The sequence below is a fragment of the Xanthomonas sp. WHRI 10207 genome (assembly GCF_040202975.1).
GTDB lineage: Bacteria > Pseudomonadota > Gammaproteobacteria > Xanthomonadales > Xanthomonadaceae > Xanthomonas.
In genome coordinates this window covers 1,080,343-1,138,013 of record NZ_JBEGDX010000001.1, presented here as the reverse complement: position 1 = coordinate 1,138,013, position 57,671 = coordinate 1,080,343, and the positions used below count along the sequence as shown (strand labels likewise).

At 63.9% G+C, this 57,671-nt stretch carries 48 protein-coding genes, 1 other RNA gene and 1 pseudogene (1 of these 50 running past the window's edge); 24 read left to right on the top strand and 26 right to left on the bottom strand.

Annotated features, from left to right (window positions below):
• Window positions 1-29 precede the first annotated feature (29 nt).
• Window positions 30-1,532, top strand: coding sequence for a S10 family peptidase (locus tag ABQU90_RS05055; RefSeq protein WP_323516979.1), 1,503 nt, complete (start codon window positions 30-32; stop codon window positions 1,530-1,532).
• A gap of 61 nt (window positions 1,533-1,593) precedes the next feature.
• On the opposite strand, the gene ABQU90_RS05050 is transcribed toward ABQU90_RS05055, so the two are convergent.
• The 3 genes from ABQU90_RS05050 to ABQU90_RS05040 form a co-directional block, all read right to left on the bottom strand.
• Window positions 1,594-2,355, bottom strand: a complete 762-nt coding sequence (locus tag ABQU90_RS05050; RefSeq protein ID WP_115553565.1) for a YdcF family protein — start codon at window positions 2,353-2,355, stop codon at window positions 1,594-1,596.
• Window positions 2,356-2,463: 108 nt separating this feature from the next.
• Window positions 2,464-3,591 (bottom strand): inorganic phosphate transporter, encoded by a 1,128-nt coding sequence (locus ABQU90_RS05045; RefSeq protein WP_323516983.1) that lies wholly within the window; start codon window positions 3,589-3,591, stop codon window positions 2,464-2,466.
• A 9-nt stretch (window positions 3,592-3,600) separates the two neighbouring features.
• Window positions 3,601-4,227 (bottom strand): DUF47 domain-containing protein, encoded by a 627-nt coding sequence (locus ABQU90_RS05040; protein ID WP_055844350.1) that lies wholly within the window; start codon window positions 4,225-4,227, stop codon window positions 3,601-3,603.
• A 274-nt stretch (window positions 4,228-4,501) separates the two neighbouring features.
• Between ABQU90_RS05040 and ABQU90_RS05035 the strand changes: the two genes are divergently transcribed.
• Both ABQU90_RS05035 and ABQU90_RS05030 read left to right on the top strand, forming a co-directional pair.
• On the top strand, window positions 4,502-5,842 hold the full coding sequence (locus ABQU90_RS05035; protein WP_055844353.1) for a hemolysin family protein: 1,341 nt from the start codon (window positions 4,502-4,504) through the stop codon (window positions 5,840-5,842).
• Window positions 5,826-6,497 carry an exopolysaccharide biosynthesis protein gene (locus ABQU90_RS05030; RefSeq protein ID WP_055844356.1) on the top strand — a complete coding sequence of 224 codons (672 nt, stop codon included), beginning with the start codon at window positions 5,826-5,828 and terminating at the stop codon, window positions 6,495-6,497. Before ABQU90_RS05035 ends, ABQU90_RS05030 begins: the two co-directional genes overlap by 17 nt.
• 423 nt (window positions 6,498-6,920) lie before the next feature.
• Here ABQU90_RS05030 and ABQU90_RS05025 read toward each other — a convergent pair whose 3' ends face one another.
• The 3 genes from ABQU90_RS05025 to ABQU90_RS05015 form a co-directional block, all read right to left on the bottom strand.
• A complete protein-coding gene (locus ABQU90_RS05025; protein ID WP_055844359.1) occupies window positions 6,921-7,421 on the bottom strand; it encodes a pyridoxamine 5'-phosphate oxidase family protein in 501 nt (166 codons plus the stop codon).
• Window positions 7,422-7,481: 60 nt separating this feature from the next.
• Entirely contained in the window at window positions 7,482-8,483 is a 1,002-nt protein-coding gene (locus ABQU90_RS05020; protein WP_323522161.1) for an LLM class flavin-dependent oxidoreductase, read from the bottom strand.
• 142 nt (window positions 8,484-8,625) lie between these two features.
• A non-coding RNA gene (locus ABQU90_RS05015) (sX9 sRNA) lies at window positions 8,626-8,701 on the bottom strand.
• Between the two features lie 202 nt (window positions 8,702-8,903).
• Between ABQU90_RS05015 and ABQU90_RS05010 the strand changes: the two genes are divergently transcribed.
• Window positions 8,904-10,307, top strand: coding sequence for an MFS transporter (locus ABQU90_RS05010; protein WP_407078742.1), 1,404 nt, complete (start codon window positions 8,904-8,906; stop codon window positions 10,305-10,307).
• 45 nt (window positions 10,308-10,352) lie between these two features.
• On the opposite strand, the gene ABQU90_RS05005 is transcribed toward ABQU90_RS05010, so the two are convergent.
• Window positions 10,353-12,080 carry an ATP-binding cassette domain-containing protein gene (locus ABQU90_RS05005; protein WP_323522160.1) on the bottom strand — a complete coding sequence of 576 codons (1,728 nt, stop codon included), beginning with the start codon at window positions 12,078-12,080 and terminating at the stop codon, window positions 10,353-10,355.
• 78 nt (window positions 12,081-12,158) lie between these two features.
• Window positions 12,159-13,229 carry a phosphoenolpyruvate carboxykinase (ATP) gene (locus ABQU90_RS05000; RefSeq protein WP_323522159.1) on the bottom strand — a complete coding sequence of 357 codons (1,071 nt, stop codon included), beginning with the start codon at window positions 13,227-13,229 and terminating at the stop codon, window positions 12,159-12,161.
• 156 nt (window positions 13,230-13,385) lie between these two features.
• Here ABQU90_RS05000 and ABQU90_RS04995 point away from each other — a divergent pair.
• Window positions 13,386-14,940: pseudogene (locus ABQU90_RS04995) on the top strand (B12-binding domain-containing radical SAM protein).
• 161 nt (window positions 14,941-15,101) lie between these two features.
• Window positions 15,102-16,316 (top strand): nucleotidyltransferase family protein, encoded by a 1,215-nt coding sequence (locus tag ABQU90_RS04990; protein ID WP_323522158.1) that lies wholly within the window; start codon window positions 15,102-15,104, stop codon window positions 16,314-16,316.
• 365 nt (window positions 16,317-16,681) lie between these two features.
• Here the strand turns inward: ABQU90_RS04990 and ABQU90_RS04985 are convergent, their stop codons facing one another.
• The 11 genes from ABQU90_RS04985 to ABQU90_RS04935 all read right to left on the bottom strand — a co-directional run bounded on the left by ABQU90_RS04985 (window position 16,682) and on the right by ABQU90_RS04935 (window position 28,082).
• Window positions 16,682-17,803, bottom strand: a complete 1,122-nt coding sequence (locus tag ABQU90_RS04985; protein ID WP_323522157.1) for a glycosyltransferase family 4 protein — start codon at window positions 17,801-17,803, stop codon at window positions 16,682-16,684.
• Complete coding sequence (locus tag ABQU90_RS04980; RefSeq protein ID WP_323522156.1) at window positions 17,800-18,930, bottom strand: glycosyltransferase family 4 protein; 1,131 nt, start codon at window positions 18,928-18,930, stop codon at window positions 17,800-17,802. The genes ABQU90_RS04985 and ABQU90_RS04980 overlap by 4 nt, the downstream gene beginning before the upstream one ends.
• A gap of 127 nt (window positions 18,931-19,057) precedes the next feature.
• A complete protein-coding gene (locus tag ABQU90_RS04975) occupies window positions 19,058-19,756 on the bottom strand; it encodes a class I SAM-dependent methyltransferase (RefSeq protein WP_323522155.1) in 699 nt (232 codons plus the stop codon).
• Entirely contained in the window at window positions 19,753-20,970 is a 1,218-nt protein-coding gene (locus ABQU90_RS04970; protein ID WP_323522154.1) for an amidohydrolase family protein, read from the bottom strand. Before ABQU90_RS04970 ends, ABQU90_RS04975 begins: the two co-directional genes overlap by 4 nt.
• A gap of 12 nt (window positions 20,971-20,982) precedes the next feature.
• Window positions 20,983-21,825: a class I SAM-dependent methyltransferase gene (locus ABQU90_RS04965; protein WP_323522153.1), complete on the bottom strand. Its 843-nt coding sequence runs from the start codon at window positions 21,823-21,825 to the stop codon at window positions 20,983-20,985.
• Between the two features lie 428 nt (window positions 21,826-22,253).
• Window positions 22,254-23,096 (bottom strand): Wzz/FepE/Etk N-terminal domain-containing protein, encoded by an 843-nt coding sequence (locus ABQU90_RS04960; RefSeq protein WP_323522152.1) that lies wholly within the window; start codon window positions 23,094-23,096, stop codon window positions 22,254-22,256.
• Between the two features lie 39 nt (window positions 23,097-23,135).
• The gene (locus ABQU90_RS04955; RefSeq protein WP_323522151.1) at window positions 23,136-24,257 is read right to left on the bottom strand and encodes a hypothetical protein; all 1,122 of its coding nucleotides are present in this window, start codon (window positions 24,255-24,257) and stop codon (window positions 23,136-23,138) included.
• A gap of 20 nt (window positions 24,258-24,277) precedes the next feature.
• Window positions 24,278-25,216 carry a glycosyltransferase family 2 protein gene (locus ABQU90_RS04950; RefSeq protein ID WP_323522150.1) on the bottom strand — a complete coding sequence of 313 codons (939 nt, stop codon included), beginning with the start codon at window positions 25,214-25,216 and terminating at the stop codon, window positions 24,278-24,280.
• Window positions 25,213-26,466 carry an O-antigen translocase gene (locus tag ABQU90_RS04945; protein ID WP_323522149.1) on the bottom strand — a complete coding sequence of 418 codons (1,254 nt, stop codon included), beginning with the start codon at window positions 26,464-26,466 and terminating at the stop codon, window positions 25,213-25,215. Before ABQU90_RS04945 ends, ABQU90_RS04950 begins: the two co-directional genes overlap by 4 nt.
• On the bottom strand, window positions 26,463-27,575 hold the full coding sequence (locus ABQU90_RS04940) for a DegT/DnrJ/EryC1/StrS family aminotransferase (protein ID WP_323522148.1): 1,113 nt from the start codon (window positions 27,573-27,575) through the stop codon (window positions 26,463-26,465). Before ABQU90_RS04940 ends, ABQU90_RS04945 begins: the two co-directional genes overlap by 4 nt.
• Window positions 27,576-27,587: 12 nt before the next feature.
• Window positions 27,588-28,082, bottom strand: coding sequence for a sugar 3,4-ketoisomerase (locus tag ABQU90_RS04935; RefSeq protein ID WP_323522147.1), 495 nt, complete (start codon window positions 28,080-28,082; stop codon window positions 27,588-27,590).
• A 300-nt stretch (window positions 28,083-28,382) separates the two neighbouring features.
• Between ABQU90_RS04935 and ABQU90_RS04930 the strand changes: the two genes are divergently transcribed.
• The 14 genes from ABQU90_RS04930 to ABQU90_RS04865 all read left to right on the top strand — a co-directional run bounded on the left by ABQU90_RS04930 (window position 28,383) and on the right by ABQU90_RS04865 (window position 39,844).
• Window positions 28,383-29,003: a cytochrome b gene (locus ABQU90_RS04930; protein ID WP_323522146.1), complete on the top strand. Its 621-nt coding sequence runs from the start codon at window positions 28,383-28,385 to the stop codon at window positions 29,001-29,003.
• 71 nt (window positions 29,004-29,074) lie between these two features.
• On the top strand, window positions 29,075-30,421 hold the full coding sequence (locus ABQU90_RS04925) for a cytochrome C (RefSeq protein ID WP_323522145.1): 1,347 nt from the start codon (window positions 29,075-29,077) through the stop codon (window positions 30,419-30,421).
• Window positions 30,422-30,444: 23 nt separating this feature from the next.
• Entirely contained in the window at window positions 30,445-30,834 is a 390-nt protein-coding gene (locus ABQU90_RS04920; protein ID WP_055844416.1) for a c-type cytochrome, read from the top strand.
• Window positions 30,835-31,360: 526 nt separating this feature from the next.
• On the top strand, window positions 31,361-32,023 hold the full coding sequence (locus ABQU90_RS04915; RefSeq protein WP_323522185.1) for a TorF family putative porin: 663 nt from the start codon (window positions 31,361-31,363) through the stop codon (window positions 32,021-32,023).
• A 51-nt stretch (window positions 32,024-32,074) separates the two neighbouring features.
• Complete coding sequence (locus ABQU90_RS04910; RefSeq protein ID WP_193552531.1) at window positions 32,075-32,668, top strand: RNA polymerase sigma factor; 594 nt, start codon at window positions 32,075-32,077, stop codon at window positions 32,666-32,668.
• The gene (locus ABQU90_RS04905) at window positions 32,665-33,315 is read left to right on the top strand and encodes a zf-HC2 domain-containing protein (RefSeq protein WP_055844422.1); all 651 of its coding nucleotides are present in this window, start codon (window positions 32,665-32,667) and stop codon (window positions 33,313-33,315) included. Before ABQU90_RS04910 ends, ABQU90_RS04905 begins: the two co-directional genes overlap by 4 nt.
• Complete coding sequence (locus ABQU90_RS04900; protein ID WP_323522144.1) at window positions 33,312-34,631, top strand: S8 family peptidase; 1,320 nt, start codon at window positions 33,312-33,314, stop codon at window positions 34,629-34,631. Before ABQU90_RS04905 ends, ABQU90_RS04900 begins: the two co-directional genes overlap by 4 nt.
• 10 nt (window positions 34,632-34,641) lie before the next feature.
• Window positions 34,642-35,400, top strand: coding sequence for a heme ABC transporter permease CcmC (ccmC, locus tag ABQU90_RS04895; RefSeq protein WP_055844428.1), 759 nt, complete (start codon window positions 34,642-34,644; stop codon window positions 35,398-35,400).
• On the top strand, window positions 35,397-35,603 hold the full coding sequence (ccmD, locus tag ABQU90_RS04890) for a heme exporter protein CcmD (RefSeq protein WP_323522143.1): 207 nt from the start codon (window positions 35,397-35,399) through the stop codon (window positions 35,601-35,603). Before ccmC ends, ccmD begins: the two co-directional genes overlap by 4 nt.
• A complete protein-coding gene (ccmE, locus tag ABQU90_RS04885) occupies window positions 35,600-36,070 on the top strand; it encodes a cytochrome c maturation protein CcmE (RefSeq protein WP_115527572.1) in 471 nt (156 codons plus the stop codon). The genes ccmD and ccmE overlap by 4 nt, the downstream gene beginning before the upstream one ends.
• Before the next feature lie 63 nt (window positions 36,071-36,133).
• A complete protein-coding gene (locus ABQU90_RS04880; RefSeq protein WP_323522142.1) occupies window positions 36,134-38,122 on the top strand; it encodes a heme lyase CcmF/NrfE family subunit in 1,989 nt (662 codons plus the stop codon).
• The gene (locus ABQU90_RS04875; protein ID WP_323522141.1) at window positions 38,119-38,661 is read left to right on the top strand and encodes a DsbE family thiol:disulfide interchange protein; all 543 of its coding nucleotides are present in this window, start codon (window positions 38,119-38,121) and stop codon (window positions 38,659-38,661) included. The genes ABQU90_RS04880 and ABQU90_RS04875 overlap by 4 nt, the downstream gene beginning before the upstream one ends.
• A complete protein-coding gene (locus ABQU90_RS04870) occupies window positions 38,661-39,143 on the top strand; it encodes a cytochrome c-type biogenesis protein (protein ID WP_323522140.1) in 483 nt (160 codons plus the stop codon). The genes ABQU90_RS04875 and ABQU90_RS04870 overlap by 1 nt, the downstream gene beginning before the upstream one ends.
• A complete protein-coding gene (locus ABQU90_RS04865) occupies window positions 39,137-39,844 on the top strand; it encodes a tetratricopeptide repeat protein (RefSeq protein WP_323522139.1) in 708 nt (235 codons plus the stop codon). The genes ABQU90_RS04870 and ABQU90_RS04865 overlap by 7 nt, the downstream gene beginning before the upstream one ends.
• 232 nt (window positions 39,845-40,076) lie before the next feature.
• Here ABQU90_RS04865 and ABQU90_RS04860 read toward each other — a convergent pair whose 3' ends face one another.
• Together ABQU90_RS04860 and ABQU90_RS04855 are read right to left on the bottom strand one after the other, a co-directional pair.
• Window positions 40,077-42,149 carry a PAS domain-containing hybrid sensor histidine kinase/response regulator family protein gene (locus tag ABQU90_RS04860; RefSeq protein WP_115561820.1) on the bottom strand — a complete coding sequence of 691 codons (2,073 nt, stop codon included), beginning with the start codon at window positions 42,147-42,149 and terminating at the stop codon, window positions 40,077-40,079.
• Window positions 42,136-43,650, bottom strand: coding sequence for an ATPase domain-containing protein (locus ABQU90_RS04855; protein WP_323522138.1), 1,515 nt, complete (start codon window positions 43,648-43,650; stop codon window positions 42,136-42,138). The genes ABQU90_RS04860 and ABQU90_RS04855 overlap by 14 nt, the downstream gene beginning before the upstream one ends.
• Window positions 43,651-43,953: 303 nt before the next feature.
• Between ABQU90_RS04855 and ABQU90_RS04850 the strand changes: the two genes are divergently transcribed.
• Window positions 43,954-44,298, top strand: coding sequence for a response regulator (locus ABQU90_RS04850; RefSeq protein ID WP_055846156.1), 345 nt, complete (start codon window positions 43,954-43,956; stop codon window positions 44,296-44,298).
• A gap of 174 nt (window positions 44,299-44,472) precedes the next feature.
• Here ABQU90_RS04850 and ABQU90_RS04845 read toward each other — a convergent pair whose 3' ends face one another.
• Window positions 44,473-47,328: a hybrid sensor histidine kinase/response regulator gene (locus tag ABQU90_RS04845; RefSeq protein WP_323522137.1), complete on the bottom strand. Its 2,856-nt coding sequence runs from the start codon at window positions 47,326-47,328 to the stop codon at window positions 44,473-44,475.
• An 885-nt stretch (window positions 47,329-48,213) separates the two neighbouring features.
• Window positions 48,214-48,987: an SDR family NAD(P)-dependent oxidoreductase gene (locus ABQU90_RS04840; protein WP_323522136.1), complete on the bottom strand. Its 774-nt coding sequence runs from the start codon at window positions 48,985-48,987 to the stop codon at window positions 48,214-48,216.
• A 199-nt stretch (window positions 48,988-49,186) separates the two neighbouring features.
• Between ABQU90_RS04840 and gcvA the strand changes: the two genes are divergently transcribed.
• From gcvA to ABQU90_RS04825, 3 genes are all read left to right on the top strand, one after another.
• Window positions 49,187-50,116, top strand: a complete 930-nt coding sequence (gene gcvA / locus ABQU90_RS04835; protein WP_323522135.1) for a transcriptional regulator GcvA — start codon at window positions 49,187-49,189, stop codon at window positions 50,114-50,116.
• A gap of 429 nt (window positions 50,117-50,545) precedes the next feature.
• Entirely contained in the window at window positions 50,546-52,657 is a 2,112-nt protein-coding gene (locus tag ABQU90_RS04830; protein WP_323522134.1) for a methyl-accepting chemotaxis protein, read from the top strand.
• Between the two features lie 17 nt (window positions 52,658-52,674).
• Window positions 52,675-52,815: a hypothetical protein gene (locus ABQU90_RS04825; protein ID WP_323522133.1), complete on the top strand. Its 141-nt coding sequence runs from the start codon at window positions 52,675-52,677 to the stop codon at window positions 52,813-52,815.
• 192 nt (window positions 52,816-53,007) lie between these two features.
• Here ABQU90_RS04825 and ABQU90_RS04820 read toward each other — a convergent pair whose 3' ends face one another.
• The 3 genes from ABQU90_RS04820 to ABQU90_RS04810 form a co-directional block, all read right to left on the bottom strand.
• Window positions 53,008-56,805: a zeta toxin family protein gene (locus tag ABQU90_RS04820; protein WP_323522132.1), complete on the bottom strand. Its 3,798-nt coding sequence runs from the start codon at window positions 56,803-56,805 to the stop codon at window positions 53,008-53,010.
• The gene (locus tag ABQU90_RS04815) at window positions 56,802-57,155 is read right to left on the bottom strand and encodes a hypothetical protein (protein WP_153066758.1); all 354 of its coding nucleotides are present in this window, start codon (window positions 57,153-57,155) and stop codon (window positions 56,802-56,804) included. Before ABQU90_RS04815 ends, ABQU90_RS04820 begins: the two co-directional genes overlap by 4 nt.
• A 511-nt stretch (window positions 57,156-57,666) precedes the next feature.
• Window positions 57,667-57,671 carry the end of a hypothetical protein gene (locus tag ABQU90_RS04810; RefSeq protein WP_323522131.1) on the bottom strand. 454 nt of this gene lie beyond the right edge of the window, so the window shows 5 of its 459 coding nt (coding positions 455-459); its start codon lies beyond the right edge, outside the window — the gene reads right to left on this strand; its stop codon occupies window positions 57,667-57,669.

Below are 57,671 nucleotides of genomic sequence, written 5' to 3'. Positions count from 1 at the left end.
GCGTTCTTCCGTTCGACTGCCGATTGCCCATGCCCTCCTTGTTCCATACCGGCCTGCTGGCCTGCCTGCTGTTCGGCGTCCCGGCATTCGCCGCCGCGCAGGACAGCAAGACCGATTCCAAGCCTGACGCCAAGGCCGATGCCGCTGCGAGCAAACCCGCACCGCTGCCGGCCGATGTCAGCGTGCGCCAAAGTACGCGCCTTGCCGGGCGAACGCTGAGTTACACCGCCACCGTCGGCACGCTGCCGGTGCGCGATGCGCAGGGCAAGACCACCGGCGAGGTGGTATTCACCGCCTACACCGTGGACGGCAAGGACCGCCCGGTGACCTTTGCCTTGAACGGCGGACCAGGCGCGGCGTCGGTGTATCTGAACATGGGCGCAATCGGGCCGAAGGTGGTCGGCTTCGGCGCCGAAGGCGACAGTGCATCTGCGCCGGCGACCTTGCGCGACAATCCTGGCACCTGGCTGGACTTTACTGATCTGGTGTTCATCGACCCGGTCGGCACCGGCTTCAGCCGCGCACTGATCGGCGATGACGAAGCCAAGAAGCAGTTCTACAACCCGCAGGCCGACGTCGAATATCTTTCGCGCGTGATCTACGACTGGCTGCTGAAGAATCGCCGCCTGCAGACGCGCAAGTATCTGGTCGGCGAAAGCTATGGCGGTTTCCGCGGCCCGCGCATCACCCAGTATCTGCAGACCCGCCTTGGCGTGGCGATGAACGGCGTGGTGCTGGTCTCGCCGTTCCTCAACCCGACCCTGGACGACAACAGTGACGTCTCGCCGCTGGCGTGGATGCTGACCCTGCCCTCGATCGCCGCTGCGCATCTGGAACGCCAGGGCCAACTCAGCGACAGCGCGATGCGCCAGGTGATCGACTACACCCGCAGCGACTACGCGGTGGCGCTGATGAAAGGCCGCACCGACCCGCAGGCTACGGAGGCGATGCTGCAACAGGTCACCCGCATGACCGGGCTGGATCCGGCCTATGTGCGCCGCTCCGGTGGACGGCTGGAAACCCAGGCGTATCTACGCGAAGTGTTTCGCGACAAGGGCGAGCTGGGCAGCCGCTACGACGCCAACGTGACCGCCTTCGACCCGTTCCCCAACGACCCCACGCAGCGCGCCAGCGACCCGCTGCTGGACAGCATCATCGCCCCGACCACCACCGCGATGGTGGACTTCGTCACCCGGATCGTCGGCTGGAAAGTCGATGCGCGCTATCAGGCGATCAATTACGAGGTCAATACGGCGTGGGAATGGGGCGATGAGCTGCGCAAGGGTGCGGTGACGCAGCTGCGTCAGTCGGTGGCAATCGACCCCAAGCTGCGGGTGCTGATCGCACATGGCTGGAACGACCTCTCCTGCCCGTTCATGGGCTCGGTGCTCACCGTGGATCAGATGCCGGCGATGGGCGACCCCAACCGCGTGCAGGTACACGAATATCCGGGCGGCCACATGTTCTACAACCGCGCCGATAGCCAGGCCGCGTTCCGTCGCGACGTCAAGGCGATGTACGAAACGCGCTGAGCGCATGCAGTGCCGGGCGTGCGACTTACGTCCGGCGATGAATCAACCGCGTCGTGACGCTTTAGACCGCGCCAGGCGCGGTCGCTTTCACGTTCCAGCCCATCCATTGGTAAAGCCGGTACCGCGCGATGCCCAGGTATTCGTGCAAGGCGACATCGGCCAGGGTGAAGTTGTAGCTCTGCGGCAGGATCGACCAGGACGCGGTGAGCCAGTCGGCGCGCACCGGAATGGCATCGATCCCGAAATGGCGGAAGTACAGCTCGGCGCGGCGCAGATGCGTGGCCGAGGACACCAGCACGACGCGATCGGGCCGGTGCGCGCGCAGCAAGGGCTGACTGAATTGCGCGTTCTGCCAGGTGTTCATGCTGGACGGCTCCATGATCAGGTCTGTCCGATCGATCCCCAGCCCGATCAACACGCGCTGATACACCACCGCCTCCGACAGGCCCAGGCCGCGTGCGTCGCCGCCGCTGATCTCGATCTTGCAATCGCCGCCGCTGTGCCGGCATTGCCGATACAGCCGCGCCGATTCGACGATGCGGCCATAGGCGAACATATTGGCCTCGGCCACCGCATCGCGGCCTTGCGGGCGCACGGTGCCGGCGCCCAGCAGCACGATGACGTTGCGCGCGCCCCATGCATTGAAATCGTTGAGGCCGGTGTGTTGCAGGTTCTGCAGCATCCACGATGGCAGCGGCCCGCAACCGACCGCGAACACCAGCGCCAGGCTGGCCCCGGCCAGCACGCGCGACAACCGCCGCGATCCGCGACGGTCGATCAACCAGGCCAAGCCGAACAACACGCACACCAGGGCAAGCATCATCGCGGAAGGTTCTCACTCAGGACGCGCAGGCACCCCCGGTCACGGCAGATCCCTTGCGCAATAACAGCGCAGCGTGACGGCGGTGCGTGACCGCTCCGCGACATCGCATCAGGTCCAGCCAAACAGCTCGAACAGCGTCAGGATCAGATACGCCACACCGCCCGCGGCTGGGATGGTGAGGATCCACGCCCAGACGATGCGCTCGATCACGCCCAGCCGCAGCGAACGCGGGTTCTTGGCAAACCCCACGCCCATGATCGCGGTCGAAATGCTGTGCGTGGTCGACACCGGCATGCCGAAATGCGCAGCCACGGTGAGCACGGTGGCCGAGCTGGTTTCGGCGGCAAAGCCGTGGATGGGATGCAGCTTGACCATCTTGTGGCCGAGCGTCTTGATGATCTTCCAGCCACCTGACGCGGTGCCGGCCGCCATCACCACCGCGCAGGTCAGCACGATCCACATCGGGATGCCGTCACCGGCGGCCAGGCCGGTACCCGGATGCAGAAATGCCAGCCAGCTCGGCAGATTGTCCAGCGCACCGGCCGACTGCGCACCTATCAGGGTCATCGCAATGATGCCCATGGTCTTCTGCGCATCGTTATGGCCGTGGGCGTAGCCCATGTACGCGGCCGAGGCGATCTGCGCCTTGCCGAAGAACGCATTGACCCAGCGCGGCCGCGCCAGCCGCCCGATCCGCCCACCGAGCCGCGACATGCCGGCGATGATGGCCCACAGCAGCATCATCACCACGATACCGAGCAGGAAGCCGGCGATCGGCGAGGTGATCATCGGCACAAACACCTTCCACAACAGGCCCTTGTTCTTGGCCCAGTTGCCGACGCTTTCCGACCAGATCAACGCGTCCCAATTGTTGTGCGCGGCGGCCAGACCGGCGCCGCACAGGCCACCGATCAGCGCATGCGAGGACGACGACGGCAGGCCCTTCCACCAGGTGATCAGGTTCCAGATGATGCCGCCCAGCAGCGCGCACAAAATCACCTGCGGGGTGACCTCGACCACGTTGGTGTTGAGCAGGCCAGACGCAATCGTCAAGGCCACCGCAGTGCCGGTCAGGGCGCCGATCAAATTCATGCCGGCGGCCAGCATCACCGCCCAACCCGGCGACAACACCTTGGTGGCGACAACAGTGGCGATGGAATTGGCAGTGTCGTGGAAGCCGTTGATGAACTCGAACACCAACGCGGCCAGGATCACCACCAGAACAAGGGTAAGCACGCGGCGACCTCAGCTGTTCTTCAATACGATCTGGTACACCACCACCCCTGCCTCGCGGCAACGGTCGATGGCTTTCTCCAGGATCTCGAAGAACTCCTTGAGCAGGAACATCTGCAGCGTGTCCAGGCGGCCGGAATAGATGTCGCGGTACAACTCGAGCATCAGGCGGTCGGCCTCGTTTTCCAGCGTGCGCAGCTTGTCGTTGAGCGCAGTCATGCGATCGATGTTCATCTGCGGCAGGTCGGTGACCATCTCCACCACCACCGCGGCGGCCTGCTCCAGCATCGCCGCGCGCGGAGCGAAGTCGATGTGTTCCAGGTGCTTGGTGGCCAGCGAATAGCGGTCGGCGAATTTTTCGACCTGCTTGGGAATCTTGTACAACGCCGAGCCCAGCGCTTCGATGTCTTCGCGCTCGATCGGGGTCATGAAGCTGTCCACCAGCGCCTGGCCGATCTTGTCGGAGGCGGCGCGTTCGCGCAGGCGGGCCAGCTTGAAGGCGTCCAGCGCGGGCTGCCGGTCGGACGTGCGCATCATGGCGTGCAACGCCTTGGTGCTGTCGTAGGCGGCCTGCGCCGCTTCGTTCAGAAGCGAATAGAACTGCTTGCCGGAACCGAAGATGGTCTGCAACGAGAACATGGGTGGAGAACTTCCTGCCGTCGAGGGAGAGACGGGCGCCAAGGACGAATTATGACCGTTCCATGACCTGTCTGGGTACATCGGCGCCGCGCACGGCCTTCACATCGGCATTTCCCGGCTCGAATCACCCTGTAATTTGCTAACATGCCTCCGCGCTTTCGGGCGCACCCTATGGAAGACGACCCTATATTTCCCCGTTGCCGCCCCGCCCCTGTGCGCGCCGGCCAACCCCGCGCTTGCCCGCCCTCCCCTTCACTGACCGGGGAAGACGCCCGTGGTTGAGTTTCTGATCGTCATCGCACTGATCGTGTTGAACGGCTTCTTCGCCATGTCGGAGATGTCGTTGATGACCTCGCGCAAGAGCCGCCTGAAGCAGATGGCTGGCTCCAGCAAGCGCGCCGCGCGGGCGCTGGCCTTGGCCGAGAGCCCCGAGAACTTCCTGTCCACGGTCCAGATCGGTATCACCTCGATCGGCATCCTGACCGGCCTGTTCGGCGGCGAAGCCATCGGCGAGGCCATCGGCGAGCGGCTGCAGCTGGCCTTCCCTGCGCTGTCGGCCACCTTCTCGCTGGTCGGCGATCCTAAACCGTATTCAGTGGTGATCGGCAGCACGCTGGCAGTGGCGCTGATCACCTTTTTGACGCTGATCTTCGGCGAGTTGGTGCCCAAGCGGCTGGCATTGCGCAATTCCGAAGATATCGCCGGCTTTGTCGCGGTGCCGATGACCTGGCTGGCCAAGATCGCCGCGCCCGGGGTGTGGGTGCTGGCGCGCTCCACGCGGTTGGTGCTGCGCATGCTGGGCATGGGCAAGGACGAATCGGCATCGATCACCGAAGAAGAAATCCGCATGCTGGTGGCCGAAAGCCACGAAGCCGGCGTGATCGACGCGCACGAGCGCGACATGATGAACCGGGTGATGCGCCTGGGCGACCGCACCGCCGACAGCCTGATGACGCCGCGCAACCGCATCGCCTGGCTGGATGCCAATGCCGAACCGGAACGCAACCTGCAGATGATGCGCGAGCACGAGTTCTCGCGTTACCCGGTGTATCGCGGCAGCGACCAGGACATTGCCGGGGTGCTGGAGGTCAAATCGCTGGTCACCCGCCTGGGCGGGCATGGCGAGCACCTGTTCCAGGCACTGCGCGATACCTTGTTCGTGTCCGAGTCCACGCATGCGATGAAGCTGCTGGAGATCTTTCGCGAAGAACAGCAGTCGATGGCGCTGGTGGTCGACGAATACGGCGAAATCCGCGGACTGGTCACCATCAGCGACTTGATGGGCGCAGTGGTGGGACGCCTGCAGGCGGTGGAAAACACCGACGAAGACGCCCTGGTGATCACCCGTGCGGATGGCTCGCTGCTGATCGACGGTTCGCTGCCGGTGGAAGAATTGCGCGAAGTGCTGGGCGCCGAACTTCCGGAAGCCGACGAGGGCGATTACCACACGCTGGCCGGGCTGTGCATTTACTACTTCGGGCGCATTCCGCAGGCCGGCGAATTCTTCGATTGGGCCGGCTGGCGCATCGAGATCGTGGATCTGGATGGTGCGCGCGTGGACAAGCTGTTGCTGAGCCGCGTCGGCGACGAGGACAGCGATGACATCGTCGGATAACGGCGCGCCGCCATCCGACGACTCCGGCGGCGAGCAGATGCGCTACCGCAATGAAGGTATCCGCAGTTTGTTGGCGGCCTTCAGCGACGGCGACCCGGAGCAGGTGCTGCGGGTGCGCGAGATTCTGGCCGACCTGCAGCAGAGCGCATTCGGGGTATTTTTATTTCTGGCGATCCTACCGTCGTTCATCCCGATTCCGGGCGTGGCCGGCGGCATCAGCGGGCCGCTGACGGTGCTGATCGGAGTGCAGATGATGTGCTGCCTGCGCAAGCCGTGGGTGCCGGCTTTTATCGGCAACCGTGGGCCGCGGCGACGCACCAGCCAGCGTTTCGTGGCGAAACTGGCGCCGACGCTGCAGCGGTTGGACCGCCTGCTCAAGCCGCGTTTGCACGGGGTGCTCGATCGGATACCGGCGCAGGTGTTCACCGGGTTGCTGCTGGTGCTGGTCGGCATTTTACTGACGCTGCCGATCCCGTTTACCAACTATCTGTTCGGCTTGATCCTGCTGCTGTTTGCGCTGGCCTTGCTGGAGCGCGACGGCGCGCTGATGCTGGTCGGCTGGGCCGCGGCGCTGGTGTCGATCGCGGTGTTCGGCATCACCTCGGATCAGTTGCTGGATCTGATTCGTGGGTGGTGGCCGGTGGCGTGGCGTTGAGTTCTACCGTCGAGTGCGCGCCGGATTGGGCTTTTTGGCGCTGACGGATCACCTCTGATGCTGGAATGGGCGACACTTTTTCGCTGGCGAAGGCTAGTTGGGATGTTCGTTCAACGTCGAGGTTGCTGGCAGACCTACCCTCACCCCAACCCCTCTCCCGCAGGAGAGGGGCTAAAGCGCTTGGCGGGCGGTTGAGCGATCTTGGGTTGCGGTGGTGTCGCGTACGCACCATGCGGATAACGTTGCGTTATGGAACCCAGACGGCCCGTGCGGCGATTGGTTTTCGCCGCCTTTAGAAGGACCGATCGCCTGGAACGCCCGATCGTCGTACTAAAGCCAAACCTTGGTCATTAGATCGGGACTTGTCGGTTACGTCAGGTCCTGGTGCTCCGATCAGGGCTTGGCGCTTACGTCAGGTCTTGCTTACTTCAGATCGACCACGCGGTTATCCGAGAGGCTGGCGGTATCGTCGGTGACGGCGGCCATGACGAAATACAGCGCCTTGCCCAGCAGGCCGCTGGGGCCGTCCCAATACTCTGCCGACTCGGCGCGCACATGGATCAAGCGCAGGTTGGGGTCGTCCTTGCCGCCGGGGAAAAACACTTTCATTGCCGGCGACCACAACGCATCGATCTTGGCGCGGTCGTGCACCACGCGCGCAGTGCCTGCGACCGACACGTAGGTGTTCTTGGATGCCGAGGCGTAGGCCACGTTGACGCGTGGGTCGGCAGCGATTTCCGCCACTTTCGGGCTGTCGGCGGCGGTGGCGAACCACAGGTCGCCGTCGAATTCGACTTCCTGCGTGCCCAGCGGGCGGCTCACCAGCTTGCCGTCCGCCGAGACGGTCGTGAACATCGCAATGTCCACGCCGCGAATCAATTCCGCCAACTGCTTGATGCTCTCGCTACGTTCCTGAAGTTGCATGCGTGTGTTCCCAATGGAGATGCATGCATCTGAGCGGATCGACGCGCAAAGCGACGTGAATCACGCAGTGGTCACGTCCAACTCGCGGACCGCTTCTGCCGCGATCTCGAACGAACGCAGGCGCGCGGCGTGATCGTAGATGTTGGCGGTGAACAACAACTCGTCCGGGCCGTGGCGATCGATAAAGGCGGCCACGCCCTGCGCAACCTGGTCGGTATCGCCGAGCACGGTGCATGCCAGGGCACGCTCCACACCGACACGCTCATGCGGCTGCCAGAAGCTGTCGATATCGTCGATGGGCGGCGGGATCTTGCTGAGCTTGCCGCGACGCAGATTGACGAAACTCTGCTGCTGGGTAGTGAACAACCGACGCGCCTGCGCTTCGGTCTCGGCAGCCACCACGTTCAGGGCGAGCATGACGTGCGGCTTGGCCAACTGCGCGGACGGACGGAATTCGCGGCGGTAGATCGCCACCGCCTCGTCCATCGCATCGGGCGCGAAGTGCGAGGCGAACGCGAACGACAACCCCATCGCGGCAGCCAGCCGCGCACTGAACAGGCTGGATCCCAGCAGCCACACCGGCACATGGATCCCGGCGCCGGGGACGGCCTGCACCAACTGCCCCGGCACCGCGGGGGCGAAGTAACGCAGCAACTCCGCCACGTCCTGCGGGAACTGGTCGGCACCGTCGAAATAGCGGCGCAAGGCGCGTGCGGTGGGTTGATCGGTTCCGGGGGCGCGGCCCAGGCCCAGATCGATGCGCTGCGGGTACAGCGACGCCAGCGTGCCGAACTGTTCGGCCACCTGCAGGGGGGCATGGTTGGGCAGCATGATGCCGCCGGAACCGACGCGGATGGTCTTGGTGCCGCCGGCGACGTGGCCGATCAATACTGCGGTGGCGGCGCTGGCAATGCCGGGCATGTTGTGGTGCTCGGCCAGCCAGTACCGGTGATAGCCCCAGCGCTCGGCGTGTTGCGCCAGATCGAGCATGTTGGCGAAGGCGTGTGTTGTGTCGCTGTCTTCGCAGACGGGCGCCAGGTCGAGCACGGAAATGGGCGTCATCGGACGGCTCCGGAACTAAGTGATGTGCAAGAGATGGGGCTGCCCGGGCGGCATTGCCAGTCGGTTGTCTGGCGCTGAGGGGATTACAGCATTCCAGCAGCCGAACACCGGATACGGGTGCGCGGCCTGCGTCATCAACAGTGGCCGACACCCCATCGTCTGCAGTCGTGAGGCAGGTGTGGCCGGCGCGCAAGAACGGGAGTGCACGAGCGGTACATGCCCCGCCGGACACCGGGCACCGGCCGCGCCCGCCTGGCGGCTACACAGTCATTGTATCGACCGCTCTATGGACAGATGACCGCGTCGCTGCAGCAGATGCAGCGACCTAAGCGCGAACCCATCGACCGCGCGACGAAGGGCCGGCGCGGCCGGATCAGGCCGCTGGCTATGATGCGGATTGCCTTGCAATGCGACACCACGATGACCATGCCCCCCCCGCCTGCCCATGACTCCGGTGCCGCTCAGATTTCCGCGCGCATCGACCGACTGCCGGCCAGCGCCACGCTGTGGCGGCTGGTCGGCCTGCTGGCGTTGGGCGGGTTCTTCGAGCTGTACGACCTGTTCCAGACCGCCTACATCAGCCCGGGGCTGATTGCCGACGGCATTTTTGCCAAGGGTGCCGATGGCGTCTTCGGGATGTCGGATCAGGCCGCATTCGCCGCAGCGACGTTTCTTGGGCTGTTCGTCGGCGCCGCGCTGTTGAGTCCGTTCGCTGACCGCTTCGGCCGCCGCCTGGTGTTCACCTTCGCGCTGGTCTGGTACACCGCCGCCACCGTGGCGATGGGCCTGCAGAGCACGGCTACCGGGGTCATCGTGCTGCGCTTTGTGGTGGGGATCGGGCTGGGCATCGAACTGGTGACCATCGATACCTATCTGTCCGAGCTGGTCCCGCGGCACATGCGCAGCGCGGCGTTCGCGTTTGCCTTCTTCGTGCAGTTTCTGGCGGTGCCCGCAGTGGCGCTGGCCGCGTGGCTGCTGGTGCCGCATGCGCCACTGGGAGTGAGCGGCTGGCGTTGGGTCGTGCTGCTGAGCGGTGTGTTTGCGTTGGCGATCTGGTGGTTGCGCAGCCGCTTGCCTGAATCGGCGCGCTGGCTGGCAGCGCAGGGCCGCCATGCCGAAGCGGACGCGGTGCTGAATCAACTGGAAGCGCGCTGCGTGCGCGACATCGGCGCGCCGTTGCCCGAGCCGCAACTGGCCACCACAGCGCCCGCCAGCCAGGCGCGGGTGTCGGCCTTGTGGCGGGCACCGTATCGCGGGCGCATCGGCATGTTGGTGGTGTTCCACATTTTTCAGGCCATCGGTTTCTTCGGCTTCGGCAACTGGTTGCCAGCCTTGATTGCAGCGCAAGGCACCGGTGTCACCAAGAGCCTGGGCTATTCGTTTGCGATTTCGCTGGCCTACCCGCTTGCGCCGCTGCTGTTGCTGCGCTTTGCGCAGCGCTGGGAAAACAAGTGGCAGATCACCGCGTCGGCGCTGGGCGCGGTGCTGTTTGGCGTGCTGTTTTTGCTGCAGCATGACGCCATCGGCATGGTGCTGTGCGGGGCGATGATCGCGTTCTGCAATGCCTGGATGAGTTTTGCCTACCACGGTTATCAGGCCGAACTGTTCCCCACCGGATTGCGTGCGCGGGCGGTCGGGTTTTGCTACTCGTTCAGCCGTCTGTCGACGGCGGTGAGCAGCGTATTGATCGGCTGGCTGCTTGCCCAGGTCGGCAGCCATGGCGTGCTGACGTTTATCGTGATCAGCATGTCGATCGTGGCGAGCGTGATCGCCGTGTTCGGGCCGCGCACGCGTAATCGTGCGCTGGAAGAGATTGCGGGCTAGCGCCTGCGCAGTGGTGTGACAGCTCGGCGATGCACGCGGCTCACGTCATGCGCCGTGGCGTTTCACCAAGGCCGCGCTCTTACCCTGCGGCTGCAAACCCGGTGTCTGTCCAAGTGCGACGGTGCGGTCGGCCACCGAGGCCAGGCTGGTGCGATGCGAAACCACCACCAGCACGGTATGCGGCAGACGCTGTCGCAGCGTGCACAGCAGCTGATGTTCGGCCTGCGCGTCGAGTGCGCTGGTCGCCTCGTCCAGCACCGCCAGGGTCGGCGCGCGCAGCAACACCTGCGCCAACAGCAGACGTTGCAACTCGCCACCGGACAGGCGGCTTTCCGGGCCATTGATCGCGGTGAGCAAGCCGTGGCCGTCGCGCTGCAACCGCGCGTGCAAACCGACCTCGGCCAGGACCTGCCACATGCGGGTCTCGGTGGTGCCCGGCAACGCCCACTCCAGGCAATCGCGCACGCTGCGCTGCCAGGGCCGCACGCCCTGGCCGATGTAGGCGCTGTGCCGGATCAGTTGCCCGTAAGCGGCGAAATCCAGCCGACGCCCGCCCATATGCGCATCGAACGCTACGGGCGGCGCCTGCCCGGAGAGCACATCCATCAAGCTGCTCTTGCCGACGCCGGAAGGGCCGACGATCAAGGTCATCTCGCCGGGCACCAGCAACAGCGGGCCGATATCCAGCGCAGGCAGCGGCGCAGCCAATTCGATGCGCTCGACATGTAACGCGGCCGGCAGCGGCTGCGCTGCATCGGCCGATGCCTGCATGCGCGGTGCACCCAGATCCACATGGCGCCGCCATAACTGCAGCGCTGGCCACGCAGAACGGAACTGCTGCACGCTCTGCCGCGTCGTTACCAGATACGGCAGCAAGCGGCCAAGCAGCAGACTGACGGTGATCAGCGCGGCGCGGTCGGCGCCTTGCCATAGATTGGCCAGCACCAGGATGCCGGCAATTGCGGCTACAGCGGTGAGTTCCAGGACCAACCGACTGCTGGCCACCAGTTCCTGTTGCTGCGCGTAGCCCTGCCCCAACCGCGTTGAAATGCGTTCGTAGTGCTGTGCTTCGACCTCTTCGCGCTGGAACGAGCGCACATGGCGCAGGCGACGCGGAAAATCTTCGCTCAACCAGAACAGCTGCGTCATGTCGGCCACATAGTCGCGACTGATGCGTGCCTGCGCATCGCTGCTGGACAGCCGCACACCCAGCCAGGCCAGCACCAACAATAACGGCGTGGCAAACAGCAACGCAGGTGCGATCAACACCGCGATGCACACGCTGACCACTGCAGTGATGCCCGCCACCAGCAACTGCAGCACGGCGCTGAAGCCTTGCGTTGCGATCTCGATGTTGTAGGTGAGCACGTTGGCGATCTCGGCCGAGCTGGCGCCAGCCAGTGCCGGCAACGGCGCATCGATCAAGGCGGCATGCACGCGCCGACGCAGGCCCACTGCATAGCGGCTGGTCAGGCGTGCGGCCAGGCGCGCCCCGCACCAACGCAGCGTGGCGAACAACAAGCTCACCACCACGAACAGGCTCGCCTGCGTCGGCAGGCCACCCGGCAATGCGAGTTGGTAGCCAGCCAACTGCACGCTGTGACCGGGTTGCACCAGCGGCACCAGACACACTGCGACGATGCTGCCCACGCACGCGGCCGCCAGAGACAGCGCGACGTACAACCCGACAGCCGGCAGGTCGGCGGGCACCAGCGTGTCGATGAAGCTGCGTAGCGCTGCTTGATTCCGGCCGCCGTGTGCGGGCTTATGCATCGGCGCCGCCGCGGGCATGCCGTGCCGCTCGGCGCGTGCCATCCAGCGCATTGCACGCGCTTTCGATCGTGCAGGCCGTCATCGCAACACCCGCAGCACTGCCTCGACCGAGGCGTGCGGATGCGCGCCGCGACGCAGGGTAAACATCCCGACGCGCTGCACCTGCGCGACAAACCGCTGCCAGCCGGGCTGACCGGCAGCGTACGGCTGATCGCGCGCCAGGGATTCGGCAATCTGCGTGACCGGTACCGGCACCAGGCCCGGTGCGGAGCCATCGGCAGACTGGCTGGACAGCATCAATACCGCGCTTAGCTGCAACGGCGTTGGCGCAAGGGTGGCATGACCGTGGCGAATATCGACCTCGTACTTTTCCACACCGCTGCGGCGACGAATGGTGGGCGCTGCGCCGATCCATGCGCGCGTGTGCGCATCGAGCAGGCCGAGCGATTCAGGCCGCAGATGCAGAAAGTTGGCAACCCCGGTGGTCAGCAGACTCTCCGGCGCCACGAACACGCCATCTTCGGCGATGAACTCCAGGCCATGCAGCAGACCGTGCAGCGCCAGCGTGGATTTGCCCGCACCGCTGGCGCCAAGCAACAGCACACAGCGACCGTGCCGGCCCACGCAGGCACCATGCAAGGGCACCAGCCCGATGCCACGCGCGGCAAGCAGGAACACCGCAAATTCGATGAGTTCATAGCGCACGTGATAGGCATGCGCCAGCATGTCTTCGGATACCACCAGCATCGCGCGGCGCTCCGGCACCGAGAGCATCAGGTAATTGCAGGCATCCATGACGCCGCACACCAGCCCACCAACCGCATGCGTGCGCACCGGCGGCGGCGTATCGACCATGGCGGCCGGCGCGCGTGGCACCAGATCCAGGGTGAGATGAAACTGCGGCGCGGCAGGCAAGCAGTGCGCCGGCAGGCCTGCGTAGGCGGCATCGACCAACGCCAGCAAGGCTTCGCTATCGCTGTGAAAGTGGAAGAGCGCGCCGAGAATCTGTCGCTGTACGCTGAAACGACGCGCACGCTGCTCGCCGAACGGGTCTGCCGCGAGAGTGTCCGGTGCAAAAGTGTTCGGCGGAACCACGCATGCGCGTTCGCTCACCGGCGTGTGTTGCGCCAACGCAGCCGACTGCGGCATGCCTGTCATCCATTGCATCGATCAGCCGGTGTGTGCTGATTCGCCAAAGAAAGGTTGCATCGTCGAATGCGATGTACCGCCGCCTTCCATCGACGCTGCGACGCATCGCAACAGCGCAACCAAAGGCGCCTGCGTGCGCACCTACTGCCGAGCCGAATGCCGGTGTCTGCGCACGCCACCGCTGCGCGTCATCTGGCGACAGAACGAGAGCCTTGTGCAGATGCTAAAGATCCAGGTCAGTCATTCGTATTTCTTGCGTTACGACCCAAAACAATGGGAGCGCGGCAAGCCGTATCCGCCGTTGGCCACCCTGCAGATTGCCGCATTGCTGCGCGAGCGTGGGCATGCGCTGAGCCTGTTCGACGCCATGCTGGCCGACGACGTGGAGGACTATGCCGGCGCGCTGCACGAGGCGCAGCCGGACCTGGTGGTGTTCTACGAAGACAACTTCAACTTTCTGACCAAGATGTGCCTGAGCCGGATGCGCGAGGCCGCCTGCCACATGATCGGGCAGGCGCGCGCCGCCGGTTGCCGGGTGCTGGTGGCGGGCTCGGATGCCTCCGACAACCCGGACGTGTTTCTGGCCGCCGGCGCACATGCGACCTTGATCGGTGAAGGCATCGCGCCGTTGATCGAACTGATCGAACGCGTCGAGGCCAATCCGCAGATCGATGACCAGGCCTGGCTGGCCGGCGTTGCACGCATTGCCACCAGCGACCCTGCAGCAGTCCGCGCACATCCCGGTGCACAGCCACCGGATGCGCGTCTGAGCGGGCTGCCTGCCTGGGACCTGGTCGACATGCCGCGCTATCGGAAGTTCTGGCAGCAACGGCATGGCTATTTCAGCTTGAACATGGCGGCCTCGCGTGGCTGCCCGTTCCGTTGCAACTGGTGCGCCAAACCGATCTGGGGCAACCATTACAAACGCCGCGGCGCCGAAGATGTGGCCGCAGAGATGATCCATCTCAAACGCAACTTCCAGCCCGACCACCTGTGGATGGCCGACGATATCTTCGGCTTCCATATCGATTGGGTCGAGACGTTTGCGCAGCGTTTGAGCGAGGACGACGGCGCGATTCCCTTCACCATCCAGACCCGTGCCGATCTGGCCAGCGAACGCATGGCTGCCGCCCTAGCGCGTGCCGGTTGCGCGGAGGCCTGGATCGGCGCGGAAAGCGGCAGCCAGCGCATCCTCGACAAGATGACCAAGGGCACACAGGTGGCCGAGGTGATCGCAGCACGCGAACGGCTGGGCGCACATGGCATCCGCGTGGGCTTCTTCATCCAGTTGGGATATCTGGGCGAAGAGCTCGAGGACATTCTGGCCACGCGCGCACTGGTGACACAGGCCAACCCGGACATCATCGGCGTCAGCGTGTCTTATCCCCTGCCCGGCACCAAGTTCTATGAAGAAGTGAAGAACCAGTTGGGCGGCAAGACGCATTGGCAGGACAGCGACGACCTGGCCATGATGTTCCATGGTGCCTACGACTCGGAGTTCTACCGCAGCGTGCGCAATCTGCTGCATACCCAGGTCGACCTGCAACAGGCACGCGCAACGATGACGACCGACGCCCTTTCGCAAGCGTCAGAGCAACTGGAAGCGCGTTGGGCCGCACTGATCGCATCGGAACATCTCCACCGTACCGAGCCGCTTGCCACCCTGGCGACGCGGCAGCCACGCCAGCTGGAAACGCTGCTGGTGGGCTGATCAAACACGGCAGCAAGCGGCCGCCCGATCATCATCATGTGGTATGCGCGGAAGCCCCATTGCAGCACTGCTGCAATAGCGTTACGCCCTGCCAGCAACACCACTCACAATCAGCATCGCTATCCCGTTCGCCAACCTGTTCGACTTTCCGGATCACCTGCATGCAGCCTTCGCTTCGCACCATCAGACATGGCCTGCACACTGCCACCGAGCAGCTGGCGCACGAGCTGGCGCAGCCTGGCGACAACGCGCCGCAGTGGGACCGGCTGCAGTGGCAGCTGGCCGCGGCGGCTGCGGCGGCGCATGGCGTGTCGCCGTTGCTGCAGCGGCGCTCGTTGTGGCAGAACGCCGAATGGACGGCCTTCCTGAGCGAGCAGCGCAGCCATGTCGAAGACCGGCATCGGCGTATCGCGCTGCTGCTGACGCAGATCGACGCGGCTGCACGCAGCGCCGGCATTGCGCTGGTGGGACTGAAGGGCAGCGCCTTGCATCGGCTTGGCGTGTATCTGCCCGGCGATCGTCCGATGGCCGACATCGACTTGCTGGTGCAACCAGAGGACGCGGCTGCGGCGGCAGCGCTGCTGTGCGAACTTGGCTATGTGGCGTCGTTCGAACAATGGAAGCACCAGGTGTTCAAACCGCTGCACGGCGATGCCGTTGCGGGCCTGGGCGAGCACCGCGACGCACCGATCAACATCGAGCTGCATACGCGCATCCAGGAACGCCTGCCGGTGCGTAGCGTGGACATCACCGCGCTGGTCTGGCCGGAGCGCGCGCAGCCGGGACTGAACTCGTACCCCTCCATCGGCGCCTTGATGTGTCACCTGCTGCTGCATGCCGCTGGCGGCATCTGCCATCGCAGCATCCGGCTGATGCATCTGCACGATCTGGCACTGTTGGCCACACGCATGGGGCCACGCGATTGGCAGGAGCTGTGGGAAGACCCGGCGATCTCGCCATGGTGGGCACTGCCTCCACTGTTGTTGTTGCAGCGCTACTACCGCGCAGTGGTGCCAGCGACGGTGATGGCGCGCCTGCATGCGCAGTGTCCGCGACTGCTGCGCATGCGCGCCGCGCGGCAAACGCTCACCACCGCCTCGTGCTCGAACCTGTGGTTGTCTGCACTACCCGGCATCGAGTGGTCGGGTTCGCTGCGGGAGGCGCGCCAGTATCTGCGTCAACGCGTGGTGCCGTCGGCAGAGAGCCGCAAGGAGCGGGCCGACATGTTGCAGACGCAGTTGTGGCTGCAAGGCCAGCCGTGGGTGCGCCAGACCCAGGCACGTCGTCTGATGACTAGGCTGACCCGGCCTGTCCCGCGCACCGACATGCTGTATGTGGTGCGTGCCGCGCTCGATGGATATCTGCAGCCTGCGTAAGGCTGCGTTGGTGTCCTATGGAATGCGGTGCTGGCGTCTGATGTCTGCGTTGGCGCGGAACATGCGCCGACACTCCGACTTTGCATGCTGCGTTGATTGCCGCGTTCAAATTGGCTTACCAAAACAGCGATCAGTGGATGCTTCGTGCTTAGCCACGCTACATGGCCGCTGGACTACAGCGTGCGTACTGGCTGCGCACCATGTGTCGTTGAATCGCGCCCTCAAGCGCGATCAAAACAACGTGGCGAGCAGTCGCTAGGTGGATATGGGCGGCGCGCGCAACACCGCCGTGTCCGCGTGCCACATGCCGCACCGAGTACCAGCTTTTCCCGCCTAGTAGCTGCGCAGGAGGTTTGAGGGTCGCTCTAGTTTGTTGGGCCCAGCGGCCGGCGCTCGCATAACTGACGGTAGATCTGCTCGAACAGACGCGTGGTCATGGCCGCGTCTTCGCGCAACGCGCGGCACTGCGCCGCCCATGCCAGACGCAGACGCAGCTCGTCATCGCCGAGCACCTGCCGGATCGCCTCGGCCATCCCCGCCCAATCGCCCGGCGGCACCGCCAGCGCTGCGATCGGCGCCCATTCCACTAAGTGCCCGACGGCCGTACCGACGGTCGGAACACCGGCCACGCCCGCTTCCAGCAGCACCATCGGCCCGGCTTCGTGCAGGGACGACATCACCAGCAGATCGGCTGCCAGCATGATCGGGCGCAACTCGCGCTGGGTTTTGAAACCCAGAAAACGCACCTGCTCCTGCAGGCCCAGCTGCTGCACCAGGTGCTGCATGGCACCGTCCAGCGTGTCGACACCGACCATGTCCAGCGTAAAAGCCACACCGGCCCGTTTGAGTGCGGCCATCGCGCGCAGCAAGGTGCTCTGGTCCTTGACCGGATTGAGGCTGGCCACGTGCAGCAAACGGGCAACCGCGCCTTCGCGCGGGCGCGGTGGGACGGGCTGCCAGGCACGCAGATCCACCCCTAACGGCACGCGTTGCGCGCCGATACCGAGCGCTTGCAACGAATCGATGATCGGCGCGCTGGCAGCGGTAACACGATCGGCCAAGCGCAGGATCACTGCTTCGCGCAGGCGTCCGCGCCACCGCCGCCGGCCGCCATAACCGATGGCATCCAGCGCGACCAGCTCACCGCCGGCGATATGCACCACGCTCGGACGTCGCAGCAGCCTTGCCGCACTCACCGCGATCAGGCTGCAATAGCCGGAAAAGATTGCCTGGATCACCGCAAACGGCGCACGCCGATGTTCTTCGACAATGGCGCCGATGGCACGCAGGCGCGTGCGTCGCGCGCCGATGTTGTGCACCTTGGCGCCGCGCAGCATCCAGGTATCGGGCAAGGGCTCCTGATGCAGCACGAACACGTGCACTTCGTGGCTGCGTGCCAGCCATTCGATCAAGGTCAGAAACACCGGAATCACACGCACATCGCCGCTGCGATCCACCCCGCCCGGTACCACCAGCGCCAACTTCATCGCGTGTGCGCTCGCAGTGATTTCAGCAGGCTCGCATACGCCTGCGCCCAGCGCTGCCCCACTGCCGCGAACGACAGCCGCGCATCGAAGTGCGCCCGCACCTGCGCACGGCTGGGCCGCTGCCGCGCTACGCGCAACAACAACTCCGACAATGCACTGGCGTCGCCCACCGGCCAGAGTTCGCCGACCGCGCCGTCATCGCTGAGAGCGCGGAATGCCGGAATATCGGTCAATAACGGCAGGGCGCCGCAGGCATAGGCTTCCAGCGCGGCATAGCCGCAACTCTCGGCATGGCTGGCGGACACGAAGACATCGCTCGCCTGCAACAGCGTCTGCACGCGCGCATGCTCGACCTTGCCCAACAGCTGCACGCACCCCGCCAGACGCGCATCGTCGCGCAGCCGCTGCTGCACCTGTTCCAGCAAGGGCGCCTGGTCGAACACGCACCATAGCCGCAGACCGGGCAACAGGCGCGCCGCCAAGGCAACCGCATCGAGCACGCACAGCGGGTCCTTGGCTGCGCTCAGATGGCCCACCCATAGCACACATGGGTCGCCATGCAGTTGCGTGTGCTCGCGTGCCAGCAGGCGATCGCCCGGCATAAAGCGGCTGCTGGATTCGGGAATCGCAAACAGCTGCGTGCGGCGTTGAAACAGACGCGCGCGCAGAAACGGCTGTGCCATGTCCAGCGAGGTAAACGCGATGCCGGCAGCGGCACGATAGCGAGCCCGCCACACCGCCCTGCTCCACCACCGCGGCGGGCGATTGGCATGATCCTGCAGCAAGATCGGGATATGCGGCAGCAGGCGCGCAAGCCTGCGCGCATCACCGGCGAATTCCAGGCCATGCACATGGATCACGTCAGCGTCGATTTCGCGCAAGAGCGCCGACAACGTGGTTGCACGCGCGGCGCTTCCGCGTAAGCCAAGATCGACAAAGCGATAGTCCACACCCTGCCGTGCGATGCGCACATTCAACGCAGAGGCCTGGATCACCGAAACGCGTACATCTGCGCTGGCCACCGCCTCGGCGATGTCGGCAAGCGAAGGCCATTGCGCAAACACCTGGTCGGCGCTAAGGCCAGCGGGCGTCGGCACCAGATTGAGCTGTGCGACATGTCGTGTCACGGTGCGATTGCCGATGGGCTGGCGCGCTGTGCGGAGTGAACATCGCCGCCCTCCACGCAGCACCACAGCAGATCCTGCTGAGGGCCTATGCCGCGCGTATTGCGGTGGGACAGCGCCAGCGCGACGCTCACGCGAGACGCCGCAGCCGCAGCACCAGCGCCACCGGTACCTGCAGCGCCGCCTGGTCGAAGCGTGCGCCAGCGGGGATATCGGCCGGGTCCAGCATCGGCTCGGCGACCGCTTCGATCGCGAAGCCCAAGGCCACGCATGCCGAATGCCAATGGCTGTACAGATGCTGGGTGTGGCGCACCGCATAGTGCTGGCCATCGGCCTTGAAATCGCGGCGCCAACCCAATGCATGGCCGATCGGATGCACGTCGCTGCACAACACGATGCCGCCGATGCGGGTGACGCGATGCAATTCTTCCAGCGCCGGCCACAGCCGCTGCAGGTGCCCGACCACCAGGCCGCACACACTGAGGTCGGCAACCGCATCGGCAAGCGGCAACTGGTCCAGACTGCCCTGCTGCAGCTGCACCCGCGCAGCTGGCCAATGCTGCGACAGTTCGGTTTGGGCGCGCGCGAGCATCTGCGGCGACAGATCGACACCAGTGACATGGCGTGCGCCACGGCGTAACGCATGCAGCATGTAGCGGCCGCTGCCGCAGCCGGCATCCACGACATGCTGGTTCTGCAAGGTAGCGGGCATCAAGCCAAGCATTGCGCGCTCTTCGGCCTGCATCACCGGGTTGTGCGCGTGCGGCGGATACGCCTGGGCCCACAACGCATACGCCGCGTCAGGCTCGAGTACCGGAACCGCGCTCACGACGCGACGCCCATCGCTGCCATTGCGCTCGACGCTTGCTGGAGGTCCTGCACCCGTTGCAGGCCGGGTTCGAGCGCTAGTACTGCCGGGTCGGCCAATGTGGCGTCCAGCAACTTGGGGCGTCCATCCAGCACCACCGGAATGGTCTGGATGCCGGCGGCGTCGAACCACGACGCAAAATCCGGATCGGCGATGCGCGGTTTGCCATCGCGAATCACCGCACGCAACTCGCTGCGTTCGCAGCCGATCACGCTGCTGGCGGGTTCGCCGTCGCGGTCGCGCACGATCACCAGATCTGCAGCAGCGCCAGGCGCGATGCGTCCACGTGTTGGCATGCGCAGAATGCGTGCCGATTGCTCGGTCGCCAGGCCCAAAAGCAGGTCCGGCGCCAGCCCGCTGCGGGCGGCAATGCGCAGTTCTTCGAGCAGATCGCGCGCGCCACTGACGCGCGAATCGCTGCCCAGCGCCAGCCGCCCGGCCTTGCACAACTGCCATGGATCGAGCGTGCGCCCCAGCAGCGCCAGATTGCTCGACGGGCACCACACCACCGCCGCGCCACGCGCGATTACCCGCTCGATATCCTGCTCGCCCATGCCCACGCCGTGGATCAGCACCGTGTTGGACGCCAGGCAACCGAGCCTATCCAGATCGTCGAGTTCGGCACGCGCCACTGCGTCGGTGCCTTCGGCCAGATGGATCATCCACGGGTGCGCCGCCGGCGTTGCCGCAAAGCTGCCCTGCACCGGCGGACCGTAGCCGGTCCAACCCAATGCATAACTCCAACCGAATTCGTGCAGCACGCTGACCGGAAAATCGACCTCATCCAGCGTGGCATGCCAGGGGTCGTGCTGCGCCACGCAGGTCACGCCGGCGAGCAGATTCTTCAGGCCGCCATGGCGCAAGCGCACCGCTTTGGGCACGCGCAATGCCGCAGCCACTTCCGGATGTTGAAAGTGCGCCTGAAACGCTTCGATCCATGCGTAGCTGTTGGCGAACGGCGCACCCTGCGGCAGCGGCGGCACACAGTTCACCTGCAAGTGCTCGTGCGCGTTGATCAGGCCCGGCGCCAGCACATGCCCCTGCAGATCCAGACGCAAGGTCCCGGTGCCCAGCGTGCCACCAAAGCGGCCCGCGCGCAGGTTCACCGCTGCGCGCGACGGGCCCGCGAGCGTGATCGATCGCGCGCCCTGCAGACAGACATCGGCCATGGACATCGGCATCTCCACTCAGCGCTTGCGCATCACGATCAGGAAGTGATCGCCCATGTCGCGCAACAGCGGCAACCCACCGAAACGGTCGTCCAGCCGACCCAGGCGCTCTGAGAGGCGCGGATGGCGATCACAAAACTCCACCAGATACGGCGGCGGCAGGAACAGGCTCAGGGCACGGTAGCTGTCCAGCACGAAGTGCTTTTCGAACGCGCGATAGAACTCGAGCGGCAGGTGGTACCAGGTCCAGATGGTGTGGCCGTTCATGCCCACCGCGGTTGCACCCTTGGCCGCACGCACCGCCGCACGCTTGAAGCGCCTGCGCAAGGCGTAATGGCCGATTTCCCAGGGGCAGATGCGCCCGATCACCGAAAACACCAGGCAACCGTCGGCACGCAGCAGACGCGCGCATTCGGCGGCCACCGCCGGCAGATCCGGCGCGCAGTTGAGCGGACCGAAGTTGGAATACATGCCGTCGAAGGTGCCCTCGAGCTGGTCGAGCTGTTGGATGCCTACATGCGCGGCCGCCAGACGCTCCTCCAGACCCTGCGTCACCGCGCGGTGGCGGGTGCGCTCGATCATGGCCGGCGACCAATCGGTGGCCAGCACGTTGTAGCCACGGCGCGCGAACTCGCCCGCATCCAGACCGGTACCGCAGCCCAGATCCACCAAGCGCGAGCCGACCGGCAACTCGGCAGCCACGGTGTCCCACAGCGTGGTGCGCATGCGCTGGATCAGCGCGTTGTTGCCGCGCGGACCGTCGTAATCGGGGGCGACGCTGTCGAACGCGCGCTGCGTCTCCAGCAACTGCTCCGGCGCGACCGTCCCGCCGCGCGCGGCATGCTCACTGACCACTGACATGCATCGCCTCCCCCACCCGTCCTGCTGATTTCACGACACTCTCCAGACGCGGTACCGCCAACGCGGTATCGCTTGATAGACCCGTGAGTGCCAGCACTAGTCGGTTTGGTTGCAGTCCGACCGCGCGCACGAGCAGTGCCTGGATGGACGAGAGACAGATCCAGCGGTGACAAAACCCCGCTGGCAGCGCTGCGCGTATCAATCACGACGTGCCGCGCATGCGCGTGCCAACGGCGCTGTCAAGGATCGGCCCGCCACTTCTGACGCACGCGCAGTGGACGGCGGCGAGCGCTTGTCATGGAGCGGCTAATAGAACTTTGGGATTAGTCTGCACGGCGCACCCAACGCCGGAGCGAACGCATGGTCCATGCCGCACCGGCATGCGGCTGCGCCCGCATGCCGGTGCGCGCAGTCGCGTTTGTCAGCTCTTAAGCGATGGCACCGGCGCCTTCAGCACGGCGGCGACGCCAGGCATTGCGCACCACCGCCACAAGCACGCCCAAGCCCGCTCCACCGAGCAGACCGACCGCCCAGACCATCACCGCATTCGGAAACGCCCGCTGCTCGGGCACATACAACGGCCACGCAAGCGAGGTTTGATAGGTGTAACGCGCGGTCAGCCGCGCGATCAGATCGTCGCGCTCGCTCTTGATCGCGCGGATGGTGGCGGTGTTGTCGGTCAGCAACACTCCGGCCAGCACCTGCGCCGGACTTGCTGCGGTGCCGGCTTGCAGTTGCTGTTGCAGCTGCTCACGATTGAGCATGGCAACGCGCAGATCCTCGTCAAGCCCCTGCAGGCGAGTACGCGCCAGCGCGAGCGCAGCGGTATTGGTGTCGCCATGCAAGCTCTGCAATGCAGCAACGGTGGCCATCGCCAACGTGCGCGCCTGCTGCACCGACTCGGCACGAATGGTCACACCGATGAGATTGGCATATGGGTCCGGATCCGGCTTCAGGCTACCGCGATACAGCTGCGCGGCACGGCTCTTGAGCGGCACCCCGGCCTGGTGCAGGACAGCGTCCTGAAACAGCCGCGTCTTCATGCGATCGATCACCCGCTGGAACGGCTCGACCTTGGGGTCGCGGCCGGCAGGCGTGGGGCCGATCTCGCCCACCTGGATCCACGCGGTGGCGTCCCACTGCGGCTTTGCCACGCGCAGGAAGACGAACGTCATGCCTAGCACCAGCACCAACGCAGCCAGCGCCCAACGCCATTCGCGCCGCAGGATGCGCCACAGATCGATCAGATAGATTTCGTCGTGTTGATTCATGGTACGCAGGCTCTGATACGTGACAGTGGGTTGCCGCGCTTACGCGACAGATGGGGGTACTGCATGGCGGGTGGGCAACAACACGGTGCAGGCGTGCAGCACCAAACACAGCGCAATGAAACCAAAGTTGGTCCAGGTGAACGCCTGAGGCGCGAATGGCGACATCAGGCAGGCGTAGGCGATACGCAAGAAAATCAGCACGTGGAAAATCGACAGCGAGCCATTGAGGCGGCGGACGCTCCACACCAGGCCGGCATACAACGCCAACAGCGCCAGCAACGCCCCCGGCGCGCCCCAGGCCATCAGAAACGGAAAGAACTCCGTGCCCACATTGATGTTGGGCGCATCCAGTGGAATGCTGGTATCGGCGGTGGCAATCGAACCACTGAACGGCACCAGCTGGTTGATCAGAAAACTGGCGTTTTCGTAGCCCTTGGCCAGGATGGCGCCAAAGTTGTACGGCCCGGCACTGATGTACAGCAGCAGCCACTGCACGCCCTGCGGCATGGCACGGTAGAACGCGCTGAACGGCAATGCCACGGTCGCCAGCGAGCCGGAGCGCAAGGCACCGAGCACCGAGAACACGCCGCCACCTGCCAGCACCAGCACACCGATGGTCTTCCACGGCAACGTGCGCGCCGGGTCCCGCCGCAACACCATCACCAGCACGAACGAGAACAGACCGGCAAAGATCCGATTGCGGTCGATCACCATGATCGGGAACACAAATCCAAACGTCACCATTGCCGCGCGCAAGCCGCGATGGCGTACGCAGAGCAACGCAATCGGCGGCAGGATCCAGCACATGTTGGAGATATGTCGCACGTGCGAACGCAACGGGCTCAAGGTGGCATACGACGATGGATCGCTGAATAAGGGAATCGGAAACACCACCACATCGACAATGCAAAACACCGTGACCACGGTTGCCAGCGTCATCGCCAGAAACGCATCGCGGGTTCCGGCGTAGCGATGGCGACGGAAACGTTCGAAGCTCGGTAACTTGGTTCCAACCACCAAGTCCAGAACGAACACGCCAATCGCCGCCGCAAGTAGCCAGACGAGTCCTTGCGAGTATCCACGTGGAAGTTCGTAAGTGACAGCTGTGATGAAACAGCTGATGACGATGGGGATAGCCAAGTACGTGTAAGGCCTCCGCATCAACGATCCAACCGTGATGGTCACCCCAACACCCCTGTCTTCGAACTGCACAGAGCAATGAAATTCCTGACCGAATGTGCCGCGAGGTGCCAAAGGACGGAGGGGTATCTTCTTCTCAGAAAAGAGATCTTTGCGTGTATCAAACTCAACTTGGCACGCAGCATCCACGACTCGACACCCGTGAATAGGTCACAGCTGCGCGCTGCAACCCTTGCAAACTCACTCAGATTTTCCAATCGCCTCTCGACATCTCGCGTCTTACTCACATTGGTCTCATGCAACCGATATGCACACACGGCAACGTCAATAAACCCTAGATGATCGCCGGCAACCAATCGAAGAAAGAAATCCCAATCCTCGATCCTGAGCGTCTCATCCCACGTCATCCCTTTATCGAAAGCGCTACGCCTGAGCATCATGACGGCGCCACTCACCGCCCATTCGCTGATAACAGCTCGACGGATCCCTGCATCGGATCCGTACAATTTCTTGTTAGCCAAGTGAAGGTCACGCATCGCACTTTGGTGCAATTGCCTGCCCTCCGCATCGACAACGATCGCATCGCCAATGACAGCGGATTTACGGAAATTTTCCTCAAGATAAGCGACCTGCCTGCCGAGACCGTCTCGAATCAGATAGTCGTCACTTGCAACGATGCGCAGATAGTCACCCCGCGCACATCGCGCAGCCTCATTCAGCGTCGCTGTCACACCGCGATTCGCGCGCTGCACGAACTGCACCGGCAGCCGATGCCCGTGAGCGGCGATCCACTGGGCGATCTTTTCGCCGGTGGCATCGCTGGAGCCATCGTCGATGATGACGATCTCCTTGCACGGGTACGGGTCCTCCAACACGCTGTCCAGGCAACGCTGCACGAAACGCTCATGGTTGAACGCGGGGATCAGCACCGACACCAACGGCCCGCGCGCGCGCCCTGCCGGCTGCGTGCAGTCGTTCATGCCGGCTGCACCAGATAGCGCCGTACCACCACGATATTGAACAGCAGATACAGCACGTAGTTGGCGACAAAGGCGTACATCGCACCGATCAGCCCGAAGTACCCGGTAAACAGGTACACCAACCCCAGATAGCTGGCGGCAAACACGCATTCGGACACCACGAACAAGCGCGTCATGGCCTTGGCCAACATCACATACGACAACACGAAGGCGGCGATCTTGACCACATCGCCCACCAGCTGCGGGCCGTACAGCGCTCTGGCCGCATCAAACTGCGGGTCGAATAACAGCCAGGTCACCCAATCGCGGCAGACATACACACCCAACGCCATCGCGATCACCGCCGGCATGACGTAACGATACGCAGCGCGCAGCTCGCGCCCCAATGCGGCACGCGCATGCAGCGAGGCCAGCTTGGGCAGGTAATACACATTGATGGCGGTAGTGAAAAACAGCAGGTAGGCATCCGACACCCGGCTCACTGCCTGCCAGTAGCCCACCTGCTCCCACCCGAACCGGGCAACAAGATGATCGCGCACCAGAATGATCACCAGCTGCGGCACCAAGGTGGAGGTAAGCGTCATCACCGAAAAGGCCGCCAGCCTGCGTGTCATCACCGCATCGAAGCGTGGGCGCAACATCTCGCGCCGAAAATATGGGCTGCACCGCAGCGCCGGCACCCCCGCCAACAGCCACACCACCTGCCCCAGCACCAGTGCGAGCAATGCACCCTGCAGCTGCGCCATGCTGGACAGCCATGTAACCAGCGCAACGCTGATTACTGCGCCGCTCACCTGCACGATGGCCAGGCGGCGCACATCCATGAACCCGTTGATCACTGCGAGAATGTAATTGACCAGCGCGATGCCCAACTGCGCGACTGCCAGCACGCAAATCAGCGGTTGGTAGCTGGCATCGCCCAACAGCCGCTCGGCAAGCAACCCGCTGAACGCCACCGCCAGCGCCGCGAGCACGCAAGACGCACAGAACGCGTACCACAACGCCGCGCTGAGCAAGCGCGCCTGCGCCGGCGGGTCGTCGCGGTACTCGGCGACGTATTTGACGATACCGGCGCTGATGCCACCACCCGCCAACACCGCCAGCACCGACATCACATTGAGAAACTGGCCGAGTCGCCCCACGCCCTGCGGCCCGGCGTAGACGGCCACCAACTTGACCACCACCAGCGCAGCGAGCAACTTCGCCAGCGTCGCGACGCCGGTGTAGGCGCTGCTGCGCACCAGATTCATGCGCCGGTGCCGAACGATTGGCAGGCGGCGATCACGCGTTCCACCGACGCTGTATCCAGCGCGGGGCCCATCGGCAGACTCAGCACTTCGGCGTGCAGGCGCTCACTCACCGGCAAACAGGCATCACCGAGCGTTACGTAGGCCGGCTGCCGATGCGGCGGCACCGGGTAATGAATCTGGGTGTGGATGCCATGGCGCAACAGATGCGCCTGCAAGGCATCGCGCTGTGGGCTGCGCACCACGAATAGATGCCAGACATGCTGTTCGTCGGAGACCACTGTCGGCAAGACGATCAAGGGGTTGTCGATACCTTGCAGGTAACGCCGCGCCACTGCGCGCCGCAGCGCGATCTCTTCGTCCAGATAGCCCAACTTGACGCGCAGCAAGGCGGCCTGCAGCTCGTCCAAGCGCGAGTTCACACCCTGGTAGAGATGGTGGTACTTCACCTCCGAGCCGTAATTGCGTAGCGCGCGGATGCGCTCGGCCAATCGCGTATCGGAAGTCACGACTGCGCCGCCATCGCCCAGCGCACCAAGATTTTTCGTCGGAAAGAAACTGAACGCGGCTGCATCGCCGAAAGCACCTGCGCGCTTGCCCTGCACCGTTGCACCATGCGCTTGCGCAGCGTCTTCGATCAGCAGTAATCCGTAGCGATGCGCCAGCGTCTGCAGCGCCGCCATGTCGGCCAGCTGACCGTACAGGTGCACCGCCATGATGGCGCGGGTGCGTGGCCCGATCGCCTTTTCCACACTGGCCGTGTCCATATTGAAGGTGACCGGGTCCGGCTCCACCGGCACCAGCACCAGATGGTTCTGGCTGATCGCCAGAAACGTCGCGATGAAGGTATTGGCTGGCACGATGATCTCATCGCCCTCGCGTAGCACGCCCAGTTCGCGGTAGCCGCGCAGGATCAGCGACAACGCGTCCAGCCCATTACCCACCCCGACCGCATGCGCCGCGCCGCAGTAACTGGCGAACTCCTCTTCGAACGCAGCCAGCTCCTGGCCGAGCACATACCAGCCAGCATCGATCACCCGCGCGGCAGCGGCTTTGAGTTCATCCGCGTAGCGTGCGTTGACCGCGCGCAGATCCAGGAACGGCACATCCATCAAGCCGACCATTTACGACTGCGCTCCCAGCAGTGCGATCCTGCCCGCGACAATGCTGGCGTGTGCACTCAACTGTTCCTGTTCCCCACGCGCTTGTTCCTGCTCCCCACGCACTTCGCCCAGAAATTCGTCGTAATCCAGGATGTAATCGCCCGGGTCGTAGAGCTGGTCGGCCAGCACCATCAGCACGCAGTCGGGGCTGAAATGGTGCAGGTCGCGCCACACCATGCGGCCCAGCAGCAGGCCTTGCGAGGGGTCGTTCAAGGTCACCTCGGTCGGGCCATCGCCCTTGCCTTCGTCCAGCAGGATCGTCACCGAGCCATGCAGGGCCACCGCCAGCTGATTGAGCTGGCGATGCGCGTGCTGGCCGCGGTGGACGCCGCTGCGGGTACCGAACAGGTAATACACGCGGCGTATCTCGAACGGGACATTGCGCTGCTGCTCCAATGAAATGAGCAGGCCACGATCGTCGCCGTGGGTATGCAACTGGATGGGTTCGAAGGCCATGATCCGGGGCGTAAGCGCTGACTGCACGTAGTGCGACATGCCTGAGTGCGCCGGGATGCGCGAAAGGTTGCGCGACGTCACGACCCTGCGAAGCCACGTACGCGCAAGCGCAGCTTCGCCTTCGAGCGTATTCCGGAACGATAAAAATTCGTTGTGGCGACGCAACCTTTCATCGGTAGCTCCGCACATATCGGTGCACGTTCACCTGGCCGCAGTTCCGGCCGGCGTGGGGAGCCAGGCCTGGCAGCGCAGCACGCACTGCCGGAACCAACGACCACCACCGGTGAGGACACCAACCAGATGCATCCATCCCCCCAGGCGCCCGACACGGCAGCCACCGGCAGCGCCACAGCGCGGCCCTCCTCGACACAGGCGGCGCCTACGGCGGGCGTGACGCCTTTACCCAAACCGATGCGGGTGCTGCACTGGCTCACCGTGCTGTGCCTGGTGATGGCGGCCAGCCTGATTCTGCTGCGCGCCGAGCTCGATGGACGCGCATTGCGTCAATGGCTGCTCGAAGGCCACCGCCATTTCGGCCTGATGGTGCTGCTGTTGTTCGTGCTGCGCGTCGGCCTGCGGCTGCGTTTGCGCACGCTGCCACCCGGCCCGCCCGCATCCTTGATCACGCGCCTGGCCGCAGGCGGCACCCATCTGGCGATGTACGGGCTGATGCTTGCGTTGCCGTTGATCGGTTGGTCGCTGAGCAACGCATTCGGCAAGACCGTCTATCTGTTCGGACTGGCGCTGCCGAATCTCATCGAGGCAGACCCGGATCTGGGCGACACCCTGGGCGTGTGGCATTTGAATGCCGCCTGGGCGTTGCTGGCATTAGTGACCCTGCATATCGGCGCTGCGCTCTGGCATCACCTGGTGCTGCGCGATGGCCTGCTGTACCGCGTGCTGCCGGGCAAGCGCGCATGAGTCGCCGCACCTCCCTCGCCCTCGTCCGCTCTCTCTCCGTTGAACCCCGCACCGTCGAACAAGGACTTTCCATGCCTATCTCCCAGCCTGCTCCGCGCCGTGCCAGCGCATCGCGCACCGCTTCTCTGACGTCCTTGTTATGCGTGTCCGGCCCGTTGTTGCTGCTGGCCAGCACGCAGGCACAGGCGATCCCCTCGTTCGCCCGGCAGACCGGTTCTTCGTGCGCGGATTGCCATATCGGCTCCTATGGTCCGTCGCTGACGCCCTACGGCATGCGCTTCAAGCTGGGCGGTTTCACCGATACCAATGGCGAAGGCACCAAGATTCCGGTGTCCGGTCAGCTCACCTGGGCGCGCAGCAATCCCAGCCGCGGCGACAGCACCGCACGCCTGACCCAGGCCGATCTGTATCTGGCCGGCCGCGTCAACGACAACATCGGCGGCTACTCCAAGATCCGCTCCAACAACAGCGGCAACGCCACTTTCGATACGCGCCTGGACGATGTGGATCTGCGCTTTGTCAGCAAGCCGTTCCAGATGGCCGGCAAGGACACCATGATCGGCGTCAGCGTCAACAACAATCCGGGTATCTCCGACCCGATCCATGTGTTGCCCAATGCTTCCACCCTGACGCCGGCCTCCAACGGCGGCGCGTCCACCATGCTCAGCTCCTCGTCGCTGTCCAACCGCGTCATCGGTGCCAGCGTGTACGGGTTGTACGACCGCAACTGGTACGGCGAAGTGGGCAGCTACAGCGCGTTGTCGCCGTCTGTGCAGGATCGCCTCGGCTGGCCGATCAACGGCGACCCGGGCAAGCTCAGCGATACCAGCTATGCGCGTCTTGCCTATATGAAGGACATGAAGCGGCAGTTCTTCTCGGTCGGCCTGACTGCGCTCAACACGCGCCGCCAGCGTCCGCGCAACGGGCCCAGCGACGACCTCACCGACTTCGGCTACGACCTGACCTATCAGTTCCTGGGCACCCGCGAGCACGTGATGTCGCTGGCCTACGTCAACATCTACGAGCGCCGCAAATACGGCACCCCGCTGATGTCGGCCGACCCGACCATGCCCGCGCTGGAGCGCGGCAACGTGCGCGATCAGACCATCAGCATGAACTACGCGTTCAAGCAGACCTACGGCGTGCTGGCCGCGCACATGATCAACACCGGCTCGTTCGATGCGGCGCGTTATTCGCCGGTGGGCATTCCGGACACCACCAGCAACCTGATCCTTCTGTACTGGACCCCGTTCGGCAAGGAAGGCACCTACACCACGATCGCCAACCTGCGTCTGTCGGCGGGCTGGTTCCGGTTCGACAAGTTCAACGGCAGCACCTCCAACGTGTTCCGCGGCCCGCCGATCACCAACCCGCGTGATCTGGACAGCTTCACCATGTCGGTCAATCTGACGTTCTGATCCCCCCACACGTAAGGACCCCCATGAAGTCATTCCACCCAACCCTGTTTTGCGCGTCGCTGGCCGGCCTGTTGCTGGCCGGCGCACTGCTGCCTGGCTCGGCACGCGCCGCCGATGGCAAGAGTGTGTTCATTAGCGAATGCGCCGAGTGCCACAGCGCGACGCAGGGCAAGAACAAGAAAGGCCCGTCGCTGTTCGGCATCGTCAATCGTCCCGCAGCCACCGTGGCGGACTTCAGCGGCTACTCGGCCGATCTCAAGGCAAGCAAGCGCACCTGGGATACCGCCAGCCTCAAGGACTTCCTCAAAAAAGATTCCAAGGCCACGCTGCCGAATACGAAGATGAAGTACGAAGGGCTTGAAGACGACAAGGAACTCGACGCCCTGGTCACCTACCTCAGCACCCTGCGTTGAGAGTGTGCCGGCCCGCCTTGGCACCACTGGCCGGGCCGGCACGCATGGCGCAAGCGCAATCGGCGCGGTCAGAAGTGACGTGCCGGTGTGCGGTATCGCCCGCGCAGGCCTGAACGCGACGCGTGCCATTGTGAGGATCGCTTCAAGCCCGGTACAGCGTGCCGGCCGCAGTGTCCGCGGCCTGCATGCGGGTCACCGCTGCACCTGCACAGGTGCACGGCCCGCGTTGCCTGACACGAACCCTTCGCGTATACGGACGGAACCGCCACAGACACGGCGGTCTCGCCCCGCGTGATGGGTCACCATCGCGCACCGCTACGGTCCACGTCCCACGCCCTTGCCGAACGTTTCGCCCGCCAAGCCGTCCCCTTGCCGACCGCGACGCCACACCGTCTGCGACGGGCAGCCATTGCCCGCGGGCGGCTCGGCACGACAGCCGCGCCGTCCCATCCTGCCGAGGGTGCCTTGCCAGTTACAGCGGTGCCGGCAGCTGGGGTTGCGTCGCGCGTTGCTGCTTGCGCTGGTCATGGGCCCCTGCGGCACTGCAGTGGCAGACAACGTCGGCGGCGCAGTGGCGGTGGCGTCCACCTTGATCGACCGCGGCATCTCCATCGCACCCAACCGCGTCACCTTGCAGGCAGCCAGCTATTGGCTGCCCTCGCCCGGCTGGTCGATATCGGCCTCCGCGGCGCTGCAGTCGCCCTCCTTTAGCGACCCGGTGGCGCTCACGTTCCAGGGCGCGCGTGGCTGGATGCTGGGCGATCGCTGGCAGATGCAGGCCAGCCTGCTGTATTACGCCTATCCGGCCGACCGCCAGTCGCGCAGCTTCGACCGCCAGGAAGCCAGCCTGGCCTGGTCCTACCGCGACACGCTCACCTTCTCGCTCTCCAGCTTCAATTTCCCGCGCGCGCAACGCTCGCCCTGGAACATGGTGGTCGACGTCACCGCCAACGTGCCGCTGACGGGGGATTTCAGCCTCTCGGCCGGTGCCGGCATCTCGGACTTTCCGGCGATGTCCTACGGCGCCCAGAGTTCCGGCCGCTATCGGTATGGGCAAGTTGGCCTGAAGTGGAGCCGCGCGGCATGGACAGTGAAGCTGGACCGGGTCGTCACCAGCAACAACACCCCGCGCGCGCAAGGCGGGCCCGGCGAAACGCCGTGGGTGGGCATGGTGTCCCGCAGTTTCTGATTCAACCGCAACCTTTCGCCCGCCTGCGGGCACCTAGAGGTGTCCTACCCCATGCCTGCTTCGATGAATGAGTCCGACACCCTTGGCGATGCCACCGACCGCATGCTGTTGCGCCGCATGGCTGCGGGCGATCGTGACGCACTGGCGAGCATGTACCACAGCTACCACGGCCGCTTGTGCCGGTTTTTGTCGCGCCTGACGCGCCGCCCGGACATCATCGAAGAGGCCATCAACGACTGCTTCTGGATTGCCTGGCAAAAAGCGGGCGATTTCCGTGGCGACTCGCAAGTGTCGACCTGGATCATGGGCATCGCTTACCGCTGCGGGCTCAAATGCCTGCGCCAGCACGATGGCGAGTCCATCGACGATACCGTTTTGGTGGAAGACCACGCCCCCAGCACCGACGACAACGACGACCGCGAGCTACGCGACTGGCTGGACAAGGGCATGGAACGGCTGTCGCCGGATCAGCGCCTGGTGATCGAACTGGTCTACGGCGTCGGCCACAAGCTGGAAGAAGTCGCCGAAATCATGCAGTGCCCAGTGGGCACGATCAAAGCCCGGCTGTTTCATGCGCGGGTCAAATTACGCAATGTGCTGCCCGGCCTAGCCGGCAACACCCCTTACACGGAGACCCTGCAATGAAGACGTTTTTCATCGCGCCTGGCAAGGAATGCTCGCACGCCTGGGAACTGATGCCGGCCGTTCTGCTGGATAGCGCGACCGAGGAAGAAAACACCTGGCTGATCGCGCACGTGGCCAAATGCACCTCGTGCAGCGCCGAGTTCGCCCAGCAAAATCGCCTGCGTCAGGCGCTGGCGCTACCGCCGGCGGTCAAGCTGGACGCCAACGCCGGCCTGCAACGCCTGCTCGGTCGCCTGGATGCACCCGAGGTCCGCATCGCACCGGCACCGGCCGTGCGTCGCTCCGGCAGCTGGACCGTGCGTGCGCTGGCCGCGGCCGCGCTGGTACAGGCCATCGGCCTGGGTGTCATGGGCGTTAAGCTGGCCTCGCCGGCACCGTCGCACGACTACCGCACACTCAGCAGCGCCACTGCGCTGCCGGTGCCGCAAGGCGCCATCCGCGTGGTGCCGGATGCCAGCATGACCGTGGCCGACTGGGATCGACTGCTGCATGCGCAGCAGTTGCAGGTCATCGGTGGGCCCAACGACATGGGTGCCTACACCGTGGTGCCTGCTGCGCCGCAGCCGCCGGCCCAGCCGCAACGGACCGTGCAGCAACTACGCGCCAATCCGGGTATCCGGCTGGCCGAGATCGTCTCCGCCCCATGAGCCGTTTCTTCGCCATCGGCCTGGTCGCCGCGCTGCTCAGCATGGGCGTGCATGGCAATGCGCATGCCGCGGCGTTGCAGAACACTGCTGAGGATGTGGCCAGCGCCAACGCGACGTCCGCCGATGCGCATACGCCCGACAGCAGCCGCGACATCCTGCTGGCGGTGGCCAATCCGCTCAGCGCGCCGCCGGCCCGTGCCGGCTCCAGCCTGATCGGCTACGCCTCCAGCTATTACGGCGCCGGCCAGAAGGCCGCCGTGCGCATGGAAGCCATCAAGCAGCGTTACAAGCTGCGCGAAGTGTCCGGCTGGCCGATCACCTCGCTGGGCCTGTATTGCGCGGTGCTGCAGCCGCCACCGGGCGTGTCGCGCGATGAGCTGGTCACCGCGCTGGCTGACGACGAGGGCGTGGAGCTGGTGCAGCCGGTGCAGGATTTCTCGGTGTTTTCTACCGATGCGGCGGAAAAGACCACACCGTTGTCCGGCTACAACGACCCATACGTAGACATGCAGCGTGGCTTCATCGATACCGATGCCGCCAGCGCGCAGGCCATCACCCAGGGCCGTGGTGTACTGGTGGCGGTGGTCGATACCGGCGTGGACATCAACCACCCCGATCTGAAATCGCGCATCCGCGACGTGCACGACCTGGTCGACGACAAGCCGGGCATGACCAGCAGCGATTCGCACGGCACCGAGGTGGCCGGGATCATTGCGGCCGGCAGCAACAACCATCAAGGCATCGTCGGCATGGCGCCCAAGGCCATGCTGAGCGTCTACAAGGCGTGCTGGTATGCGCCCACGGTCGGCGCCACCGCACGCTGCAATACCTTCACCCTGGCCAAGGCGCTGGCGGCGATCAACAACAGCTCCGCACGCGTGGTCAACCTGAGCCTGGGCGGCCCGGCCGACCCGCTGCTGAGCAAGATGCTGCTGCATCTGGTGCAGCAAGGCCGCATCGTGGTCGCGGCAATGCCGCCGAACGGGCGGCTGGATGGCTTTCCCAATGATGTGCCCGGCGTGCTGGTGGTTCGCAGCAGCAGCGCCACCACCGCCATGCCCGGCGTGCTCAGCGCACCCGGCAAGGACATCCTGACCACCCAGCCGAACGGCCGTTACGACTTCACCTCCGGCTCGTCGATGGCCACCGCGCATGTCAGCGGCATGGCCGCACTGCTGTTGTCGCTGTCGCCGTCGATGGATGCCACTGCGCTGCGCGACCTGTTGCAACGCACCAGCAAGGTCTCCGACGGCCAGTTGCAAGTCAATGCAGGCGCCGCCGTCGATGCGCTGTCGCCTTCCAAACATTCCAACTGACGACACCGGCATGGCCAAGTGGATTCCCTTGTGGCTGCATAAACTCAGCTCGCCGCCGACGTTCTACCGCTTCGCCGGACGCGTGCGCCCGTGGGCGCTGGGCCTGGCCTTGCTGCTCGGCGCGGTGGCCGCCTACGGCGGGCTGGTGCTGGCGCCGCCGGATTATCAGCAGCACGATGCCTACCGCATCATCTTCATCCACGTGCCCAGTGCCTGGATGAGTCTTTTCATCTACGCAGCGATGGGCGTGTCGGCGTTTATCGCGCTGGTGTGGCGGATCAAGCTGGCCGAAGTGGTGACCATGGCATCGGCACCGATCGGTGCGGCGTTCACCTTCATCACCTTGTGCACCGGCTCGCTGTGGGGCAAGCCGATGTGGGGCACCTGGTGGACCTGGGACGCGCGACTGACCTCGGAGTTGCTGCTGCTGTTTCTGTATCTGGGCGTGCTGGGCCTGTACCACGCGGTGGAAGACCGTCGTCAGGCGATGCGTGCCGCCGGCTTGCTTGCCCTGGTCGGCCTGGTGAATCTGCCCATCGTGCATTACTCGGTGGTGTGGTGGAACACGCTGCACCAGGGCTCCACCGTGCGCCTGCTCGGCCCCTCAAAGATGGGCGCGGACATGCTGTGGCCGTTGCTGACGATGATGCTGGCCACCAAGTGCTACTACGTCGCCAGCCTGTTCGGCCGCGTGCGCGTGGACCTGTTGGCGCTGGAAAGCGGCAAGGACTGGGCACGCCGCATCGTATTGACGGAGCGCACCGCATGAATACGTTTTTGGCGATGGGCGGCTACGGCCAATACGTGTGGACGTCCTACGCGTTGTTCATGCTGGTGCTGTTAGCCGACCTGGCCGCGCCGTGGTTGCGACGCCGACGCCTGCCGCGCGAACTGCGTGGCCAGTTGCAACGGCAAACTCCGCGTCGTGCGCGCGATCAACCGGCGCCAACGTTGGAGCGCGACGCGCCATGAATGCCACGCGCAAACAACGTCTGTGGCTGGTGCTTGGCGTCATCGCCGCCGCCGCGCTCGCGGTGACGCTGATTGTGTTCGCGCTGCAGCGGAACATGAGCTACCTGTTCACGCCCAGCCAGGTGCACGCCGGCGAAGCGGCCAGCTATCAACAGTTCCGTCTCGGCGGCATGGTCAAGGCCGGCTCGATCCAGCGCGCCAGCGACTCGCTGAAAGTCAGCTTCACCGTCATCGATAAACATGCGGCCACCCAAGTCGAGTACACCGGCATCCTGCCGGACCTGTTCCGCGACAACCAATCGGTGATCGCCAACGGGCGCATGCAGGGCGAACGCTTTGTCGCCAACGAAGTGCTGGCCAAGCACGACGAAACCTACATGCCGAAAGAACTCAAGGACGCGATGGCCGAAGGCCATGTCGGCAAGCCGATCCCCGCGACCGCCGTGCCGCTGGCCGCGCCGCGTTGAGGCGGCGTTGGCTGCGCGCCGCTCACTCGCCAATCTCTTTTTGCCGCACGCTGCGACCCACTCATGACGCCTGAACTCGGCCAGATCGCACTGATCCTGGCGCTGCTGCTTTCGCTTGCCCAGGGCGTGTTGCCGCTGATCGGTGCCTGGCGCAGCAACACCGCTTTGATGGGCGTCGCGCGGCCGGCAGCGGTGGGTCAGGCCGTGTTCGTGTGGATGGCGTTCGGCCTGCTCGCCTGGTCGCTGCTGTCGCTGGATTTTTCGGTCGGCTATGTCGCCGCCAACGCCAACATCGCCCTGCCCTGGTACTACCGCTTCGCCGCGGTGTGGGGCGCGCACGAAGGCTCGTTGCTGCTGTGGATCGCCATCCTTGCCACCTGGACGGTGTTGCTGGCCGCTTTCAGCCGGCATCTGCCGCAGTATTTCGCTGCACGCGTGTTGGCGGTGCTGGGCCTGGTGTCGGTGGGCTTTCTGGCTTTCATCCTGCTGACCTCCAATCCGTTCGGGCGGCTGTCGCCGATTCCGCTGGACGGCAACGAGCTCAATCCGGTGTTGCAGGACCCGGGCATGACCTTCCACCCGCCGGTGCTCTACACCGGCTATGTCGGTTTCTCGGTGGCCTTTGCGTTCGCGGTGGCGGCCCTGCTGGGCGGCGAACTGGAACAGGCCTGGGTGCGCTGGGCGCGGCCATGGACCAATGTGGCCTGGGCCTGCCTCACCGCCGGCATCGTGGCCGGTAGCTGGTGGGCGTATGCAGAACTGGGCTGGGGCGGCTGGTGGTTCTGGGACCCGGTGGAAAATGCCAGTTTCATGCCGTGGCTGGTGGGCACCGCGTTGATCCATACCCAGGCGGTGACCGAAAAACGCGGCAGCTTGCGTGCATGGACCATCCTGCTATCGATCCTGGCGTTCTCGCTGTCGCTGCTGGGCACCTTCCTGGTGCGCTCGGGCGTGCTGACGTCGGTACATGCGTTCGCCGCCGACCCGCGCCGCGGGCTGTACATCCTGATCTTCCTGGTCGCAGTGGTCGGTGGTTCGTTACTGCTCTACGCCTTGCGCGCACCCAGAATCGCCAGCGGCAAACCGTTTGCCGCCGCCTCGCGCGAAACTGGGATTCTGATCGGCAATCTATTGCTCACCGTCGCCGCAGCGATGGTGTTGCTGGGCACCTTATTCCCCCTGATTGCCGATGCCTTCGGCCTGGGCAAGGTGTCGGTGGGGCCGCCGTATTTCGGCCTGCTGTTCCCGTTGCTGATGTTGCCGGTAGTGCTGTTGCTGCCGTTCGGCCCCTACCTGCGTTGGGGCCAGGCCGACGCCGCCCCCTTGAAGGCGCTGGGTGCCCGCGCCGGTATCGCTGCAATCGCCTGCGCGCTGGTCGGCAGCCTGTTTGCCGAGGGCCAGGCCAAGGCCATCGCCGGCATTGGCGTGGCGGCATGGGTGGCCACCGGCACGGCGCTGTACGTCTATAAACGGTGGCGCGAGATGCCGCGTGGGCGGCGCTTTCCGGCAGAGATGGCCGGCATGTTGATCGCGCATGCGGGGGTGGCGGTGTTCGTCGCCGGCGTGCTGATCTCCGACAGCCTGTCGGTCGAACGCGATGTACGGCTGTCGCCCGGCCAGAGCGCGGATATTGCCGGCTATGCGTTCCGCTTCGACGGTGTGCAGCTGGTCGACGGGCCGAACTGGAAGGCCGAACAAGGCAGCGTCCAGGTCAGCCGCGATGGCAAGGTCATTGCGCAATTGCATCCGCAAAAACGCCTGTACAGCAGCGAACGCATCCAGACCGAATCGGCGATCGATCCCGGCATCACCCGCGATCTCTATGTCGCGCTCGGCGAGCCACTGGACGACCAGCACATCGAACACGATTGGACCTTGCGGCTGTACTACAAGCCCTTCATCCGCTGGATCTGGGCCGGCGGCCTGTTGATGATGCTGGGCGGCTTCGTCAGCGCCTGCGCACGACGCTTCCGCGCGCCGGTCTCCGCAGCCAAGGCGGCTGCATCGCCCGCATACCAAGCGCCCATCATCGCGCAGGAGTCGCACCCGTGAAGCGCATGCTACCCCTGCTGGGGTTCTTGTTGATCGCCGCCCTGTTCGGCTTCGGCATCTACTGGACCATGCAGCACAACCCGCGCGATGTGCCCTCCCCATTGATCGGCAAACCGGCACCGGCCTTCTCGCTGCCGCGGCTGGATGCGCCCGACCAGCTTGTCACCCGTGAGCAGCTGCTGGGCAAGCCGTATGTGCTCAACGTGTTCGGCAGTTGGTGCGCCGAATGCGTGCACGAGCATCCAGTGCTGATGGCGCAGGCCAGCAGGCTCGGTGTGCCGTTGATCGGCTACAACTACAAGGACGCGCCGGCCGATGCGACCGCCTGGCTGGCACGCTTGGGCAATCCGTACGCGGTGGTCATCGCCGATGAAGCCGGGCAGACCGCCATCGATTTCGGCGTCTACGGCGCACCGGAAAGCTTCCTGATCGATGCGCAGGGCATGATCCGCTACAAGCACATCGGCGTGCTCACCCCCGATGTCATCAACGATGAGCTGCTGCCCGCCATCGCCGCACTGCCCAAGGGCGCACCGTGATGCTGGGATATGGCGTCTTTCAGGCGCACCGGCGTGAACAGGCGCGCAAACTGCGCCTGTTGCTGGTGCTGCTGTTGGCAATAGTGCTCGCGCCCTGCGTGCAGGCGCAGGCGGTGGACCCGTTGCCGTTCAAGAACCGCAGCGAAGAAGCGCGGTATCAACAACTGACCGCGCAACTGCGTTGCCTGGTGTGCCAGAACGAGAACCTGGCCGATTCCAATGCCACCCTGGCGCGCGATCTGCGTCATCAGGTGTTCGCGCAACTGCAGGCCGGCAAGAGCGATGCGCAGATCAAGCAGTACATGGTCGACCGTTATTCGGATTTTGTGTTGTACGACCCGCCGGTCAAACGCGGCACCTGGCTGTTGTGGTTCGGGCCGCTGCTGATGTTGGGCGCCGGCGCTGCGGTGGTGATTCACACCGTGCGTAAACGCGCACGTGTCGGCACTGCGGTGGCACCGCAGGCAGAGGAAGAATGGTGATGACGGGTTTTTATTTTTTGAGCGCTGCGCTGGTGGTGGTTGCGCTACTGCTGTTACTGCTGCCGCTGATGCGCACACCCACGCGCAATGGCAATGCACGTTACACGCTGCCGATTCTGCTGGTACTGGGCCTGCCCATCGCCACCGCCGGCCTGTATCGGCTGGTTGGCGCACCCGATGCGATCGCACATGCGGTCTACGTGACGGCACCCCAGACGGCGCCCATCGCAACGGCTGCTGCAGCCGATGCGGTACCACCACAACCTAGCGCTGCCGAACAGGCGCAACTGGCAGCGCTCACCTCGTGGATGGAACAGGCCAAAGCGCATGAGCAGAACAACCGCTCCGCCGAGGCGCGCGATGCCTACGCGCAGGCACTGAAGATCGCGCCAGACACCAGCGCGGCCATCGTCGGCTGGATCGCCGCCGACATGGCAACACACAGCGATTTCGCCATCGATGCGGCCTCGCGGACGCGGTTGCAGCAGCTGATCGCGCGCGAGCCGGACAATCAGCGTGGGCTGTGGCTGATGGGCATCAGCGATTTCCAGCAGCACGACTACGCCGCAGCCACCACCCATTGGCGCCATCTGCATGGCTTGCTGGAAACCGGCTCGCCAATGCAGAACGCGGTGGCGGACAAGATTGCCGTGGCCGAATCGATGGCGGGCGCGCGGCAATCCGGGCGTGCTGCACGCTGAAGACAGCAGCGCAAAACACGTGCAGGCGTGCCTGAGGCGGCGACGTCAGCCCGCTAGGCGCATTGCCGGGTGTCATGGTGCGCAGCGGCGGTAGGTAGACGCAGAGACACAGGCTGAAGCGGACCACGCGAGGTTGCGTGGACAGCCCGCACTTGTTCCTGGATGAAGGCAGTCGACGCAGCTGCCAAGAGGCATTAAGCAAGCAATGCGGCAGATCCCACATCTGCCTTGCTCAGGACGACGGCCCCAACACCTCGTGCAATTTTCCGCTGAACTCGCCCAGCGTAAAGGGCTTGGCGATCATGCTCATGCCCTCGGCAAGAAATTCGCCGCGATCGCGTGCGGTCTCGGCGTAGCCGGTCATGAAGATCACCGGCAGATCGCGGCGCGACTGTCGCGCAATCTCTGCCAACTGGCGTCCGTTGAGCCCGGGCAACCCGACATCGGTCACCAGCAGATCGATCCGTCGCTGCGAGGCAAGGATCGGCAGCGCGGCGTCGGCATCGGCCACCACCTCGGCCTCGTAGCCCAACTCGCCGAGCAGTTCGGTCACCAGCAGACGCACTTGTTCGTCGTCTTCCACCACCAGCACCTGCTGTCCCTGCCCGGCCACCACCGCTCCGCCTTGCGGCCCCATCGCCACGCTCTGCACGGCGACACCGGCGGGCAGATACAGGCTCACCGTGGTGCCCACGCCCACTTCCGACTCCACCCAGACTTGCCCGTTGGACTGCTGCATGAAGCCGTAAATCATCGACATGCCCAGGCCAGTGCCCTGCCCGATCGGCTTGGTGGTGTAAAACGGCTCGAACACGCGCTCCAGCACATCGGCCGGCATGCCGGTGCCTGTGTCGGCCACCGAGACCACGGCGTAGTCGCCCGGCGCCAGGCTGATGCCACGGCCAAGTTCAAGACGGTGTTCGTCGACATGCAAATGCCGGGTCGAAATGCGCAACTGGCCGCCGTCCGGCATGGCGTCGCGGGCGTTGATGGCCAGATTGATCAACGCGCTTTCCAGCTGGTTTTCGTCAACATACGCATGCGGTAGCGCATCGCAAAGATCGGCTTCCATGCGTACCGACTCGCCCAGGGTGCGCGCCAGCAATTCCTGCAGCGACACCACCAGATCGTTCAACTGCAGATGCCGCGCCTGCAGCGATTGCCTGCGCGAAAACGCCAGCAGGCGCTGGGTCAATGCGGCCGCGCGCAAAGCCGAGGCCGACGCCACATCCAGAAACCGCCCCAGTCCCTCGGTCCGCCCCTGATCGATGCGCAGACGCGCCAGATCCAACGCCGACAGGATGCCGGTCAACATATTGTTGAAGTCGTGCGCAATGCCGCCAGTCAACTGGCCCACCGCTTCCATCTTTTGCGCTTGACGCAGCGCGGCCTCACTGGATTCGCGCGCCAGCATCTGTTGCTGCAACTCGGCCGTGCGTTCGGCCACCTTGGCCTCCAGCAGGTTGGCCTGCTCCTGGATCGACTCCAGCGCCAGCGCACGTGCGGTGATGTCGGTCGCAAACACGTGGAAGCCATCCACCTTGCCATCTGCATCGAAGCGCGGCATGTAGCGGATCTCGGCATCGCGGCGGCGCCCATCGGCATGCGGCCAGCTCGCTTCCACCGTCAGCGCCTGACCGGACAGCGCGGCCTCGATCCAGGCGCGCCGCTCAGCCACCACCGCAGGCCCCATCACATCCACCAGCGGACGTCCGATCACCTCTTGCGGCGGAATACCGATCCAGTCTTCGTACGAGCGATTGGCGAAGCGATACACCAGGTGTTTGTCGATGAAGGCGATCAACACCGGCAACGCATCAGTGACGCGGCGCAACTCGGCTTCGCTCAATGCCAGCGCAGCACGCCCTTCGGCCAATTCGGCCATCTGGTCGCGGATCACAAACTGTTTTTGTCGCGACCTCAATGCGTTGGAAATCGCGCTCAACAGCGACGAGGAGCTCAATGGCCGCTCCAGCTCGATGACGTTGGTCATCTCGGCAGGCAGGCTCGCGTGGCGACCGTGCTGGCTGCCACGCGGCGCGCGCAACAGCACGAACGGAATATCCGACCATGCCGCCTGGCCTTGCAGAATCTGCTGCAGCTGCTGCAAATCTCCGCCGACGGCCTCTTCGGTCAGCACCACCACGCCGGAACTATCGAGCAGGTCGCCGGACAATGCCGCCAACGCACCGTAGACCCGGCGCGTCAGTCCACGCTCACCGACAATGCTTGCAATACTTTCCGCATCGCGGCCGAACGGCGCAATGATGTGGACCACCGACCCATCTGCTTCACAGTTGGTCAAGTGCACGATCCAGCAAGGGCGTGCTGTCCCCAACAAACTGTGGGGTGCCGGTCAGCACGCCATGGAACCTTTCCAGCGGTTCGCTCAAATGCAGACCGCCGCTGCTGATGCGCATCTCGCGAATCGAATCTTCATGCGCGCCACTGCGGTTCTTGATGACCGACAAGGCCTTGCGGATCCGTCCCTGCGCTTCAAAGAAGCGAAACAAAATGACGGTGTCGGCCATGTAGGAGATATTGAGATTGCCGGTCGACATCGTCCCCACCAGACCATGCTGTGGGTTGATCAGGAACGTGGTCACGCCGCTCTGGTTGAGGTAAGACAACAGCTCGTGCATCTGCAGCATCAGCTGCTTTTCTTGCGGCATCGACGACAGATAGCCGTTGAGGCTGTCGATCACCAGGATGCGGCAGTTCCGCGCCTCCACGCTTTCGCGCACTGCCCAGGAGAACTCGCCGGGCGTCAGTTCCGCAGGGTCCATCTGGTGCAGTTCCAACATGCCCGAGGCCAGATGCTTGCGTAAATCCATGCCCAGGTTTTCGGCACGCGTCAGCAAGGTGCCGGTGCGCTCGTCGAACTGCAGTACGCAGCAATGCTCACCACGTTCGCAGGCCGCACTGACATATTGCAAAGCGACATTGGTCTTGCCCGACCCGGCCGGCCCGGTCAGCAAGGTGCTGGTGCCGCGCAGCGGGCCACCATGCAGCAGTGCATCGATGCGCTCCACCCCGCTGGACACCGCATCGCCAACAAACGGCACGTGATGATTGGAGGCGATCAGGCGCGGATAGATCCGCATGCCGCCCGTCACGATGGTGATGTCGTGGTAGCCTGCAGTAAAGTTGACCCCGCGCAATTTCTGCACCTGCATGCGTCGCCGCGCTGCGCCGAAGTCCAGCGTCATACGCTCCAGCGAAATCACGCCATGACACAGGCTATGCAGATGCGCATCGCGCTGGCCATTCTCATCGGTGAGGTCATCGACCAGAAACACGGTGATGTTGCGCGGCGCGAAGAACTGCTTCAGCGCCAACACCTGCCGTCGGTAACGCAGCGAGTCTTGCGCCAACAGACGCAGCTCGGACAACGAGTCGAAGACAACGCGCGTCGGCTTGACCCGATCGACTTCGGCCTGGATCAACTTGATCGTGCCATCCAGTTCCATTTCCCAAGGATGCAGAATGGACTGCTGGCGCCCGTCGCCCAGAAACGCCTCTGCCGAGGCCAGCTCGAAGATATGCAAAGGTTCCAGCGACCATTCGTGCGACGCGGCAACTTCGTTGAGCTCGTCGATGGTTTCCGACAGCGTGACGTACAGGCAGCTCTCGCCCCTGGCTGCGCCATCGAGCAAGAATTGCAGGGACAACGTGGTCTTGCCGGAGCCGGGCTGGCCTTCGAGCAGATAGAGCCGATTGGCCGGCAGTCCTCCGCGGAGGATGGTGTCAAGCCCCGTCGTCCCGGTCGTGATGCGGTTTGCGATCATCGGCTTTACATTTTTCATGCCATTCACGTTAACACGCGCGCGTGATTGTCCGTTGCCACAGACTGAATTGATCAGCTTGCCTGGCTTGACGCGCTGCGCGTTCTGCCCATCTTTTGCCGTGACCGCAGTGGCGGATTTTCGCTGCTTTGAGGTGTCGCAGGACTGGCAATCTGCGGCATGCCCCGGGCTTTTGTGATGCGCTGCGTGACAACTCCGACACATTCGTCACGGGCGCGCGCATAGCCTTGGAAGTGAAGCAGGTCGCGTTGTTGCGATCGCTTGAGGACAGCGGTGAACGACGCATCATGTAATGCACGCATTCTGTTGGTGGAAGACGACGACGCCATTCGCGCAATGACCGCGGATATTCTGTGCGAAGAGGGCTATCAGGTCGTCGTGTCTGCAGATGCAGAACAGGCACTGGAGCAGCTCGTCACGGCCTGTCCGTTCGACCTGCTGCTGTCGGATATCTGCCTGCCGGGCATGAACGGACGCGACCTGGCCGACAATGCGCGGCGGTTGTACCCCGCACTCCCGATCATCTTCATGACCGGCTACGCAGGCGCCAGCGCCCAACGGGCAGACTTCCTGGACACCGGCATGCGTTTGCTCACCAAGCCATTCTCGTTACGTGACTTGCTGGGTATCGTGCAGACAACGCTGTAACCGAGCGCAACCAAGGCACTCTCACGCATCTCACGCCTCGCAGGCCAGGCGTACGCAGCGTTTTGCACAGGTGACTGCAGCCGCCGTGTTGCGTCCTCAAGCTGCAGCGTGAACGCGCCCAACGCCGACGACTCGAGCGCGACGATGGCTCCGCTACCCGCACAACAGCCACGGTCATTGCAAACGCCGCTCCAGCAACTGCATCACGCGCAGCTTCAGGTCGGCCGCCAGAAACGGCTTGGTCAACACTTCCATGCCATCGTCCAGCTGTCCGGCGCCGACGGCCGCGGTTGCCGCGTAGCCGGTCACGAACAGCACCGGTAGCGTGGGTCGGTATTGCCGGCCCGCATCGGCCACCTGGCGCCCGTTCAAGCCACCGGTCAGGCCGACATCGGTCACCAACACATCGATTGGCTCTAACGAGCGCAAGCGCTCCACCGCAGCGCTGCCTTCGGCCGCTTCGATGACGCGGTAACCGGCCTCGGTGAGCACTTCCGAGATCAAGATGCGGATTGCGGTTTCATCCTCTACCAGCAAGATGGTGCAGCTCTGCGCTGCTGCGCGCTGCGGCTGTTGCGGTGTGGCGACTGCCTCGTCCTGCGCATCTGTCCCGCTGAAACGTGGCAGATACAGTGCCATGGTGGTGCCCAGACCCACTTCCGAATCGATGCGCACGTGCCCGCCGGACTGCCGGGTAAACCCGTAGATCATCGATAGGCCCAGACCGGTGCCCTGCCCGATCGGCTTGGTGGTGAAAAACGGCTCGAACACCTTGGACATGACCTCGTCCGTCATGCCGGTACCGGTGTCCTGCACGCTCAGGCACACATAATCGCCAGGCGGCAGATCCAACTGCTGGGCCGCCACCGGATCCAGCGAGCGGTTGTGCAGCCGGATGGTGAGTACGCCGCCATCGGGCATGGCATCGCGCGCATTGAGGCACAAATTGAGCAGCGCGTTTTCCAACTGCGGCGCGTCTACCAGCACCTTCCACGGCTGCGGCGCCGGCGTCACCTGCAACGTGATCGATGGCCCCAAGGTCCGCGAGATGATTTCGCGCATGCCGTGCACTAGCGCGTCCACTTCCAACGCGCTGGGGGCCAGCGTCTGCCGGCGCGAGAATGCCAGCAGGCGTTGCGTCAACGCAGCGGCACGCGCGGCGCTGGTCTGCGCCATTTCCACATAGCGTTCCAAGCGGTCGTACTTGCCTTGCTCGACTCGCGCCTGCAGCAGCTCCAGGCCCACCGTGATGGAGGTCAGCAGATTGTTGAAGTCGTGCGCCAGGCCGCCGGTGAGCTGCCCGACCGCCTCCATCTTTTGACTCTGGCGCAGTTTTTCTTCGGCCAGTAGCAACGCCGCGCTCCGTTCTCGGACGCGTTGTTCCAGGGTTTCGGTCAGCACGCGCAATTGCTCTTCGGCCTCGCGTCTGTCGCTGACGTCCGAGGCCGTACCGAACCACTCCTCGATCTGGCCCTCTGCATCGAGCAAGGGCACTGCGCGCAGCAGCGTCCAGCGCACCTGCTGTCTGTCCAGCACGCGAAGCTCAAGCTCCAGCGCAGCCTTCTCGTCGATCGCAGCATGGATGGCCGCTAGCAACGGCGCACGATCATCCGGATAAATCCATTCCTGCTGCCAGCGCGCATTGGCCGCACGACCATCGTCCAACAAGCCATCGCCGGCATGCAGGCGCAACGCACTCCAGTTCGCAGTGGCAGAAAAGATCGCTTGCGACGACGCGCGCACCAAGGCGTCCAGCCGGCGCTCGCTTTTGATCAACGCTTGGCCGGCCAAGCGCTCGGCGGTGCGATCGCGCAAGACTTTGACAAAGCCAATCGCTACGCCAGTTTCTTCGCGCAGCACCATCAACGATCCATTGGCCCAGAACCGCTCGCCGGATTTACGCATATGCCAGCGCTCATCCATGCCGCTACCGCTTTCCAACGCTGCGGCGGCTTCAATCAGAAGCTGTCGATGCGCCACATCTTCCGGGGTAAACATGCGCTCCAGCGATTGCCCGAGCATCTCGGCCTCGCTCCAGCCCAGAATGCGGCGCGCGCCTTCGTTCCATGAGGTCACCTGGCCGCGCATGTCGGTCGCGATGATCGCGTAGTCCATGACGCTATCGAGGATCTGCCGGTTGCGCACTTCTGCCTCGCGCACCGCGCGTTCCAGGCTGATGCGATCGGTGATATCCAACCCTTGCACGAAGATGCCGGAGACCGTGCCATCGGCACCGGCAATCGGCTGATACACCAGGTCCAGCATATGCCGCTCGGTCGGCCCGCCCGGCACTGCCTGGACGTCGTACACCAGCGCATTGGCCGTATAGGCGCGCCCGGAGCGATACACCTCATCCAGATGGCGCAGATGCCCTTGCTCAAGCGCGTCCGGCAGCGCTTCGGCGAGCGGCCGCCCAATCACGTCGCGGTGGCCGACCAAGCGCGAGTAGCACGGGTTGGCGAACTCGACACGGTGCTGCGGCCCGCTCAAAAACGCCATAAACATCGGCGCCTGCTCGAACAGGCGGATCAAGCGCTCGTGCTCGTCCGCTAACCGCGCCTGCGCCAGCTTGCGCGCGGTAACCTCATTGGTCACGCAGAACGCGCCACCGATGCTGCCATCGTCCAGATAGATGGGCGAAAACGAAAACGTCCACCAAGTCTCTTCCGGCGTGCCGTAGCGGTTCATACCAATCGGCACTTCTTCAAAGCGCGAGGCGCTCCCGGCAAATGCTGCCTCGATCGGCGCACGTACCGCCTCCCACGCATCGGCCCACAGCTCGCGCAGCGGCGCACCCAGTGCCTGCGGCCGACGCGGCCCCAGAATCGGCGCGTACGCATCGTTATAGAAAAACGTCAGCGCCTCGCCCCACACCACATACATGCTCTCCGGCGAGGTGAGCATCAAGCTGACCGCATTGCGCAGTGGCGACGGCCACTGCGCGCTCGGCCCCAATGGCGTAGCAGCCCAGTCGTATGCACGCACCGCCTGCGCCATGGCGCTGTCGCCATGCGGAAATGCAGTGGTCATGCCGCGCGCATCCGCACGATCACGCCATGCCGCAGATCGCCTGCACGACACCACCGCATCGCTTCACCGCCTGCGCCCTTATGACTGTTCACCCATCCGTGCATCTGTGCCAAACCATTAGAAGAGAGCCCAAGACCGCGCGACGCATCGCCAACAGGCACGATCGACCGCTCACACCACCGTCATCACCCAACCTGCGGCAGGAGATGTATATCCAGCCGTCGGTGCTGCCGCTGCGCCACGGTACTGCGCCGCGTGTGAGGACATGTGCTAACCAACAGCGATATGGCGCGTCACTGCCGGTTGGGCCGTGCGATGGGCGTGTTCGCGGTGTAGATCGCGTACATGCGCTCTCGCGTTCTCAGTTCATCTTTATCGGCCCATGGCTCGCGACTTTTTTCGGCGTCTTCAAGAACAGAAGCTCACGGTTGCCTTGGGCGTGACTGGCTGCTCTGCATGCGTTAGTGGGGAGCCGCTGATCTGCGCGCCGGCTGCATCGCCCTTGCCCGCCTGCCGCCGCGGGACACGGCGTGAATCCGTCCATGCAGGCTCTAATTCGGTTGCTTTCGGTGTGCTTGGCTGCTTTGCATTTGCTGGTGGAGAGCTGCTGATCTGCGCGGCGGCAGGCGGGTAAGGACCAGTCGTGATGGTCGGTAGGCGCGGTTTTCAATAAAGCTGCTTACAAACTCTGTAGCGCGACCTCCGCTCACCGCGCGGCATACCGATGTTCCCAGCTCAGCGTGCACAAGGAACACCGCTGTCACGCGGTTGGCGCCATCGAACAAGGCAGCCAATCCATGGCGCCAAGATTGGCAGACAGCTGACGCCACGCAAGGCCGCGATGCAGCAGCGTGCGGGCGACGCCGATGCAACGCGTTGTCGATGTCAGTTGCGGCCAGCCATCACACCGCCATCGACGTCCCACACGGCACCGGTGACCCAAGCGGCCTTGTCTGACAGCAGGAATGCGATCACCTCGGCCACGTCCTGCGCAGTGCCGACACGGCCGATGGGGTGGAACCCATTGAAGCCTTGCAGTGCTGCATGCACGTCCGCTTTCGGGATGAACCCCTCGTAGATCGGCGTGTCCACCACCGCCGGGGAGACGGCATTGACGCGAATGCCCTTCGGCGCCAGTTCCATCGCCAGATGCTGGGTCAACGCATGCAGACCGGCCTTGGCCATCGAATAGGCCGATGACGGCGTGGCCGCAATCGCCTGCTTGCCCCACATCGAGCCGATATTGACGATCGCACCGCTGCGGCCGTGCGCGACCAGATTGGCGGCGACCTTCTGCGTGATGAAGAAAAACGCCTTGTTGAGCGCCATGTAGCGGTCGTAGTCGTCCTGCTGGTGCTCCAGAAACGGCTTGGGGAAAAACACGCCCGCTGCATTGACCAGCAGATCGATCTGCTGATGCGACTGATCGATCGCCGCCAGCAACTCGGCAATGCCTTGCTGGCTGGTCAGATCGGCATTCAATGCCTCCACCGATCCGAGTGCGGCAAGCGCCTGGCGGGCTGCTTCGGTCTTCTCGGCGCGCTGGCCGACGATCACCGCATGCCCACCACCAAGCAGGATGTGTCGGGCCACTGCATACCCCATGCCGCTGGTGCCACCGACGACCAATAGCTTCTTACCGTTGAATTGCGTGTCCATGATAAAACCTCGAAGTGTCTACCGTCAGGCAGGTCAGAAAGACAGCCAGCGAACTGGTCGCCGGGATGAGCCAACACCACTCACCTGCATCGCCAACGAAGGCGCGGCGGGCAGGCCGTGGAGTGGCGGACATTGTTCGGCTGGGGCGGCATGGCCACAAACCAGTTAATGTGTCCCGACCTGAAAGAAAATCTTTATCGTGAAAAAGTCGCCCGTCCATCTCAATGCACTGCGTGCCTTCGAAGCCAGCGCTCGCCATCAGAGTTTTTCGGCGGCTGCGGCCGAGCTGCATGTCACACCGGCGGCGGTCGGCCAGCTGGTACGAACACTGGAAGACTGGGTAGGCACCCCCTTGTTTCATCGCAGCCAGGCTGGCCGCGCCCGTTTGCTGCCCACGCCCGCCGCCGAGCAGGCGTTGCCCGATGTACGTGCTGGGCTGGACCGCCTGACCCTTGGGCTGGAACGGCTGAAGGAACAGTCCGGCGGCACCATGCTGACCATGACCGTCAGCCCGGCCTTTGCAGCCAAGTGGCTGCTCCCGCGCATCGATCGCTTCCAGACAGCGCATCCCGATATCGACATCCGGCTTGAGACCAGCCTCAAACCTGTGGATTTCCTAACGCAACGGATAGACATCGGCGTGCGCTATGGCGCTGGCCAGTGGCCGGGCCTGGTGGCCCTCAAGCTGATGGACGAGGAGGTCTATCCGGTCTGCTCGCCAGCGCTGATCGACCGGCTACGCGCACCGGCGCAGCTGACAGGCGAGACGCTGATCCACGACCTCTCGATGGAGACGCATCCCAACTTCCCTTCATGGACCGCGTGGCTCGATAAGGCAGGTATCGTCGGCATGGATGCGATCCGGGGCCTGAAGATCAACAATGCAGCCGCCGTACTGCAGGCCGCCATCGAGGGACACGGCATCGCGCTGGCGCGCAGCGTGATGGCGCATGACGACATCGCCACAGGCCGGCTGATCCGTTTGTTCCCGGAGCTGCAGTTCCTCTCGCCCCTGGCCTATTACCTCGTCAACCGCCAAGAGAGCTCTCACCTGCCGCGGATTGCCGCTTTCCGGCAGTGGATCTGCGAAGAAGCCAGCGCAAACAGCGCACTCGCGGCTACGCGCTAGACCCGCGACGATCGCACCACCGTATCGGTGCGTGCCGACCAACGCACACCACGTCGCTGCATCGGAAAATCAAAGTACGCATATCAAATATGCGCGCACTGCATGCAGCAGCCACTCGCGCAAGCAATGCCTGCGTCGCTGACCACACCGCATCGGCACTCTGCCGCAAGCCCATCGCCATCTCGCGGCTGCGCAGAATCCAACATCGCCGGTTCGATCGTCCGCATTGCCGATGCAGCGCGATCCAACCGCGCCTGAATATCGGATGCCCGATGCGTACAGTTCCAATAGTTGAGGTCGCTAACGAACGAGGCGAGACACGATCGGGGTAGCAACGCCGCCCTCTCGACGATCTGCTCCTGCCCCCGCATCCCTGCCCATGCCGGGATTCCCCAGCGCTCCGTTTCTCCGGATCACCGATCTCCCCCTATGCACACCCTCTCCGATCTCCGCATTGGTCAACGCCTGTCCCTCGGCTTTCTCGCGATCATCGTCCTGATGGTGATCCTCACCGTGGTGGGCATCCAGCGCGTACGCAGCATCGATCGGCAATTGACCGCGATCAATGAAGTCAACAGCGTCAAACAAAGGTATGCGATCAACTTCCGCGGCAGTGTGCATGACCGCGCAATCGCCTTGCGCGATGTCGTGCTGATGGACGCGCCGGCCGACCGCCACGCTGCGGAGCAATTGATCGACAAACTCACCGCCGACTATGCGCGCTCCGCGCAGCCGCTCGACACCATGATCGCCGCCTCGACCGACGCGCGGGAAAAAACGATTCTGCAGCAAATCAAATCCATCGAGCAGCGCACCCTGCCATTGATCGCACAGGTGCGCGCGTTCCGCGACGCATCGGACCGGTCGCATGCCGAGCAACGCCTGCTACAGGAAGCACGTCCGGCCTTCATCGATTGGCTAGCCAGCATCAATGCCTTCATCGATCTGCAAGAGCAGAAGAACCGCCAAGCCGCCCAGCAGGCCGTCGCCACCGCACGTGGCTTTGCCATGCTGATGGTGATCTCCACCGTGATCGCGCTACTGCTGGGCGCAACGATTGCCTTGCTGCTCACTCGCAGCGTGGTGCTGCCCCTGCGCCTGTCGCTGCAACTGGCCGAGCGCATCAGCGCAGGCGACCTCGGCACTCCTGATACCGCGGCAAGCAAGGACGAATCCGGCCAGCTCCTGCGAGCCATGCAGCAGATGCAACGCCGCTTGCGCGATGTCATCTCGGCGCAGCGCACCATGGCAGCGCGTCACGACGCCGGCCAGATCAGCTATCGCACCGACGCGCAGCAATTTCCTGGCGAGTACGCACACATGGTGCAGGACACCAACGCGCTGGTGCACGCGCATGTGCAGACCCAGTTGCGCATGACCGAGGTCATGGGACGCTATGCAGTTGGCGACCTGACCCCGGAAATCGAGCACTACCCCGGCGAAAAAGCCGCCATCACCACCACCATGCAGCAGGTCAAACAAAACCTGCGCGCCATCAACGCACAGATCCACACACTGACCCAAGCCGCCTGCGCGGGCGACTTCGCGCTGCGCGGCCAACCGGAAAAGTTCGAGCACGACTTCCGCCTGATGGTGGAGAACCTCAACACCATGATGGCCACGGCAGACAGCAACCTGGCCAAGTTCTCGCAGCTGCTACGCGCCATCGCCGACGGCGACCTGACCGTGCGCATGTCGGGCAACTTCCACGGCGTATTCGCTGCCATGCGCGACGATGCCAACAGTACCGTGCATCGCCTCACCGACATCGTCAGCCAGATACAAACAACCTCCAACAGTATTGGTTTTGCCGCCGAAGACATCGCCAGCGGCAATCAGGAACTGGCACGCCGCAGCGAACAACAGGCTGCCAATCTCGAAGAAACCGCAGCCTCGATGGAAGAGCTGACCTCCACCGTCAAGCAGAACGCCGAGCACGCCGGTCGCGCCAACCAGCTCGCACGCGGTGCCGCCACTATCGCCTCGGAAGGACGCGATGTGGTCGGCCAGGTGATCGACACCATGTCTGGCATCGAAGCGTCATCAAGGCGCATCGCCGACATCATCTCGGTCATCGACGGCATCGCCTTCCAGACCAATATCCTGGCGTTGAATGCCGCCGTCGAAGCCGCACGCGCAGGCGAACAAGGCCGCGGCTTTGCCGTCGTCGCCTTGGAGGTACGTACCCTCTCGCACCGCTCATCCGATGCCGCCAAGGAAATCAAACGCCTGATCGACGACTCGGTACAGCGCGTGGCCGATGGCTCGGCCTTGGTGCAAAAAGCCGGTACCACCATGGGCGAAGTCGTTACCAGCGTGCAGCACGTCACCGACATCATGGGCCACATCTCCGCCGCCTCGCAGGAACAGGCCGGCGGCATCGAACAGGTCAATCACACCATCGCCCAGATGGACGAAACCACCCAGCAGAACGTCCGCCTGGTCGAAGCCGCCAGCACCGCCGCACGTGCGCTGGAGGACCATTCCGTGCAGCTGATCCGTGCTGTGGAAGTGTTTAAGGTCAAGGCTGCGGTGATCTGAGCCTTTGATGTGCTCTGATGGTCAACTATTTGTTGGCGGCGCTATCGCTCGCAGAAAGACTGCTTGCTGCCCTGACCTACTCGACAACAAAAACGCCAGCGTTGTTTCGGCAGGTAGATCAGGCCGCGCCCATCGCAGACGCTTACAACGGCGTCTGAGGTAATTTTGCCGATGCACTGCCAAGAATGCGGCAACCGGCGACTGCGAGGCGGTGGCAGACCGCAATGAGCAATGGCTGGCTTCGCGATCTTCTTTGTATGAGGCTGGGTTTGCGGGGCGTAACTTTTCTGCAAGCAGTAACAAACTACCTACTGCACCCTTAGCGAAAAAAGCGTTTTAAACCTTGAACTTCAACCGCCTCCGTCGCCACCGGACGCGTCCGACATCACGTGCTGCTGAGAGCGCGCAGCAAGCGTCATCACTGGGCCCGTTGGGTTCTTGTCGATCTCTTCGCGCTCGCGCTGGAATTGCACCATTTCCTGCACCCGCTGTTGATCCAATGTCTCTGTTTTCTGCAAAGTCTCATTGATGCCAGGCGATGGCGTGTTGAGTGCGACTTCCGAATGGAACCCCGGCGTTTTGCCAAAGACAAAAGCAACATCCTGGTGGATGGTCACTTTCCGCAGTTCATCCGCGCGCTCAATCCCTGACTCTTTGACGGCATGCAGCACTTCGACCGTTTTCTCATCAGACGTGCCCTTTGGGAGCTGCGCCTGGATGGCAGAGAACAGCGCGTAATCCCGATTATTAAAAGGAACCGCCTGTTGAGCGACATCTTGCGAGGGCCTCGCTTGCTCGACGCGACCCTCTTCTTGTTCACCTGCGCTTGAACGCGCGGTTGTCCCACCAAAGCCAGGCGATGACGCATAGGAGGAGGACGTGCGCTCAGGCAAGACGGTCTGTGCCGGCACTTCGCTCTGGGTTGGGATTGCCGGCGACGAGGTTCGCATGGCCTCTTGCTGATCCGCCTGCAATGGAACAGCCGATGGCGCATCGTTCTGTGTCGTAGCTACTCGGGCTTGCTGCTCACCGCCCTGCTCCACCGCCGCATTCACCGATGTTGGCTCTGTGGGCTTCAAAGCTTCTCGGCGCGTGTGTTGTGCCTGGGACAACGCTGCATCCATGTCTTGGCCGGCAATGCCCGTTGCCGGCAAACCTTGGTCTTGCTGGAACTGCCTTACCGCGTGTTCGGTCTCCGGACCGTAGTGCCCGTCTTGCGGCGCGGCCTGACCATTGGGACCGCGCGCATCAACTTGCTGCAATCGATACTGCAAGAACTCGACCTCTTGCCCCCGATCGCCGAGGCGAAGCCCTTCCACGTCACTTGATGCCGGCTGCGTCGGTGCATTGGCCTGAGTAGACGCTTGAACGGGAGAGGTCGAAGCGAATGATGCTGATCCCACGCTCGGCGCAGACGCGCTCGCCATCGTTGGAACCAATGCCTCCGCCTTAGACTGGGCCGGGAATGGCGTAGAGGGTGCAGCAACAACAGGTGTGTGGGTCTCTTGGGGTTCGCGTTGTGGGACAGGTTCGGGCTTCGGCTCAGCAGGCTTGGCGACCGGGCGCGGCTCTTCCTGCGCTTGCGCATTGACGGGTGCAGGAATCACGGCCGGGGCCGGCGTTGCCGTCTCCGCAACAGCAGGCTGCTCAGCAGCGCGTGCAACGTCTCGATCCCGCTGCGCATCAATGGCTGCCTGAGGCGCTTGGGTTTCATCCACACGGGGAGCGGTAACGGTCGTAGCCGCAAAGCTTGCGACCTGTTGCGCTTCTTGCGTGGACACACCTTGCCGATTGGCCTCGCGCAACGCTTGCTCGTAGGCATCGCGTTCTTGGGGCGATTGCGCATCAATGCGCAGCTCTGGTGCACTGGCCGAAGGCGGTTGTTCCTGCCGAAGCGACTGCACCTGGCCAAGCGCCTGATGGATATCGGCGGCGCTGGTGGTTGCTGCAACGCGCACCACACCGTCAGCGCCACGGCTCAGATGCTGGATGGGGCTGTCCACCGAGTATTGCCCGGTCGCATCATGCTCCAGTGCCAGAGAACTGGTCGCTGCATCAATCCCGTTTGCCTCGCGCGTCTTCTGCACCGCAAGCTGGATCGCCCCTGCGGTCTGGGCATTCGGCGCAACGCCATAGGCAGCATAAGTCGCCTCGGTATTGGCCTGATCCTGCTGCTGCAGCGTTGGTGCTTGCCGCGCGGGCATCTGTGCCATTGCCTGCGCGTGCTGCTCCAATGCCGGCTGCAAGCGTTCGCGCGTCGCGTTGAGTTCCAACGACACATTGCCTTCGGCAGCAACGCCGTCATGCCGCCACTGGCCCTGCGTATCGCGCTGGTACTGCTTGCCGTCCGATGCTTGCAGCGATTCTGGGTTCAAGGCTGCTTGCACCGCAGCTGGCACGGGACCGAAGTCGTCCCAGCCATTGCGCTGGTGGGCAGCTTGATAGGTTGCCGCAATTGCAGCTGGGCCACGGGCGATGTTGGCGTCTACCACCTGAGCTGCCTGCTGATCCAACGCAGCATTGCGCTCAGGACTTGCTGGATCCACTGTCCAGATGGGCCGATCGTTCCGATCCATGTCGTCGGCGATCATCCGTGACCACTGGCCACTTGACGGATCGTGCCGCCAATCCCGTGCGTAAAGATGCGCAGCATCTGCGTCACTGGATGGCTGCTCATAGGGATTACTGGGTTGCACCTTGCCCAGCGCCTGCTCGGTCGCTTCGCCACTAGCGTGATAGTTCAGCTCGCGCGCCTTTTCAGGCAGTGCGAACATGGCCTCCTTCTGCAGCGCACCGACGCCATCGTTGGGCAGATCGGCTTTTTCTTGGCGAAGCCACTGGTTGCCGTTGAACTCCCAGCTCACACCCTGCTTGTCGGTCTGTGCATAGATCTGACGGTTGTCCCACAGGGTAGCGGCCTTGTCAGCAGCGGCACTGAACAGATAACCATCGGCCACCACCAGCGCGACCGGACCGGCGCCGGTTGTGCCAACAACGGCAGCGGCAGCAGCACCTCCGGCCCAGCCGCCAGCGCCTCGGGCAGCAAAATGCAACGCTTCTGAGCGCGCAGCGGTGAGGTTGTCTTGTGCCAACAGCGTACTCACGCGCTCGCCGGTCTGCACCGCATCGAAGGCACCTGCCGCAACTCCCACACCCGCCAGGCCGGCCGTCATGCCGGCACGACGCAGCCCCGGAATCTCCGGCTCCGGCACGGGTGCGCGCGCAGGCGGAGCACCTGGACGCACCAGCTCGTCGATGGTGGCGATGCCTTCCAGACGACTAGCGACTCCATCGCTTACCTTGAGCTCGGCGTGCTCTGCGAGCAATTGCTCCTGAATCGCAGCGTTGGAATTCGGGATTTCTCGCGCATGCTCCGGCAAATCACGGTGCCAATTAGCTTGTTGCTGCCAGCGCTCGCGTAGCTGCTGTGTAAAAGCAGGATCCTTGAACCACGCATTACGTGCCTGCTCCAGGACCTGTCCTGGTGGTCGTGCATCGGTGCGGCTGTCGTAGAGTTCTGCACCCTGGCGGTTGAAGATGCGGATTGGCGCGCTGGTCTGCGCGTGCACGGTGTCCAGACTGACCGGTAGCTTGGTGTAAATGTCCTCACGCGTACCTTCAGGCACATAGCGGCCGTAACCTTCTTGATCCAGTTGCCGAGAAAATCTGGCGTCAACACCATGCTCGCTTTCCAGCTTGTGCGCGGCCATGACGCGCACCTCGACGTCGTAGCCTCTGGATTGCAAATCTTTGATCAGACTCGCGCTTGAGTCGCCCTTGCTGAGCGTGGTGTCGAAGATCAGGTTCTTCTTGCCTTCGATAGTGGTCTGCAGCAGTTCCTTGGCCCAGCGACTGGCATCGGGGTGGGTATAGTCGGACCAGGTATAAGGGTGGGCGTTGCGAAGGATTTCTACCTGGGGATGTGATTTACGCAATTCATCGGCATCAATCGAAACGGCATCCCTGCCCAGCTCATTATCTGCGATTCTTGCAAGGCCTCCCTTCCCAGAGCCAGGCTGACCCGCGAGGATGATTGCCTTTGGTTTTTCAAAAGATGACTTTGTCTCCAGCGCCGCATCATCGAGAATTTTCTGCTCAAATACTTTACGATGCTCGGCGTCACTGAGGCGAGATTCCTCTTCATTCATATCAGAGACTCCTTATGGGCTTCCATGTAGTCCCAGATCTCATTTAAGTCTGACATGCCGCGATTTTTTGAACTCGCATGACGCGTAGCGCGCTCTTTTTCTTCCGCGTATCTTATCGCGTCAGGATCACCACTAGCTTGTGCTTTCTCGAGCTCCTCGCGAGTCTCGGATATAAAAGATTCCAACCTACCCTCAAGAGCCCAAATAGCGCCCTCAAACGGCATTAAATTATATGGCTTCTCGACATAAGCATCCAATACTTCCTGAACGCGCTCAATTAGATCCGGATAGTCCTTTAGTATTTCGCGCATCCTCTGCGGCACCGGAGGAGGAGGCAGCGAAATTTTCATGGATGGATTTTTGATTTTTACCATGTCAGCGGTTTCCCTATTAGAAGCGGATTACTGAGACGCAATAGGCACATCAGTATCCAGCGTAAGCGCATCCTGCACAGGTTGCTCCCACGGCGTACGCCTAGGCTTATGCGTGACCTGCCGGGAAGCCCATTGCCTGACGGGATTCGGGAGCATCGCTCATCTACGGATCGTCCCACCATCCATGAGAATGATAGTGATTGAATATAGCGACACGCATTGTTCCATCTTCGCTGCGCCTGGTGAGTGATGCCAAGCTTAAGGCAGCAGTTGATGATTCTAACGTCTTCGCACATCTCAACCATCGCGGCGATGACATCCGTTGACCAGCCCCCCTTCGCCGCCGGACCGCTATAAAGAACCGTCACACGGCCTCGTGCATCTGCATCTACCTGTGCTGCAAGTGTGCGCAGATCCTCGCCTGAACGATACGCATCCGGTCGCTCCCTCAGTAAAGTAATGGCTTCTTCCGCACTCAATGCATTTTTCATA

What these genes read in the sequence shown, in the direction of transcription:
- ABQU90_RS05055 (WP_323516979.1), top strand. Translation starts at nt 30, where the DNA reads ATGCCCTCCTTGTTCCATACCGGCCTGCTGGCCTGCCTGCTGTTCGGC.
- ABQU90_RS05050 (WP_115553565.1), bottom strand. Translation starts at nt 2,355, where the DNA reads ATGATGCTTGCCCTGGTGTGCGTGTTGTTCGGCTTGGCCTGGTTGATC.
- ABQU90_RS05040 (WP_055844350.1), bottom strand. Translation starts at nt 4,227, where the DNA reads ATGTTCTCGTTGCAGACCATCTTCGGTTCCGGCAAGCAGTTCTATTCG.
- ABQU90_RS05030 (WP_055844356.1), top strand. Translation starts at nt 5,826, where the DNA reads ATGACATCGTCGGATAACGGCGCGCCGCCATCCGACGACTCCGGCGGC.
- ABQU90_RS05025 (WP_055844359.1), bottom strand. Translation starts at nt 7,421, where the DNA reads ATGCAACTTCAGGAACGTAGCGAGAGCATCAAGCAGTTGGCGGAATTG.
- ABQU90_RS05020 (WP_323522161.1), bottom strand. Translation starts at nt 8,483, where the DNA reads ATGACGCCCATTTCCGTGCTCGACCTGGCGCCCGTCTGCGAAGACAGC.
- ABQU90_RS05010 (WP_407078742.1), top strand. Translation starts at nt 8,904, where the DNA reads ATGACCATGCCCCCCCCGCCTGCCCATGACTCCGGTGCCGCTCAGATT.
- ABQU90_RS05005 (WP_323522160.1), bottom strand. Translation starts at nt 12,080, where the DNA reads ATGCATAAGCCCGCACACGGCGGCCGGAATCAAGCAGCGCTACGCAGC.
- ABQU90_RS05000 (WP_323522159.1), bottom strand. Translation starts at nt 13,229, where the DNA reads ATGCCGCAGTCGGCTGCGTTGGCGCAACACACGCCGGTGAGCGAACGC.
- ABQU90_RS04990 (WP_323522158.1), top strand. Translation starts at nt 15,102, where the DNA reads ATGCAGCCTTCGCTTCGCACCATCAGACATGGCCTGCACACTGCCACC.
- ABQU90_RS04985 (WP_323522157.1), bottom strand. Translation starts at nt 17,803, where the DNA reads ATGAAGTTGGCGCTGGTGGTACCGGGCGGGGTGGATCGCAGCGGCGAT.
- ABQU90_RS04970 (WP_323522154.1), bottom strand. Translation starts at nt 20,970, where the DNA reads ATGTCCATGGCCGATGTCTGTCTGCAGGGCGCGCGATCGATCACGCTC.
- ABQU90_RS04965 (WP_323522153.1), bottom strand. Translation starts at nt 21,825, where the DNA reads ATGTCAGTGGTCAGTGAGCATGCCGCGCGCGGCGGGACGGTCGCGCCG.
- ABQU90_RS04960 (WP_323522152.1), bottom strand. Translation starts at nt 23,096, where the DNA reads ATGAATCAACACGACGAAATCTATCTGATCGATCTGTGGCGCATCCTG.
- ABQU90_RS04955 (WP_323522151.1), bottom strand. Translation starts at nt 24,257, where the DNA reads ATGCGGAGGCCTTACACGTACTTGGCTATCCCCATCGTCATCAGCTGT.
- ABQU90_RS04950 (WP_323522150.1), bottom strand. Translation starts at nt 25,216, where the DNA reads ATGAACGACTGCACGCAGCCGGCAGGGCGCGCGCGCGGGCCGTTGGTG.
- ABQU90_RS04945 (WP_323522149.1), bottom strand. Translation starts at nt 26,466, where the DNA reads ATGAATCTGGTGCGCAGCAGCGCCTACACCGGCGTCGCGACGCTGGCG.
- ABQU90_RS04940 (WP_323522148.1), bottom strand. Translation starts at nt 27,575, where the DNA reads ATGGATGTGCCGTTCCTGGATCTGCGCGCGGTCAACGCACGCTACGCG.
- ABQU90_RS04935 (WP_323522147.1), bottom strand. Translation starts at nt 28,082, where the DNA reads ATGGCCTTCGAACCCATCCAGTTGCATACCCACGGCGACGATCGTGGC.
- ABQU90_RS04930 (WP_323522146.1), top strand. Translation starts at nt 28,383, where the DNA reads ATGCATCCATCCCCCCAGGCGCCCGACACGGCAGCCACCGGCAGCGCC.
- ABQU90_RS04925 (WP_323522145.1), top strand. Translation starts at nt 29,075, where the DNA reads ATGCCTATCTCCCAGCCTGCTCCGCGCCGTGCCAGCGCATCGCGCACC.
- ABQU90_RS04920 (WP_055844416.1), top strand. Translation starts at nt 30,445, where the DNA reads ATGAAGTCATTCCACCCAACCCTGTTTTGCGCGTCGCTGGCCGGCCTG.
- ABQU90_RS04915 (WP_323522185.1), top strand. Translation starts at nt 31,361, where the DNA reads ATGGGCCCCTGCGGCACTGCAGTGGCAGACAACGTCGGCGGCGCAGTG.
- ABQU90_RS04910 (WP_193552531.1), top strand. Translation starts at nt 32,075, where the DNA reads ATGCCTGCTTCGATGAATGAGTCCGACACCCTTGGCGATGCCACCGAC.
- ABQU90_RS04905 (WP_055844422.1), top strand. Translation starts at nt 32,665, where the DNA reads ATGAAGACGTTTTTCATCGCGCCTGGCAAGGAATGCTCGCACGCCTGG.
- ABQU90_RS04900 (WP_323522144.1), top strand. Translation starts at nt 33,312, where the DNA reads ATGAGCCGTTTCTTCGCCATCGGCCTGGTCGCCGCGCTGCTCAGCATG.
- ccmC (WP_055844428.1), top strand. Translation starts at nt 34,642, where the DNA reads ATGGCCAAGTGGATTCCCTTGTGGCTGCATAAACTCAGCTCGCCGCCG.
- ccmD (WP_323522143.1), top strand. Translation starts at nt 35,397, where the DNA reads ATGAATACGTTTTTGGCGATGGGCGGCTACGGCCAATACGTGTGGACG.
- ccmE (WP_115527572.1), top strand. Translation starts at nt 35,600, where the DNA reads ATGAATGCCACGCGCAAACAACGTCTGTGGCTGGTGCTTGGCGTCATC.
- ABQU90_RS04880 (WP_323522142.1), top strand. Translation starts at nt 36,134, where the DNA reads ATGACGCCTGAACTCGGCCAGATCGCACTGATCCTGGCGCTGCTGCTT.
- ABQU90_RS04870 (WP_323522140.1), top strand. Translation starts at nt 38,661, where the DNA reads ATGCTGGGATATGGCGTCTTTCAGGCGCACCGGCGTGAACAGGCGCGC.
- ABQU90_RS04865 (WP_323522139.1), top strand. Translation starts at nt 39,137, where the DNA reads ATGGTGATGACGGGTTTTTATTTTTTGAGCGCTGCGCTGGTGGTGGTT.
- ABQU90_RS04855 (WP_323522138.1), bottom strand. Translation starts at nt 43,650, where the DNA reads ATGAAAAATGTAAAGCCGATGATCGCAAACCGCATCACGACCGGGACG.
- ABQU90_RS04845 (WP_323522137.1), bottom strand. Translation starts at nt 47,328, where the DNA reads ATGACCACTGCATTTCCGCATGGCGACAGCGCCATGGCGCAGGCGGTG.
- ABQU90_RS04840 (WP_323522136.1), bottom strand. Translation starts at nt 48,987, where the DNA reads ATGGACACGCAATTCAACGGTAAGAAGCTATTGGTCGTCGGTGGCACC.
- ABQU90_RS04830 (WP_323522134.1), top strand. Translation starts at nt 50,546, where the DNA reads ATGCACACCCTCTCCGATCTCCGCATTGGTCAACGCCTGTCCCTCGGC.
- ABQU90_RS04825 (WP_323522133.1), top strand. Translation starts at nt 52,675, where the DNA reads ATGGTCAACTATTTGTTGGCGGCGCTATCGCTCGCAGAAAGACTGCTT.
- ABQU90_RS04820 (WP_323522132.1), bottom strand. Translation starts at nt 56,805, where the DNA reads ATGAATGAAGAGGAATCTCGCCTCAGTGACGCCGAGCATCGTAAAGTA.
- ABQU90_RS04815 (WP_153066758.1), bottom strand. Translation starts at nt 57,155, where the DNA reads ATGAAAATTTCGCTGCCTCCTCCTCCGGTGCCGCAGAGGATGCGCGAA.